The sequence below is a fragment of the Variovorax sp. GW821-FHT10C12 genome, assembly GCF_059415405.1.
The window spans coordinates 2,217,502-2,273,073 of the sequence record NZ_JBWKNE010000001.1; the positions used below are offsets into that span (position 1 = coordinate 2,217,502).

51 protein-coding genes and 1 riboswitch (2 of these 52 cut by a window edge) are annotated in these 55,572 nt (G+C 69.6%); of the genes, 19 read left to right on the plus strand and 32 right to left on the minus strand.

Features of this window, described 5'->3' with window-relative positions:
* The 3 genes from AC07OH_RS10605 to AC07OH_RS10615 form a co-directional block, all read right to left on the minus strand.
* Positions 1-92, minus strand: the 5' end (the start) of a protein-coding gene (locus tag AC07OH_RS10605) for an SMR family transporter (RefSeq protein WP_095947131.1). Its footprint begins 244 nt before the window's first position; the window shows 92 of its 336 coding nt (coding positions 1-92); its start codon is at positions 90-92; its stop codon lies beyond the left edge, outside the window.
* 114 nt (positions 93-206) lie between these two features.
* On the minus strand, positions 207-740 hold the full coding sequence (locus AC07OH_RS10610) for a cupin domain-containing protein (protein ID WP_495300577.1): 534 nt from the start codon (positions 738-740) through the stop codon (positions 207-209).
* Positions 737-1,480 carry an NAD-dependent epimerase/dehydratase family protein gene (locus AC07OH_RS10615; protein WP_495300578.1) on the minus strand — a complete coding sequence of 248 codons (744 nt, stop codon included), beginning with the start codon at positions 1,478-1,480 and terminating at the stop codon, positions 737-739. The genes AC07OH_RS10610 and AC07OH_RS10615 overlap by 4 nt, the downstream gene beginning before the upstream one ends.
* Before the next feature lie 96 nt (positions 1,481-1,576).
* Between AC07OH_RS10615 and pdxR the strand changes: the two genes are divergently transcribed.
* On the plus strand, positions 1,577-2,998 hold the full coding sequence (gene pdxR, locus AC07OH_RS10620; protein ID WP_495300579.1) for a MocR-like pyridoxine biosynthesis transcription factor PdxR: 1,422 nt from the start codon (positions 1,577-1,579) through the stop codon (positions 2,996-2,998).
* Positions 2,999-3,001: 3 nt separating this feature from the next.
* Here the strand turns inward: pdxR and AC07OH_RS10625 are convergent, their stop codons facing one another.
* The gene (locus tag AC07OH_RS10625; RefSeq protein ID WP_495300580.1) at positions 3,002-3,814 is read right to left on the minus strand and encodes an ankyrin repeat domain-containing protein; all 813 of its coding nucleotides are present in this window, start codon (positions 3,812-3,814) and stop codon (positions 3,002-3,004) included.
* Positions 3,815-4,156: 342 nt separating this feature from the next.
* Between AC07OH_RS10625 and AC07OH_RS10630 the strand changes: the two genes are divergently transcribed.
* Genes AC07OH_RS10630 through AC07OH_RS10650 form a run of 5 tightly spaced genes read left to right on the plus strand, consistent with a single transcriptional unit; the run spans position 4,157 to position 8,481 of the window.
* Positions 4,157-5,257: a GNAT family N-acetyltransferase gene (locus AC07OH_RS10630; RefSeq protein WP_495300581.1), complete on the plus strand. Its 1,101-nt coding sequence runs from the start codon at positions 4,157-4,159 to the stop codon at positions 5,255-5,257.
* Positions 5,254-6,105, plus strand: a complete 852-nt coding sequence (locus AC07OH_RS10635; protein WP_495300582.1) for a PA4780 family RIO1-like protein kinase — start codon at positions 5,254-5,256, stop codon at positions 6,103-6,105. Before AC07OH_RS10630 ends, AC07OH_RS10635 begins: the two co-directional genes overlap by 4 nt.
* Before the next feature lie 22 nt (positions 6,106-6,127).
* Positions 6,128-7,057 carry an ABC transporter substrate-binding protein gene (locus tag AC07OH_RS10640; RefSeq protein WP_495259906.1) on the plus strand — a complete coding sequence of 310 codons (930 nt, stop codon included), beginning with the start codon at positions 6,128-6,130 and terminating at the stop codon, positions 7,055-7,057.
* A gap of 12 nt (positions 7,058-7,069) precedes the next feature.
* Positions 7,070-7,930: a GNAT family N-acetyltransferase gene (locus AC07OH_RS10645; RefSeq protein WP_495300583.1), complete on the plus strand. Its 861-nt coding sequence runs from the start codon at positions 7,070-7,072 to the stop codon at positions 7,928-7,930.
* Complete coding sequence (locus AC07OH_RS10650) at positions 7,927-8,481, plus strand: SET domain-containing protein (protein ID WP_495300584.1); 555 nt, start codon at positions 7,927-7,929, stop codon at positions 8,479-8,481. The genes AC07OH_RS10645 and AC07OH_RS10650 overlap by 4 nt, the downstream gene beginning before the upstream one ends.
* A gap of 6 nt (positions 8,482-8,487) precedes the next feature.
* Here AC07OH_RS10650 and AC07OH_RS10655 read toward each other — a convergent pair whose 3' ends face one another.
* The 10 genes from AC07OH_RS10655 to AC07OH_RS10700 all read right to left on the minus strand — a co-directional run bounded on the left by AC07OH_RS10655 (position 8,488) and on the right by AC07OH_RS10700 (position 21,299).
* Entirely contained in the window at positions 8,488-8,784 is a 297-nt protein-coding gene (locus AC07OH_RS10655) for a DUF1090 family protein (RefSeq protein ID WP_495300585.1), read from the minus strand.
* Positions 8,785-8,874: 90 nt separating this feature from the next.
* Positions 8,875-9,282, minus strand: a complete 408-nt coding sequence (locus tag AC07OH_RS10660) for a RidA family protein (protein ID WP_495300586.1) — start codon at positions 9,280-9,282, stop codon at positions 8,875-8,877.
* Between the two features lie 128 nt (positions 9,283-9,410).
* Positions 9,411-9,857, minus strand: coding sequence for a vWA domain-containing protein (locus tag AC07OH_RS10665; RefSeq protein WP_495300587.1), 447 nt, complete (start codon positions 9,855-9,857; stop codon positions 9,411-9,413).
* A 191-nt stretch (positions 9,858-10,048) separates the two neighbouring features.
* Positions 10,049-11,107 carry a magnesium chelatase ATPase subunit I gene (locus AC07OH_RS10670; protein WP_495300588.1) on the minus strand — a complete coding sequence of 353 codons (1,059 nt, stop codon included), beginning with the start codon at positions 11,105-11,107 and terminating at the stop codon, positions 10,049-10,051.
* Positions 11,104-14,916, minus strand: coding sequence for a cobaltochelatase subunit CobN (gene cobN / locus AC07OH_RS10675; protein ID WP_495300589.1), 3,813 nt, complete (start codon positions 14,914-14,916; stop codon positions 11,104-11,106). Before cobN ends, AC07OH_RS10670 begins: the two co-directional genes overlap by 4 nt.
* Positions 14,917-14,920: 4 nt before the next feature.
* The gene (cobW, locus tag AC07OH_RS10680; RefSeq protein ID WP_495300590.1) at positions 14,921-15,985 is read right to left on the minus strand and encodes a cobalamin biosynthesis protein CobW; all 1,065 of its coding nucleotides are present in this window, start codon (positions 15,983-15,985) and stop codon (positions 14,921-14,923) included.
* Between the two features lie 113 nt (positions 15,986-16,098).
* The gene (locus AC07OH_RS10685) at positions 16,099-16,776 is read right to left on the minus strand and encodes an energy-coupling factor ABC transporter permease (RefSeq protein WP_495300591.1); all 678 of its coding nucleotides are present in this window, start codon (positions 16,774-16,776) and stop codon (positions 16,099-16,101) included.
* Positions 16,777-16,849: 73 nt separating this feature from the next.
* Entirely contained in the window at positions 16,850-18,388 is a 1,539-nt protein-coding gene (locus tag AC07OH_RS10690; protein WP_495300592.1) for a PepSY domain-containing protein, read from the minus strand.
* Between the two features lie 10 nt (positions 18,389-18,398).
* Positions 18,399-20,423, minus strand: coding sequence for a TonB-dependent receptor (locus tag AC07OH_RS10695; protein ID WP_495300593.1), 2,025 nt, complete (start codon positions 20,421-20,423; stop codon positions 18,399-18,401).
* Between the two features lie 290 nt (positions 20,424-20,713).
* Positions 20,714-20,996, minus strand: a riboswitch (cobalamin riboswitch).
* An 81-nt stretch (positions 20,997-21,077) separates the two neighbouring features.
* A complete protein-coding gene (locus tag AC07OH_RS10700; RefSeq protein WP_489058505.1) occupies positions 21,078-21,299 on the minus strand; it encodes a hypothetical protein in 222 nt (73 codons plus the stop codon).
* 149 nt (positions 21,300-21,448) lie between these two features.
* On the opposite strand from AC07OH_RS10700, the gene AC07OH_RS10705 reads away from it, so the two are divergent.
* Positions 21,449-21,856, plus strand: a complete 408-nt coding sequence (locus AC07OH_RS10705) for a hypothetical protein (RefSeq protein WP_489058506.1) — start codon at positions 21,449-21,451, stop codon at positions 21,854-21,856.
* Here AC07OH_RS10705 and AC07OH_RS10710 read toward each other — a convergent pair.
* Positions 21,826-22,695, minus strand: coding sequence for an EI24 domain-containing protein (locus AC07OH_RS10710; protein ID WP_495300594.1), 870 nt, complete (start codon positions 22,693-22,695; stop codon positions 21,826-21,828). The two genes, AC07OH_RS10705 and AC07OH_RS10710, sit on opposite strands and share 31 nt — an antisense overlap.
* Positions 22,696-22,798: 103 nt before the next feature.
* The gene (locus AC07OH_RS10715; protein WP_495300595.1) at positions 22,799-24,502 is read right to left on the minus strand and encodes a cation:proton antiporter domain-containing protein; all 1,704 of its coding nucleotides are present in this window, start codon (positions 24,500-24,502) and stop codon (positions 22,799-22,801) included.
* Positions 24,503-24,684: 182 nt separating this feature from the next.
* Between AC07OH_RS10715 and katG the strand changes: the two genes are divergently transcribed.
* Both katG and AC07OH_RS10725 read left to right on the plus strand, forming a co-directional pair.
* Positions 24,685-26,943, plus strand: coding sequence for a catalase/peroxidase HPI (gene katG, locus AC07OH_RS10720; RefSeq protein ID WP_495300596.1), 2,259 nt, complete (start codon positions 24,685-24,687; stop codon positions 26,941-26,943).
* A gap of 127 nt (positions 26,944-27,070) precedes the next feature.
* Positions 27,071-27,670 carry a tetratricopeptide repeat protein gene (locus tag AC07OH_RS10725; RefSeq protein ID WP_495300597.1) on the plus strand — a complete coding sequence of 200 codons (600 nt, stop codon included), beginning with the start codon at positions 27,071-27,073 and terminating at the stop codon, positions 27,668-27,670.
* Between the two features lie 67 nt (positions 27,671-27,737).
* Here AC07OH_RS10725 and AC07OH_RS10730 read toward each other — a convergent pair whose 3' ends face one another.
* Together AC07OH_RS10730 and phbB are read right to left on the minus strand one after the other, a co-directional pair.
* The gene (locus AC07OH_RS10730; RefSeq protein WP_492740856.1) at positions 27,738-29,081 is read right to left on the minus strand and encodes a dicarboxylate/amino acid:cation symporter; all 1,344 of its coding nucleotides are present in this window, start codon (positions 29,079-29,081) and stop codon (positions 27,738-27,740) included.
* 157 nt (positions 29,082-29,238) lie between these two features.
* Positions 29,239-29,976, minus strand: a complete 738-nt coding sequence (gene phbB / locus AC07OH_RS10735; protein WP_489058512.1) for an acetoacetyl-CoA reductase — start codon at positions 29,974-29,976, stop codon at positions 29,239-29,241.
* Positions 29,977-30,192: 216 nt separating this feature from the next.
* Between phbB and AC07OH_RS10740 the strand changes: the two genes are divergently transcribed.
* The 3 genes from AC07OH_RS10740 (at position 30,193) to AC07OH_RS10750 (ending at position 31,852) form a co-directional block, all read left to right on the plus strand.
* Positions 30,193-30,840, plus strand: a complete 648-nt coding sequence (locus AC07OH_RS10740; RefSeq protein WP_492676582.1) for a DJ-1/PfpI family protein — start codon at positions 30,193-30,195, stop codon at positions 30,838-30,840.
* A 68-nt stretch (positions 30,841-30,908) separates the two neighbouring features.
* A complete protein-coding gene (locus AC07OH_RS10745) occupies positions 30,909-31,433 on the plus strand; it encodes a CinA family protein (protein WP_495300598.1) in 525 nt (174 codons plus the stop codon).
* The gene (locus tag AC07OH_RS10750; RefSeq protein WP_495300599.1) at positions 31,430-31,852 is read left to right on the plus strand and encodes a GNAT family N-acetyltransferase; all 423 of its coding nucleotides are present in this window, start codon (positions 31,430-31,432) and stop codon (positions 31,850-31,852) included. The genes AC07OH_RS10745 and AC07OH_RS10750 overlap by 4 nt, the downstream gene beginning before the upstream one ends.
* 48 nt (positions 31,853-31,900) lie before the next feature.
* Here AC07OH_RS10750 and AC07OH_RS10755 read toward each other — a convergent pair whose 3' ends face one another.
* The 5 genes from AC07OH_RS10755 to AC07OH_RS10775 are packed head-to-tail and all read right to left on the minus strand — an operon-like array spanning position 31,901 to position 36,938.
* Positions 31,901-32,905 (minus strand): tripartite tricarboxylate transporter substrate binding protein BugD, encoded by a 1,005-nt coding sequence (locus AC07OH_RS10755; protein WP_495300600.1) that lies wholly within the window; start codon positions 32,903-32,905, stop codon positions 31,901-31,903.
* A gap of 30 nt (positions 32,906-32,935) precedes the next feature.
* Positions 32,936-33,826, minus strand: coding sequence for an HpcH/HpaI aldolase/citrate lyase family protein (locus tag AC07OH_RS10760; RefSeq protein WP_495300601.1), 891 nt, complete (start codon positions 33,824-33,826; stop codon positions 32,936-32,938).
* Complete coding sequence (locus AC07OH_RS10765; protein ID WP_495300602.1) at positions 33,823-35,004, minus strand: CaiB/BaiF CoA transferase family protein; 1,182 nt, start codon at positions 35,002-35,004, stop codon at positions 33,823-33,825. The genes AC07OH_RS10760 and AC07OH_RS10765 overlap by 4 nt, the downstream gene beginning before the upstream one ends.
* Positions 35,005-35,028: 24 nt before the next feature.
* Positions 35,029-35,919: an HTD2 family dehydratase gene (locus AC07OH_RS10770; protein WP_495300603.1), complete on the minus strand. Its 891-nt coding sequence runs from the start codon at positions 35,917-35,919 to the stop codon at positions 35,029-35,031.
* 35 nt (positions 35,920-35,954) lie between these two features.
* Positions 35,955-36,938 carry a Bug family tripartite tricarboxylate transporter substrate binding protein gene (locus AC07OH_RS10775; RefSeq protein ID WP_495300604.1) on the minus strand — a complete coding sequence of 328 codons (984 nt, stop codon included), beginning with the start codon at positions 36,936-36,938 and terminating at the stop codon, positions 35,955-35,957.
* Between the two features lie 149 nt (positions 36,939-37,087).
* Here AC07OH_RS10775 and AC07OH_RS10780 point away from each other — a divergent pair, with 149 nt between their 5' ends.
* On the plus strand, positions 37,088-37,999 hold the full coding sequence (locus AC07OH_RS10780) for a LysR family transcriptional regulator (protein WP_489058520.1): 912 nt from the start codon (positions 37,088-37,090) through the stop codon (positions 37,997-37,999).
* Between the two features lie 493 nt (positions 38,000-38,492).
* Complete coding sequence (locus AC07OH_RS10785; RefSeq protein ID WP_495300605.1) at positions 38,493-38,717, plus strand: hypothetical protein; 225 nt, start codon at positions 38,493-38,495, stop codon at positions 38,715-38,717.
* Between the two features lie 108 nt (positions 38,718-38,825).
* Here AC07OH_RS10785 and AC07OH_RS10790 read toward each other — a convergent pair whose 3' ends face one another.
* Together AC07OH_RS10790 and phaC are read right to left on the minus strand one after the other, a co-directional pair.
* Positions 38,826-40,004: an acetyl-CoA C-acetyltransferase gene (locus tag AC07OH_RS10790; RefSeq protein WP_062480264.1), complete on the minus strand. Its 1,179-nt coding sequence runs from the start codon at positions 40,002-40,004 to the stop codon at positions 38,826-38,828.
* 61 nt (positions 40,005-40,065) lie between these two features.
* Positions 40,066-41,838, minus strand: a complete 1,773-nt coding sequence (gene phaC, locus AC07OH_RS10795) for a class I poly(R)-hydroxyalkanoic acid synthase (RefSeq protein ID WP_495300606.1) — start codon at positions 41,836-41,838, stop codon at positions 40,066-40,068.
* 126 nt (positions 41,839-41,964) lie between these two features.
* Between phaC and AC07OH_RS10800 the strand changes: the two genes are divergently transcribed.
* Entirely contained in the window at positions 41,965-42,273 is a 309-nt protein-coding gene (locus AC07OH_RS10800) for a hypothetical protein (RefSeq protein ID WP_492696806.1), read from the plus strand.
* On the opposite strand, the gene pgeF is transcribed toward AC07OH_RS10800, so the two are convergent.
* From pgeF to AC07OH_RS10815, 3 genes are read right to left on the minus strand one after another with little or no spacing between them, the layout of a single operon-like run.
* The gene (pgeF, locus tag AC07OH_RS10805; protein ID WP_495300607.1) at positions 42,205-42,960 is read right to left on the minus strand and encodes a peptidoglycan editing factor PgeF; all 756 of its coding nucleotides are present in this window, start codon (positions 42,958-42,960) and stop codon (positions 42,205-42,207) included. The two genes, AC07OH_RS10800 and pgeF, sit on opposite strands and share 69 nt — an antisense overlap.
* A gap of 14 nt (positions 42,961-42,974) precedes the next feature.
* On the minus strand, positions 42,975-43,613 hold the full coding sequence (maiA, locus tag AC07OH_RS10810) for a maleylacetoacetate isomerase (RefSeq protein WP_095745808.1): 639 nt from the start codon (positions 43,611-43,613) through the stop codon (positions 42,975-42,977).
* A 34-nt stretch (positions 43,614-43,647) separates the two neighbouring features.
* Complete coding sequence (locus AC07OH_RS10815) at positions 43,648-44,562, minus strand: tetratricopeptide repeat protein (protein WP_495300608.1); 915 nt, start codon at positions 44,560-44,562, stop codon at positions 43,648-43,650.
* 164 nt (positions 44,563-44,726) lie between these two features.
* On the opposite strand from AC07OH_RS10815, the gene AC07OH_RS10820 reads away from it, so the two are divergent.
* The 4 genes from AC07OH_RS10820 (at position 44,727) to AC07OH_RS10835 (ending at position 47,119) form a co-directional block, all read left to right on the plus strand.
* Complete coding sequence (locus tag AC07OH_RS10820) at positions 44,727-45,428, plus strand: fumarylacetoacetate hydrolase family protein (protein WP_099790369.1); 702 nt, start codon at positions 44,727-44,729, stop codon at positions 45,426-45,428.
* A 19-nt stretch (positions 45,429-45,447) separates the two neighbouring features.
* On the plus strand, positions 45,448-45,999 hold the full coding sequence (locus AC07OH_RS10825; RefSeq protein ID WP_489058528.1) for an NUDIX hydrolase: 552 nt from the start codon (positions 45,448-45,450) through the stop codon (positions 45,997-45,999).
* A gap of 11 nt (positions 46,000-46,010) precedes the next feature.
* The gene (locus AC07OH_RS10830; RefSeq protein WP_492676564.1) at positions 46,011-46,499 is read left to right on the plus strand and encodes a CreA family protein; all 489 of its coding nucleotides are present in this window, start codon (positions 46,011-46,013) and stop codon (positions 46,497-46,499) included.
* A 113-nt stretch (positions 46,500-46,612) separates the two neighbouring features.
* Positions 46,613-47,119 (plus strand): murein hydrolase activator EnvC family protein, encoded by a 507-nt coding sequence (locus AC07OH_RS10835; RefSeq protein ID WP_492676563.1) that lies wholly within the window; start codon positions 46,613-46,615, stop codon positions 47,117-47,119.
* Positions 47,120-47,131: 12 nt separating this feature from the next.
* On the opposite strand, the gene AC07OH_RS10840 is transcribed toward AC07OH_RS10835, so the two are convergent.
* The 4 genes from AC07OH_RS10840 to AC07OH_RS10855 form a co-directional block, all read right to left on the minus strand.
* Positions 47,132-48,757 (minus strand): phospholipase D family protein, encoded by a 1,626-nt coding sequence (locus AC07OH_RS10840; protein WP_495300609.1) that lies wholly within the window; start codon positions 48,755-48,757, stop codon positions 47,132-47,134.
* A 146-nt stretch (positions 48,758-48,903) separates the two neighbouring features.
* A complete protein-coding gene (locus tag AC07OH_RS10845; protein ID WP_139703102.1) occupies positions 48,904-49,134 on the minus strand; it encodes a hypothetical protein in 231 nt (76 codons plus the stop codon).
* 60 nt (positions 49,135-49,194) lie between these two features.
* Positions 49,195-49,752 carry an RNA polymerase sigma factor gene (locus AC07OH_RS10850; RefSeq protein WP_495300610.1) on the minus strand — a complete coding sequence of 186 codons (558 nt, stop codon included), beginning with the start codon at positions 49,750-49,752 and terminating at the stop codon, positions 49,195-49,197.
* Between the two features lie 13 nt (positions 49,753-49,765).
* Positions 49,766-55,572, minus strand: partial view of a filamentous hemagglutinin family protein gene (locus AC07OH_RS10855; RefSeq protein ID WP_495300611.1) — the 3' portion only. 6,805 nt of this gene lie beyond the right edge of the window; the window shows 5,807 of its 12,612 coding nt (coding positions 6,806-12,612); its start codon lies beyond the right edge, outside the window — the gene reads right to left on this strand; the stop codon is at positions 49,766-49,768.

Consider the following 55,572-nt stretch of genomic DNA (forward strand, 5'->3'; position numbering starts at 1 on the left):
AGCCTGGTGAAGCTGTCCGAGGCCTTGAGGAAGCTGGTCGCGAGCACTTCGACGACGATCGCGACAGCGAGGTATGCATAGGTCAGGGTCATCGCCGGACTCTAATCGCGCGCAGTCCGTGCGGCCTCGGTGGCCTTGCGCGATCCGGGGCCGAAGGCGCGTGCGTTTGACGCTCTCTCGAAGCTGTGCGCACAGCACCGGAAGCTTCAGGGCGGCAACAACAACGGTCCGCAGTGGGTATCAGTGACGAACACCGCCATGAGCTTCGCGGGCTTCACCGGGTCAGGGTTCTCCGCGAACATGTGCAGCGTGTTCGGCGGCTCGAAGAAAGTCTCGCCGCTCTTGAAGGTGCCCACCGGGCCGCCGCCCAGCTGCGAACGGATGGTGCCCTCGACAATGATCGCGGTCACCGAGCCCGGGTGACGGTGCGCGGGCGAATAGGCCAGCGGCGGAAAGTCGACCAGCACCGTCGTCACCGACTTGCCGGGCACGTGCGGCAGCGCCTCACACGACAGCACCTTGACCTGCGTCGCCGGCCGCGCCGTCGCCTCCGAACCGGCCGGCACCGGTGCAGACGCGAACATCGGCCGCGCCACCGAGCTGCATACGTCGGCAAACCACTGCACGGCCTCCTGCTGGCCGGTGCGCGGCATCAGCGCCCAGCCGGCGGCGAGCACCAGCGACAGCCCTGCAAGACCCGCGCCGATCGACGGCGTGCCATGCCAGCGTGCGGCCTTCATGACGCGACCTCCTGCGACGACCGCAGTGCCGCATGCCACGCCAGTTCGCGCTTTGCCTTCTCGCTGCTGACCTCGGCGCTGTCCTCCGCGATGTTGAAGATGCCGCCGCGCGCATGCCGCATCGCGAGCAGTGCCGCCCAGGCCGCGGCCTCGACATGCACCGGGCTCGCGCCCTTCGGTGCCGCGTTCGCGGTGCCCGGCCCATGCAGCTGCCCGTAGCGCAGCACCGTGCCCGTGAGACCGACGGCACCCAGCACGCTGCGCTCCAGCGCCGCCACGCCGTCGATGCTGATGCGGCGACCGCCTTCGGCCCCGGGGTCGAGCGGGTCGCCCTCGGTGTGCGGCGTCGGCCCGGGCGCGTAGGCCCAGGCGATGCTCTGCGCAATCAGCTGCGTCGCACCGGCCGCCAGCGCCGCCGCCACGAGGTGCCGCGTGCCCTCGATGCGCACGCGCGCATTGCGGACCACCGCCTCGGCCATCAGCGCCGGGTCCAGGTCCCGGGGCAGATCGGTGAGCTGGTGGATGACGACCGTGGGCGCGATGCGCACCAGCGCGTCGCGCAAGGCCTGCGCGTCGAACACGTCGACGACGACCGGCGTGGCGCCGCGTGCCTCCAGCGCCGCCGCACGCTCGGCCCGACGGGTGCCGCCATGCACCGTGTGGCCGGTCTCGACCAGCAGCGGGATCAGCGCCGAGCCCACGGCCCCGGTCGCGCCCGCCACGAATACCTTCTCGCCCATTGCGTGTCCTTCTTTCCTGCTGGCTGTTCGAAGGCTCGAGCTTAGGATCGCGATGCACCAGACGAAAGAACCAAGAATCGTCAAAATTACTGGGCCATGATCGAACCACCAGACAACGCCCTCCCCGGCATCGACCGCTCGACCGCGACCCCGCTGCATCGCCAGGTCTACGAGCGCTTTCGCACCGCGATCGAGCACGGCGTGCTTCGCCCCGGCGACCGCGTGGCCTCGGCGCGCAGCCTGGCCAGCGAGCTGGGCGTGGCGCGCGGCACGGTGGAAGCGGCCTACAGCCAGCTCGCGGGCGAGGGTTATTTCTGCGCGCAAGGACAGGCGGGCACGGTGGTGTCGCCGTCGCTGCCGGTGCAGCGGCCGGTGCGCACCGGTTCGCGCCCCGTCGCGGATGCGCCTGCACTGACCGGCCCCACCGCCCCGCCGCCGCTGCAACTGGGCATCCCCGCGCTCGACGCCTTTCCGCGCAAGCTCTGGGCGCGGCTGATGGCCCGCCGTGCGCGCGCCATGGGCGCGGCCGACCTGTTCTACGGTGACCCGGCAGGCCATGCGCCGCTGCGCGAGGCCATCGCGGCCTACCTGCGGGTGTCGCGCGGCGTGGGCTGCCAGCCAGCGCAGGTGTTCGTCACCGGCGGCTACCGCGCGTCGCTGGCGCTGGTGGCGCGCACGCTGCTCACCCGGGACGACCGCGTGTGGATCGAAGACCCCGGGTACGCGCCCACGCGCGACGTGCTGCACAGCGCCGGCCACCGCGTGGTGCCCGTGCCGGTGGACGACGAAGGCCTGGTGGTCGCGCGGGGCGTGCGCCGCTCGCCGAAGGCGCGCATGGCGGTCGTCACGCCCTCGCACCAGGCGCCGCTGGGCGTGTCGATGTCGCTGGCACGCCGGCTGCAGCTGCTCGACTGGGCCTCGCGTGCCAAGGCCTGGATCGTCGAGGACGACTACGACGGCGAGTACCGCTACGCCGGCGCGCCGCTGCCCGCGCTCAAGAGCCTCGACGGGCACGACCGCGTGCTGTACGCAGGCAGCTTCTCGAAGGTGCTCTACCCGGGCCTCGCGCTGGGTTACCTGGTGGTGCCCGAATCGCTGCGCGAACGCTTCGAGGAAGCGGTACGCATCGCGTCCAACGGCTGCCCGCAGATCACGCAGGCCACGGTGGCCGACTTCATGCGCGACGGCCATTTCTCGCGGCATCTGAAGAAGATGCGCCTGCTCTACGCGCGCCGCCGCGCCCTGCTGGTCGAGGCCTTGCACAAGGCCTTCGGCGGCGGCGTGCACATCGACCTGCAGGCCGGCGGCATGCACTTGATCGCGCGCTTCGAAGGGCACCGCGACAGCGACGTGGTGCTGGCGCGCCGCGCGCAAGCGGCCGGCCTGAACTGCCAGCCGCTGTCGGCCCGGGGCACCACGGCCGTTGAAAGCCAAGGGCTGCTGATGGGCTTCACCAACGTCGCCTCGCCCACCCAGGCACGCCAGCTCGCGACCCGGCTGCGCGCGGCGTTGGGCTGAGGCTTACGCGCGAAGATCGACTTCGGGCCGCATCGACGATGCGCCGTTCCAGCGCACCTCGAAGCCTGCGCCGCGGAACTGGCCGACCACCAGTTCGCCGACGCGCTGCATGTCCGCATCGCCGCCTTCGGGCGCGCCCCAGAACGCGAGCGACAGCTGGCTGGTGCGCTTGGCGCGGTTCTGGTCCTGCCGCGTGTAGAAGCAGAAGCCGTGCACGCCGGCCTTTTTGCCGCCGCGTTCGCGGAACGCTTCGGAGCAATCGGAGAAGCCGTCGGACTGCGTGTCGCCCGCGTCCTGCAGCGCGACCAGGCCCGCCTGCGTCAGTGCGGCGAACACCTCGGCAATGCGTGCCTCGGCGGCGCGCCACTGCGCGGCGCTCATCTTCACCGGGTCGGGCTCGGGCGGCGGTGGCTCGGGCAGCGCGTGGCCGGTGATGCGCGACAGCAGCTGCGCCACCTCTTCCTCCATCGCGTTCTCCGTGATGTGGTTGCCGTGGCTGTCGCGCACGTCGGGGTTGGCGCCCGCGTCGATGAGCAGTTGCACCGGCTCCGTGGTCGGCGAGAACTCGGCCGCGAGGTACAGCGCGGTGCGGCCGCCGGTACCGGTGTATTCGAGCGGGCTGCCGGCGTCGAGCAGCAGTTGCAGCACGGCGAGGATCGGTTCGAGCTCGGCTTCGTTCGTACCCGCCGCGGCACATTGCAACGCGGTGAAGCCCTGCTTGTTCACGGCGGCCAGGTCGGCCCCGGCCGCAATGCAGGCGCGCACCGTGTCGACATCGGCTTCGCCCGCCGCGTCGAAGATCTTCTTCGGATTCATGGCATCTCCCTGTTGGTTTTTGGATTCTGCCCCAGGCGCCTTGCACTTCACAGACCGCGCGAACCTCGCTACATTCGACGCCTCGATCAACAAACCGGACTGGAGGTGCGCGATGGAAGACACTGCTATTCACTCTCCCTCCCACGTACGGTTTGTCGGGTCGCATCCGAACTGCTGCTGAAGCGCTTTCCACGCTCCAGGTGCCGCTGAAGGCGCCACCAGCCAGCCCGTTCGACCCTCGCGGTGTCCTGCCGCGACACGCCGTCCGATTCAGACAGACAACGCCACGCGGGCACACCTGTGCCGCGTGCGGTTCGTTCCCTTTTCGAATCAAGGCTCACCATGCTTGAAACCCGTGCCGCCGATGCGCGGCAGTTCGCGACTTCTCTTTTCGATCCGCAGCGGGCGTCCGCTGAAGAATGGGCGCAGGCGCTGGCCTACTGGCGCCAGCGCCACGACGAAGACTTTCCGGGCGACCCGCAGCCCGAGGACGCCCACACCCAACAGAACGTGCAACAGCACACACCGCTGCATGTGGTGCACCGCGCCTTCGCGCGGGACGCGCAGGGCCGCATCGTCGGCAGCCTCAACATGGGCGTGCGCCGCGAAGGCTCGCCCGACTACGCGACCTTCGCGCCTTTCATCGACGTGTGGGGCGGCGTGCTGCGATCGCACCAACGCCAGGGCGTGGCCAGCACCTTGCTGCACCGGCTTCTGCCGCTGATGGAGGCGCGTGGCCCTTCCACTGCGACCTTCAAGACCCACTTGCCGGAAGGCCGGGCGTTTCTCGCGACCATCGGCGCGACCGAGAAGCACCGCAGCATCGAGAACCACATGGCCTTCGCCGGCCTGGACGAGGCTGCGCTCGCCCGCTGGCGTGCCGACGCGCTCGCGCCGCAGCACGGGCTGCGCCTGGAAATCCACGCAGGCCGCGTGCCCTTCGATCGGCTGGCCACGCTGATGGCGCCGCTGTCCGCGCTGCTCGAAGACGCGCCCACCAGCGCGCTGGAACGCGCGCCCCTGCGCTTCGAGCTGGAAGGCTTCCACGCCTGGTACGCCGAAATCGACCGGCGCGGCGGCGAGCACTTTCTCGTGCTGCTGCGCGATGCCAACGACGACGTGGCCGCCGTGTGCGACGCCAGCTGGAACCAGCTGTACCCCGACCGCATGTTCCAGCGCCTCACCGGGGTTGCCCGCCATTGGCGCGGCAAGGGACTGGCCAAGGGCGTGAAGGCGATCATGTTGCAGCTCGTGCGCGAACGGCATCCCGAGGTGGTGATCGCCGTCACGCAGAACGCGGAGGCCAATGCGCCCATGCTCGCCATCAACCGCCAGCTGGGCTTTGCCCCGCACAGGCATGATGGCGCCTACCAGATCGGCACGGAAAGCCTGAGGGCCTTCCTCTCGACCCGCCCCCTGGCTGTGCCGGAGGCGCGCGCATGAAGACACCCCCCAGACTGCAATCCCTCGTCGACGAAGGGCTGATCGACAGCGTCGTGCGCCAGCTCATGAGCGGCAAGGAAGCCATGGTCTACGTCGTGCGCTGCGGCGAGGACACGCGCTGCGCCAAGATCTACAAGGAAGCCGACAAGCGCAGCTTCCGCCAGGCCGTCGACTACACCGAGAACCGCCGCGTGAAAAACACCCGCGAGGCGCGCGCCATGGCCAAGGGCACGCGCTTCGGCCGCAAGGTGACCGAGGCCATCTGGCAGAGCGCCGAGGTCGATGCGCTCTACCGCCTGGCCGCGGCCGGCGTGCGCGTGCCCACGCCGCACAACTTCCTCGAAGGCGTGCTGCTGATGGACCTGGTGACCGACGCGAACGGCGACGCCGCCCCGCGCCTGAACGACGTGGCCTTCTCGCCCGACGATGCGCTGCGCCACCACGCGAGCCTGCTCAAGGAAGTGATGCGCATGCTCTGCGCGGGCATCGTCCACGGCGACCTGTCGGAGTTCAACGTGCTGCTGGCCGAAGACGGCCCGGTGATCATCGACCTGCCGCAGGCGGTGGACGCGGCGGGCAACAACCACGCCAAGCGCATGCTGCTGCGCGACGTGGAGAACCTGCGCAACTTCTTCGGGCAGTACGCGCCCGCGCTGCTGCAGACGCACTACGGCGACGAGATCTGGCAGCTCTACGAGCGCGGCCTGCTGCGGCCCGAGACCGAGCTCACGGGCACCTTCGTGCGCGAGACCGGCCCGGTCGACCTCAGCAACGTGCTGCGCGAAGTGGACGACGCACGGGCGGAAGAAGCGGCGCGCCAGCTGCGGATGCAAGCGCCGCGACAATAGCGGGCTGACTCCGCCCGCCCCGATGACTTCCAACGCCCTGCCCCAGCGCCCACCCTTTGCTTCCACCGCCGTGCGCCACATCGCCCGGGCTGCGGCCTTCGTGGCGCTGGGCCTCGGCCCGGCCGCCCACGCCGGCGCCATCCGGCTGGAAGACGACCGCGGCCGGGTGCTCGAACTGCAGGCGCCGGCCAGACGCATCGTGTCGCTGATGCCCTCGCTCACCGAGACGGTCTGCGCGCTCGACGCCTGCGACCGGCTCGTGGGCATCGACCGCCACGCCAACTGGCCGGCGGCGGTGAAGGGCCTGCCGCAGGTCGGCGGCATGGACGACGCGAACATCGAGCGCATCGTCGCGCTCAAGCCCGACCTCGTGCTGCTGCGCCCGCGCAGCCGCGCCGCCGAGGCGCTGGAGCGCCTGGGCATCAAGGTGCTGGCGCTCGACGCCAAGACCCATGCCGACATGCGCCGCGTGATGGAAACCGTGGCCCGCGCCACCGGCAAGCCGGGCGCGGGCGAGGCCTTCTGGCGCAGCCTCGATGCCCGGCTGAACGCGGCGCGCGCCCGCGTGCCGCTGAACTGGCAGGGGCGGCGCGTGTACTTCGAGGTGCACGGCGGCGTGGCGGCGGCAAGCGAAAGCTCCTTCATCGGCGAGACCCTGGCGCGCCTGGGCCTGGCCAACGCGGTGCCGGGCTCGCTCGGCCCCTTCCCCAGGATGAACCCCGAGTTCGTGGTGCGCGCCAACCCCGACGTGCTGATGGTCTCGGCCCTCGGCGAAATCTCGGCCATGGCGGGGCGGCCCGGCTGGTCGGCCATGTCGGCCATCCAGCGCGGGCGCGTCTGCAGCTTTGCCTCGGCGCGCTTCGACCTGATGATGCGGCCCGGTCCGCGGCTCGACGAGGCGGCCGACGCCATCGTGAATTGCCTTGCGTCGCTGGATGCGCCGCGCAACTGACTCGCGTACCCCATGAACTTCGACATCGTTCCCGCCGCGAACTTCGGCACCGACGAACTCACCGCGCTCTGGAACCGTTCCTACGAGGACTACTTTGTGCCGATCGCGTTCGACCGCGCGATGTTCGAGCGGCATGTGCGGCGCGCCCAGGCAGACCTGGGCCTCTCGCGCGTGATCGTCGCCGACGGCGAGGCCTGCGGCCTCTCGCTCGTCGGCCGGCGTGGGCCGCGCGCCTACCTCGCGGGCTTCGGCATCGCGAGCGCGCAGCGCCGCCGCGGGCTGGCGAAGCAGCTCATCGACGCGCAGCTGCGCGACCTGTCGGCGGCCGGCATCGCGCAGGTGCAGCTCGAAGTCATCGAACAGAACCCGGCGCGGCAGCTCTACCGGCAGGCGGGCTTCGTCGAAACCCGCACGCTCGAGGTGCTCGAAGGCAGCCTCGAGCCTCGCGCCGAGGCAGCTTCGACAGCGCCCGATACCGACGCGCTCGCCGCCCTGCATGCAGCCTGCTCCGCTGTCTCGCGCCCCACCTGGCGCCGCGAGTGGCCGACCGTGCAAGGCGCACTCGCCCACGACGGCGCCGTGGCCCTCGGCGCGGCAACGGGCGGCTACGCCATCCTGCTGCCGCCGGCCTTGCCGCTGCACATGCTGCTGGACGCCGCCGCGCCCGACGAAGCCTCGGCCCATGCCTTGCTCGACGCGCTCGCGCAGGCACGCCCCGGCGCGCGCTGGCGGCTGGTCGACGAGCCCGAGGGCAGCCCGCTGCACCGCGCCCTGGCCGCACGCGGCGCCACCGTTGTCATACGCCAGATCGAGATGACCGCGACACTCCATCCCACCCCTTCTTCCGATTCCTCGCGCCCCGTCCGTTCATGAAGTCCCCCAAGCGAACCTCGTCCACCCCGTTCATCCGCGTGGGCCCCAGCGGCGTGCATGGCCTGGGCGCCTTCGCCACGCGCGACCTGCCGGCCGAAGCCTTCCTGGGCCTGTACGAAGGCCGCCGCTACACCAAGCAGGAAGTCGCCTCCAAGCTCTGGGACGACCAGCTCACCTACCTGTTCACGCTGACGACCGGCGAGACCATCGACGGCGCCAAGGGCGGCAACGCCACGCGCCACCTGAACCATTCGTGCGAGCCGAACTGCGAGGCGGTCGAGGAGTACGACGAGGCGGGCGAGATGGTGCTGCGCTTCCAGACGATGGAGGCGGTGGAGGCCGGCGACGAGCTCTTCATCGATTACTCGCTGACGGCCGACGACGGCTCGCCGCCGTCGAAGTACCCCTGCCATTGCGGCTCGCCAAACTGCCGCGGGACGATGCTGGCGCCGGTGGAAGCCGTGGCTGAGAAAGACGGGCCGGCCACGGCGGCCGATGTGGCCCCAGCGGTTTCAGACCCGCGCAGGCCGGTCAGCGAGCTGCCCTGGTGACGTAGCTCAGGGCGACTCGCTCTTCACGCTGCGCAGCTGCGCCTCCGCGCGTTCGAGCTCGGTGCGCAGCGTGCGAATCTCGTGCTCCAGCTTTTCGATGCGCGCTTCGCGGCTCATCGGCGCGAGCGCCTGGCAGCGCAGCTGCAGCGCGCTCAGGGTGTCGGCCAGCTCACGCCGGCGCAGCATCTGGCCACGGGAACGGGCCAGGGCCATGTCGCGCTCCAGCGCTGCTTCCTGCGCCTTGCACTCTTCGGCACTCAAGGGCTGCGCGGACGCCTCGGTTTGGGCAAAGGCGGCAGGCATGGCCAGGGTCAACACAAGGGCCAGGAGACGGGGTTTCGGACGCATGCCGTACGGTACCCGAACTCCCTGGCGGAAACGGCCTTCAGCCCTTCAGGCTGCAGTCGTTCTGGCGATGCACTTGATCTCGATCAGCCAGTCCGGACTGCCGAGCCGCGCCACCTGCACCAGCGTCTGCGAGATCTGCGGCTCGCCGCCGAACATCTCGGCGCGCAGGGCGAACAGTGCCTCGGCCTGGCCGAGAAAGCCGTCGATGTCGGTGACGAACAGGGTTTCGTCCACCACGTCGGCCATCGAAGCGCCGAAGGATGCGAGCACGCTGCGCACGTTGGCGTAGGCCTGCCGCACCTGCGCCGCGATGTCGCCGGCGCCGAGGGTGCGGCCCTCGCCGTCCACGCTCACCTGGCCCGAGAGATAGATGGTGTCGCCGACCTGCACGCCGTCGGCAATGATGTGCTTGAACGCGCCTTCGCGCACCACGCGGCGGGGAGTGACGGACATGGGCTTCCTTTCGTTGAGAGCGCGGCAGTATCGAAGGCGCCGCGTGCACTGGCATGCCGTGCCGCGGATGCCCCTTCTCGCCCCAAGTCGATCCACGAGCGCCGAGGCGCGCCCCGCGATCCTGTGATTCAGGCGCTGAGGTAGCGGGCGTCCCACTGCACCGCGAGCTGCCGCGCCCGGTGCAGCGGCGTGCGAGCGCGCTCGAAGTCCATCACGCAGGCGACGTCCGCGGCGGCGGGGCGCGCGGGGCTTTCGTTGCTGCGGCCGTCCGTCAGCAGCCACAGCCAACGCTGACGGCTCTCGTGCTTTGCCAGCAGCTGCTGCACGCGCAGCACGCCCATCGCCAACGGTGTGCCCCCACCGGCCGCGATGGGCGCAACCCAGTCGTCGTTCCAGGCGCTGGCGCGGCGCGGCGGCAGGCGCAGCTCGACCACGTCGCCGGCAAAGCACAGCAGCGCCACATGGTCGCGCCGCTGGTAGGCCTCCTGCATCAGCGCGAGCAGCTGGCCCTTGGCGCGCGCAAGCTGGCCGTCGTGGCGCATCGAAGCCGAGCAGTCGAGCAGGAAGCAATGCAACGCGCCGCTGCGCGCCTCCTGCGGGCGATGGCGCAGGTGCGCGGCCTGCAGGCGGTCCGCGCCGCGGGCGACGAGCGTGCGCGGCCAGTCGAAGGCCGTGCCGGGCGCGGCAGCGCCGTGCCAGGCGTCCCGTTGCGTGCCCTGCCTCCGGTCACCCTGGCGTGCGCCAGCGGGTGCGGCGTCCCGGAGGCTCAGGCTTTTTTTGGGGCGGCCTGCTGGTTGGAGATCAGCGGGCGCAGCGGCTTCACGCGCTCGATGCCGACGGGCTCGGGCGGCATCGCGCCCCAGTCGCCGTCGCCGGCATCGCGTGCAGGTGCATCGCCCGGATTGCGGCGAGGTGCGGGTGACGCCATGGGCGGCGCCACGGCCGCTTCGGCCGCCGGATGGCGCCGATGCAGCAGCACCGCCTCGGCCACGCGCTGCACATGGTCGTCGGTGATCGATGCCGCGCCTTCCCACGCCGCAAGCGCACGCGCCGAGCGCAGCATCACGAGGTCGGCGCGCAGGCCGTCCACGCCGGCCGCGATGCACAGCGCGCCGACGGCTTCGTGCACCGCATCGCCATACGGCAAGGCCGCCGCGTCCGCCACGCGCGCGCGCGCACGCACCAGCGCCGTCGCGAGTTCGGCCTCTTCCTTCGCATGCGCCGCGCGAAAGCCTTGCGGATCGGCATCGAAGGCCAGCCGCGCACGCACGATGGCCTGGCGCTCGGCCGCGTCCTGCAGGTTGCGCAGCCGCACGCACAGGCCGAAGCGGTCGAGCAACTGCGGGCGCAGCGTGCCCTCTTCCGGGTTCATGGTGCCCACGAGCACGAAGCGCGCGGCATGCCGGTGCGAGATGCCGTCGCGCTCCACCACGTTGACGCCGCTGGCCGCTGCGTCGAGCAGCGAGTCGATCAGCGCGTCGGGCAGCAGGTTGATCTCGTCGACGTACAGCACGCCACCGTGCGCGCGCGCCAGCAGGCCCGGCGCAAACTTCAATTCGTGGCCGGCCAGCGCCTGCCCGAGGTCGAGCGTGCCCACGAGGCTCTCGAGGCTCGCGCCCAGCGGCAGGGTGACGAAGGGCGCACCGGGCAGCAGCTCGGCGAGCGCGCGCGCAGCCGTGGTCTTGGCGGTGCCGCGCGGGCCTTCGATCAGCACGCCGCCCAGCGCGGGATCGACGGCGGCCAGCAAGAGCGCCTGGCGCAGCTGCGGCTGGCCGGCGATCGCGGCAAAGGGGAACAGCACCGGCATCGGGGCGGCTGTGGTCATCGGAGGCTTCCTTCCATCTGCTGCTCGTGGTCGAGCAGCAGGTTTTCCAATTGGTCCTTGTAGTCGCCGGGCGACTGCCAGAGGCCGCGCTGCATGGCTTCCAGCAGGCGGTTGAGCATGTCCTGCAGCGCGCGCGGATTGTGCGCGTTCACGAAGTCGCGGGTGGCCTCGTCGAGCACGTAGGCGTCGGCCACCATCGCGTACTGGTGGTCGCCCACCACGCGCGCGGTGGCGTCGAAGCCGAACAGGTAGTCAACCGTGGCGGCCATCTCGAAGGCGCCCTTGTAGCCGTGGCGCTTCACGCCGTCGATCCACTTGGGGTTGACCACGCGCGAACGGATCACGCGGCTGATTTCTTCCTTCAGCGTGCGCACGCGCGGCGCCTGCGGGTTGCCGTGGTCGCCGTGGTACATCGCGGGCTGCTGCCCGCTCAGGTGGCGCACGGCGGCGGCCATGCCGCCCTGAAACTGGTAGTAGTCGTTGGAATCGAGCAGGTCGTGCTCGCGGCTGTCCTGGTTCTGCAGCACGACGTTCATGGCGCGCAGCCGGCGCACCAGCGCATCGCCCGCCGGCACGCCGTCTCTGCCCTGGCCGTAGGCGTGCGCGCTGCCGCCGACGTAGGCCTTCGACAGGTCGTCGTCGCTCTGCCAGTCGCCATGGTCGAACAGCGGCTGCAGGCCCGAGCCGTAGCTGCCGGGCGCGGAACCGAACACGCGCCAGCCGGCCTGCGTGCGCGCCTCGCCGGGCGCCACGCCCTGCGCTTCGAGCGCCGCCGCCTCGCGCAGGATGCGTGCGCGGATCGGGTTGCGCTCGGCGTCTTCGTCGTCCTGCGCGGCCACGGCCTGCACGGCGGCGTCGAACATCTGCACGGCATTGGGAAAGGCGTCGCGGAAGAAGCCCGAGATGCGCAGCGTGACATCGATGCGCGGACGCCCGAGGCCCACGGTGGGCAGCACCTCGAAATCGACCACGCGCTGGCTGCCCGGCGCCCACTTGGGCCGCACGCCGATGAGCGCGAAGGCCTGCGCCAGGTCGTCGCCGCCGGTGCGCATGGTGGCCGTGCCCCAGACCGACAGGCCGAGCGCGACCGGGTAGTCGCCATGCTCCTGCAGATGGCGTTCGACCAGCTGCGCGGCGGACTTGAGCCCGAGCATCCAGGCCGTGGGCGTGGGGATGGCGCGCGTGTCGACCGCGTAGAAGTTGCGCCCGGTCGGCAGCACGTCGGGCCGGCCGCGCGAGGGCGAGCCGCTCGGGCCCGGCGGCACGAAGCGGCCCTGCAGTGCACGCGACAACTGACGCAGTTCTTCCCCGCCACACGCATCGAGCGCGGGCGCGAGACGGTGCGCGATGCGGCCCATCACGGCAGCGGTGCGCGGCAGTCCGGCCGGGCAGGCGTCCGCTTCGAGCAGTTGCTGCGCCAGCAGCTCCAGCCGCTCGCGCGTGTCGCCCTGGTGGCGCCAGGCCTCGTCGCTCACGGCCGCCAGCAGCGCGGGCCGCGCGCCCTGCCAGGGCTTCGCCGCGTCGATGTCGAGCGGGTCGAAGGCGTCGCCGGGCAGCAGGTCGGCCGCGAGCGCGCCGAGCAACCCGGCGTTCTCGCCCGCGCCGTCGCCGGCCGGAAAGCGCGCGAGCGCGAGCAGCGTGTCGCGTCGCAACCGCGCGCGCGGCGAATCGCCGAACACATGCAGGCCGTCGCGGATCTGGGTTTCTTTCAGCTCGCACAGGTACGCATCGACGCGCGCCAGCACGGCATCGTCTTCCGCGCCCGGCATTCCCAGTTCTTCGACCAGGTGCTGCGCGCGCACGGTCGCGAGGATCTGGGCACGCAGCACCTTGGCGCGGCGCGCATCGACCAGCAGCGCGTCGTAGTACTCGTCGACCTGCCGCTCCAGGTCCTGCAGCGGGCCGTGGTTCTCGGCGCGCGTGAGCGGCGGCATCAGGTGATCGACGATCACGGCCTGCGTGCGGCGCTTGGCCTGCGCGCCCTCGCCGGGATCGTTGACGATGAAGGGGTACACGTTGGGCAGCGGCCCGAGGATGGCGTCGGGCCAGCAGGTGGCCGACAGCGCGAGGCTCTTGCCCGGCAGCCATTCGAGGTTGCCGTGCTTGCCGACGTGGACGACCGCGTCGATGGCGAACACATCGCGCAGCCAGAAATAGAACGCGAGATAACTGTGCGGCGGCACCAGCTCGGCGTCGTGGTAACTCGCGTAGTCGGCCAGACCCAGCGGTCCCAGCGCGCGCGCCGGCTGGATGCCGACGAACACGCGGCCCAGCCGCAGCCCGGCGATCATGAAACGGCCCTGGCGCAGCATCGGGTCGTGCTCGGGCGGGCCCCATTGCGCATCGATGGCGGCGGCCATGCCCTCGGGCAGCGCCGCCAGGCGGGCGCGGTAGTCGGCGAGCGCGTAGCTCTGCCACGCGGGCCGCGCGGGCCATTGGGCGGGGTCGTTGGCGATGCCCTCCTGCAGCGTGCGCATCAGCGCGTCGCCATCGGCGGGCAGCGCGTCGAGCGTGTAGCCCTCGGCCTGCATCGTGCGCAGGATGGCCATCACCGAGGCCGGCGTATCCAGCCCCACGCCGCTGCCGATGCGGCCTTCGCTGCCGGGGTAGTTCGCCAGGATGAGCGCGACGCGCTTCTCGTCGGCGCGCAGGCGGCGCAGACTGCACCAGCGGCGCGCGAGTTCGGCCACGAAGGCGATGCGGTCGGGCTCGGGGCGGTAGCCGACCACCTCGGTCTGCGTGAGTTCGCAGCGGTGCGACAGGCCCTTGAAGCTCACGGCGCGCGTGACGATGCGCCCGTCCATCTCGGGCAGCGCGATCTGCATCGCGATGTCGCGTGGGCGCAGGCCCTGGCTGTCGGCCAGCCAGTCCTCGCGGTTGCCGCCGCTCACGATCACCTGCAGCACGGGGGCATCGCCCGCGAGTGCCAGAGGCTCACCGCTTTCGTCCGAAGCGCCCTGCCCCAAGGCAGCGAAGGCGGTGGTGTTGAGCACCAGCTGCACGTCGTGTTCGCTGCACAGCGCACGCAGTGCGGACAGGCACAGCGGGTCCTTGAGCGAATCGAGCGCCACGGGCAGCGGGTTCAGTCCTTGCGCATGCAGCGCGGCGGCCAGCGCATCGAAGGCCTCGGTGTTGCCCGACAGCAGGTGCGAGCGATAGAACACCAGCGCGACGACGGGCGCGTTCGCATGCCAGCCGGCGCGCAGGTCGTCGATGCCCGCGACCGTGTGCGTCGCGTCCATGCCGCCCGGCACATGCAGCGCGACCTGCGGCAGGCTGCGCGGCGGCAACGGCGCCTCGCCGTGGCCCAGGCCATGGAAGGCCACCGCACGCAGGAACTGCGCCGCGTTGCCCGCGCCGCCCGAGCGCAGGTACTGCCACAGCTGCCGGCTCACGCCGCGCGCCGCGGTGCCGCGCGCGAGCAGGTCTTCGTCTTCCTGCAGGTCGCCCGAGAACATCGCGAGCTGCTGGCCCTGGCGCTTCGCAAGCTTTTCGAGCTGCTGCAGCCCGTAGGCCCAGGCCGACTCGGCCCCCAGGTGGTCGACCACCACCACGCGCGCATGCCGCAGCACCTCGTCGACGTACAGGTCGAGCGACGCGGGCTGGCGCAGGTGCATGAGGTTGGCCAGCCGCAGCGACGGGTAGCCGGGGTCGGTGGCCGCCAGCGCCGTGCGCGCGGCAGCGAGCAGCGCGAGCGTGGTGTCGGCCGAACTGAGCACCACGATGTCGCCCGGCGTCTGGTCGAGCCGGGTGACGACGCTCGGGTCGTCTTCGACGAAGCGGCCGGGCTGGGTGCTCAGCAGGTGCATGCGGTCAGGCGGGAACGGCCGCCACGCCTTCCAGTGCCTTGCGCAGCGCGCCTTCATCGAGGTCTTCGCCGATGAACACGAGCCGCGTGCGCTGCGCCTCGCCGTCGCGCCAGCGGCGGTCGAAGTGGTGGTCGAAGCGGCGGCCCACGCCCTGCACCAGCAGGCGCATCGGCTTGTTCGGCACGGCGACGAAGCCCTTCACGCGGTAGATGGTGTGCTGTTCGACCAGTGCGGTCAGCACGGCGATGAGACCGTCGCGGTCCACGGGCGGCAGCTCGATCACGAGCGAGTCGAACTCGTCGTGGTCGTGATCTTCCTCGTGGTCGTGGTGGCTCTCGCGCAGGTGGATGGTGCTTTCGGCGGCGCGGCCCTGGCCCAGCAGCAGCGCCAGCGGCAACTTGCCTTCGGTGGCGCCGACGATCTTCACCTCGGGCGGCAGCTCTTCGCGCACCAGCGCCTCGACCTGCGCGCGCGCGGCGGCGTCCATGAGGTCGGTCTTGTTGAGCACCACGAGGTCTGCGGCCGAGAGCTGGTCTTCGAACAGCTCGTGCAGCGGCGATTCGTGGTCCAGGTTGGGGTCGGCGCGGCGCTGCACGTCGACCTGCGCGGGGTTCGCCGCGAACTGGCCCAAGGCAGCAGCCGGGCCATCGACCACGGTGACCACCGAATCGACGGTGAAGATGTTCGCGATGTCGGGCCACTGGAAGGCCTGCACCAGCGGCTTGGGCAGCGCCAGGCCCGAGGTCTCGATGAGCACGGCGTCGATCTGGTCGCGGCGCTCGGCCAGCTGCAGCATCACGGGCAGGAACTCTTCCTGCACGGTGCAGCAGACGCAGCCGTTGGCGAGTTCGTACAGCGCGCCTTCGCGCTCGTTGCCTTCATCGTCGCAGCCGATGCCGCAACCGCGCAGGATGTCGCCGTCGATGCCGAGTTCGCCGAACTCGTTGACCACCACCGCGATGCGGCGGCCCTCGGCATTGCCGAGGATGTGGCGCAGCAGCGTGGTCTTGCCGCTGCCGAGGAAGCCCGTGACGATGGTGACGGGGATCTTGGCGTTGCTTTGTGTCATGGAATGGATGCTTTCAGGCGCGCAAAGCGCGCGGGGAATCGGGCGCGCGGCGCGTGCGTGGCGCACGCACCGGCGAACGGCACGCCCTCTTCAGGAGGGGCTGCCGGCGCGAATCAGACGGCGCTGTACAGGCGGCGCTCGACCAGGGCCGTACCCTGCAGGCGACGCCAGGCCTTGGCCGCGGCCAGCACGCCCAGGTCGACCAGCGGCTCGACCAGCACGACGGTCATGTAAGCCGCGCCGAAGCTGGCGATCTGGCCGAGGTTCTCCAGGCCCGTGCCGCGGCCGTAGAGCGCCCAGAAGCCGACCCACACCACGATGCCGCCCTGGTAGGCCACCGACAGCTTGAAGGCCTGCTGGTAGCTGATGTCCACGTAGGCCATGTTCGCGGGAATGATGCGGCGGGCCAGCGCGGCGGTCGCGAAGAGCGGCACGAGCAAGGTCGTGACGTTCATGCCGTACTGCGGCAGGTCGGGTGGTGCGAAGAACAGGCTCTGGATGAGCAAGCCGCCGGCCAGGCCGATGGCCGCGGGCGCGAGCCCGAAGAGGAGCATCAGCGTGGTGCCCAGGATCAGGTGCACCTCGGACACGCCCACGGGATGGTGCGGGAACACCTCGAAGAAGCAGAACACCAGCATCACGGTGAAGACCGAGCGCAGCAGCAGGCCCACGGGGCCGTCCTTGCGCAAGGTGTCGAAAGCGACCTTGCCTGTGTAAGCCAGTGCAGCCGCCCCCGTGGCATAGCTGAGGAAGATCTTGGATCCGTCGACGAGTCCGGGTTCGATGTGCATCGCGCACCTCCTGAAATGCACCGAAGTGCGAAAGTTGATTGTTGGGGGATGGACCGGCTTGCGCAAGTCCCCGTCATGAAACCCGGGAGCCTTGCAGCCCCCGCTGAACAGGCGAAGGCTGTGGCTTGCGCCGCAGCCGCCGCCAGCCGATCACCACGCCGCTCGCCGAAGCGACGACGCCGATGACCGACAGAAACCACACCACCAGGTCCCAGGCGGGCCGGTACTGGATGAGCCAGGGAAAGTCGAGGCTGTGCGCGGCGTTGAAGAGCCAGCGGCGCAGCCGCGCGTTGCGGTCGTTGCTGCCGGCCACCTGGCCGCTCGTCGGGTCGATGTAGAGCCAGCTGCGCGCGGCGTCGTCGAACTCGAGCCGCCACACGGGCAGCACGCGCGTGCGGTGGTGGCCGTACCAGTGGAAGTCTTCGTGCGTCTGCAAGGTGGCCTGCGTGATGGTGGCGCCGGGGCGCAGCCGGGCGGCGGCGCGCACGATGTCGTCGCGCGTGATGACGGCCGGTGCGCCCGTGGCGGCATCGACAACCTGCACCCGGGCCTGCGCGTCGCGCAGTTGCAGCAGCGGCTTGCCGTCGAACCCCATCAGCAAGACCTCGCGCGCTGCACCGGCGCCCTCGCCTGCCGGCACCACGGCCGGCGGCCAGGGGAACGGCGAGGTGCCGGCGCCCGTGTAGCGCGCCATCGCGGCCGCGTCGGCCGGCCCGCGCTCGAACCACTTGTTCGGGTTCATCGACAGCCAGCCGCTCACGATCCAGGTCAGCACGAAGAAGCCGCCGATGAGCCCGGCGATGTGGTGCCAGGCCATCCAGCCGGTGTACGGCGTGACCGCGCCGCTGCGAAAGCGTCGACGCAGCCGGATGCGCAGGATGCCGATGACGATGCCCGTCACGGCCGAGACGATGCAGGCGGCCGACAGCCACACGACCACGTCGTGCCACAGCGGCGGGTCGGCGCGCAGCGGCGTGAAGTAGATCCAGTGCGGCACGGCGCCCAGCCAGTTCCAGAAACGCTCGGCGCGCGTGGTGTCGCGCACCACCTCGCCGGTGCGCGAGGACACGTACAGCTCGGTGCCCGCCGCGTCGCCGACTTCGATGCGGTGCAACGGGCGCAGCGGGTTCAAGCCCTGCGGCACGGTCCACTGGTCGCGCTCCAGCGTCTCGGCCCAGCGTGCGCCGGGCTGTGCGGAGAAGTCGCGAGCGATGGCCTCGGCCTGCGCCGTATCGACCGGCCCGAGCACGCGGGCGTCGCGCGCGGACACGGCATGCCGCCCGCCGCGCGCATCGACGATGCGCCACACGGGCTGCGCGTCGGTGCCGGCCTGCATCTCCAGCGCCATGCGCCGGGGCGGCTGCGTGCGCACCGCGGGCGGCAGCGCGTCGAGCGCGGCAGCCGGCGCGACCACCGCCTGTTCGAAGCGCACCGGGGTGAGCCCCGCGAGCCGCTCTTCGTCCGTGAGGTTCGGGTACCCCACGTACATCATGACCACGCCCGAGACGAACCACATGACGAACAGCAGGCAGCCGCCGATGCCCAGCCACCGGTGCGTCCAGTACAGCGCCCGCCGCAGCGGGGGCCATGTGCGTTGCCATGCGGTGCTCATGCGGCCATGCTCAGAAGGTCACGAACGCCGACAGCTCGAACGAACGCGGGCGCCCCAGCAGCCACTGGTTGCCGCCGTTCGAGAACGAGACCGGGTACCTGCGGTCGGCCAGGTTGAAGGCGCGCAGCGCGAGCTTGAGCGACGGGTTCGCCTGCCAGCTCACGCCCGCGTCGGCCACGGTGTAGGAGCCGATGCGGCGCGTGTTGGCCGCATCGACCTGCCGCGCGCCGACGTGGCGCACGCCGAGCTCGGCCTCCCACTGCGGCAGGAAGCGCCAGTGCAGCCACAGGTTGGCCGCCACCTGGGGCACGCCGGCGGGCGTGTTGCCCGCGCGCGAGACCAGCGACTTGCCGACCGCTTCGTTGAAGTCGTCGTAGCGCGCACGCAGCCGCGCGGCGTTGGCTTCGAGACGCAGCGTGGAGGTCAGCGCCAGGTCGAGCGTGGCTTCGATGCCTTCGGACGACTGCTTGCCGATCTGCTGCACGACGGTCGGGTCGTTCGCGTCGCGCGACAGCAGCTTGGTCTTCTCGATGCGGTAGGCGGCCACGCTCCAGGCGCCGCGGCCCTCGGCCAGCTGGCGCTTGTAGCCCACCTCGACCTGCTTGCCGACGCTGAGCTCGAACGGCACCTGCGTGGCCGAGGTGCTGATGAGCCCGGTGAGCGGATCGGCTGCGCGCGCCACCTGCGCATAGAACGACTGCGCGGCGTCGGGCGCGTAGACCACGCCCAGGCGGCCGGTGGCGTACTCGAAGGTCTTGTCCAGGCGCGGGGCGCGGTTCTGCGGGTCGGTGCGCACGATCTTCGCGTGGTCCCAGCGCAGGCTGCCGACCACCGACCAGTGTTCGTTGAAGGCCAGCTTGTCTTCGGCAAAGAAGGCGTAGGTGCTGGTCTTGGTCTTGTAGCGCGGCAGGTAGGGCGTGGGCGAGACGTAGGTGCCGGGGTTGAAGACGAAGGCATCGACCACCGAGCGCCCGCCGTAGGGCGTGTCGCTCGAATTCAGGAAGTCGATGCGATTCACATCGAAGCCCACCAGCACCTGGTTCTTCAGGCCGAACAGCGCGTGCTTGAAGGTGGCGTCGGTGCGGTTGCCGATCTGCTCCTGGTCATGGCCGATCTCCAGGTAGTCGCCACGCGTCACGCGGTTCGTGGTGGCGCTGTAGGTGTAGGTTTCGCTGTCGCGCCAGTGGCGCTTGCTGTCCAGGCGATAGAGCTGGTTGCGCACGGTGACGGCGTCGTTGGGCGTCCATTGCGCATCGAGGCGGGTCCAGCGGTCGCGGTACTTGACCTCGGCGTCGTCGAGGTTGTAGTTCTGTTCGCGGTTCAGGCTGCTCACGCGGCCATTGATGAGCGGCACGCCGAAGTAGCGCTGCGGCGTCTGGCGGCCCTCGTCGTGCGAGAGCGTGAACTGCAGCCGCGGCGACACGTCCAGCCGCACCGCGCCGCCCACCGCCAGGCTCTCGGCCTCGCCGCGCACCATGAAGCCGTCGGTCCTGCGGTGGCTGATGTCGAAGCGGTACGACAGCATGTCGTTGATCGCCCCGCCGCTGCCGAAGGCGACCTGGCGCGTGGCGTCGGAGCCCACGCTCACGAGCGCTTCGTTCTGCACCGGGCCGCGCGTGGGCTTCTTGGGCACCACGTTGATCGCGCCGCCGATGGCGCCCTCGCCGAACATCACCGAGGCGGCGCCGCGCAGCACCTCGATGCGGTCGGTCGACCAGGTGTCGAACGGGAAGGTGACGGTGCCCGCGCCCACGTACAGGCGCGTGCCGTCGTACAGCTGCATCACCGAGCCGTGGCCGTTGAAGCCGCGCGCCGACAGCGCCGAGCCGCCATTGCCCGGCGCGGGCGAACCCGTGATGCCGGTGGCGCGGCTCGCGGCCTCGACCACCGACACGTCGCCGCGCGCGCGGATGGTGTCGCCGGTGAGCACCTCGATGCTGGCCGGCGTTTCGAGTGGCGTGAGGCCCAGGCGGCTGCCGGTCTGCGTGGGCTCGTCCAGGGCCAGCGGCGTGTGGCGGCTGGCTTCGACCTGCACGGGCGTGAGGCTGGGGCGGCCGGTTGTGTCGCCCGACTGGGCTAAGGCGGGTCCGCAAGCGAGGCCGAGCCCCAGCGAAAGACCTGAAAGACCCGAAAGGCGCGCCCGTTGCAGGGGCAGGCCCGGGCGATCGCGCAAGGGCAGCGATGCCTGATTCATCCGATTTCTCCTCCGGCCCGCGTCCCCGCAGGCTCCTGACCGATCGAGGACGCCGAGGGAGAAGAGACTGGGGGCGGTGCCGTTTCGCGCGAGGGAAAAGCGGCAGGCCCGGACACGCACTCCCGCAGCATCCGAAGGCGGTTGCGAAGGCCGGTATCCGGGCTCGCGGAGTGCGTCGGGATGCAATGCATGCACCTCGACGCCGAAGCCCTCGCCTTCCCACGCCGAAGCGCAGTGGCTGCCCCAACGAAAGATCGCCGGGGCTTGAGGGTGTCGATGTCCGCTGACCGTTGCGGGGGCAGCGCAGGAATGGAAGGGTCGTTCGAAAAAACGACGCCTCGCACCTGCTTCCCGTTTAACCCCGCCGCCAATCCTGTGACTGGTCGTGCAGGGCACCTTCGAACCGTGGGGTGTTGGACGACACCGGTGTGAACCAATGTTTCCAACCGCCGGGATTATAGGGAGCGCCCTGCGGCAGCGCCCTCGTGGGCCCCGTCAGGCGGGCTTGCCGTCGGGCCCGAAGAGCCGCCGCAGCACCGCCACGCCGGCCACCAGCGCATTCGAATAGGTGGCGTAGGGCGTGTGGGCGGCTTCGAGCGGCGCGTACTCATGGGTGATGTCGCCGGGCGAGCCGTCCACGGCTTCCATCAGCACCCAGTAGAACTCCCCTTCTTCCAGTTCGTGGACGGTGAGTGCGATGTCTCTCGGCGAAGGCATGACGGTCAGAAATGAAACAGGGGATGAACCCGCCTTTGAACGGGCTGGGGGCTGGCGCGGTTGTCAGTACTAGGGCTTCTCCTACAGTGCATGGACGCCGCGCAGCCTAATGTTAGGGGTGGGGAGCTGTATCAGAACAAGGAGTCAGCATGAAACATTTCACGCTTGAACCCAACATGCGCGCCAGTTTCGGCGGCGCGTTCTACCCGACCGGCTTCTCCCTGGTGATGTTCCCGAGCATCGAAGACGCCAGCCGCATCGGCCACGGGCTGATCGAAAAAGGCATCGTGAGCGGCGACGAGGTCTATCTGATACCGGCCGAAACCGTCCTGGCGGAAATCGCGCCGACCGTGCATGCCTCGCACAGCCCCCTGCCCTCCGCCGGCACCGACGGCGCCACGGTGCGCGCCTTCATCGAGCTGGCCCAGGAAGGCCACACGGGCCTCTTGATCCGCACCAAGGACGGCGCCATCACGGAGCGCGTGATGGAACTGGTGCGTACCGTGCCCTACTCGATCGCCGAGCGCTACCGCACGCTGGTGATCGAGGACCTTTGAACGCCGGCTGAAGCGCCGGTGTCAGCCCGGCGCTCTGCCTCCATCCCTCGGTAGCCGAGGTGGCAGGCGCCTGCGCCCAGCAACGCGGGCAGCAGCAGATTCACCACCGGCACCAGCGCCAGCAGCAGGATCAATACGCCGAACACCACCATCGCACCGCGCTGGCGGCGCACGACCCGCATGCGCTCCTCGCCGTTCGCGATGCCGGCCAGCGCGGGCCCCAGCAGAAAGCGCACGTTGAGGTAGGCGAGCAGCAGGAACAGCAACACGCCGTTGACCACCGGCACCAGCAGGCACAACAGCATCCCCAGGCTCGCGCCCAGCCACGGCCCCAGCCACCCGCGCACGCCGGCCAGCCAGCCCGAGGGCCCGGGCCGCGGCTGCGCCAGCAGCGCCGGGTAACGCGCCTGCACGCGCGCGCGCACCGGGCCCAGCAGCACCCAGCGCAACGCCAGCCGGATGGTGGCGACGATGACACCGACGTACATCACCACCAGCACCGCGGCCGTGAGCACCGCCGCATAGACCAGCAGCATCGCCAGCGCAGGCGCGATGCCCGCCATGCCCGCGACGCTCCCTCCGGTGCCTCCCGTGCCGGGCAGCAGGCCGAGCACCGCCCCGCCCATCACGACGAAGACCGACACCACGCCGGCCGCCATTCCGATCGGCTGGAAGTGACGGTAGAACACCCAGCTCCACACGGCGAAGACCAACATGCACAGGCCCGCGGAACGCAGCACGATGCCCGGACGCAGGCTGGAGCGAAAGGCCAGCGCAAGGCAGACCAGGGACTCGCGCACCGCGCCGAGCAACGAATGCCATCCGGCTTTCAGTGACATGGGATGAGAAAAAAGGAGATCAGTGAAAAGCGCGGATGCATGCCGTGGCCGGGGAGATGACCTCCGACCGGCGCGACCCGCGACGAGCGCAGGCAGCCGGCTTTCAGGCCGGCACCGCCATCGCGGCGGCGCGCTGCACCACATCGCGGGCCATGGCCTGGGCGAGTTCCTGTTCGCCCAGGAACACCTTCGCGTCGGTTTCGGCGGCCAGCAGGCGTGCTTCCTGCTCGTTGTGGCTGCGCACCACGGTCTGGATGGTGGGATTCAGCGTGCGCGCGGTTTCGATCATCTGGCGCACGTTCATGGCGTCGGGCGTGGCCACCACGAGCACGCGGGCGCGCGCCACGTGCGCCTGGATCAGCACCGCCGGGTCGGCCGCATCGCCCCACACGGCCGGAATGCCGGCCTCGCGCAGCTTCTCGACCAGCTCGCGGTTCTGCTCGGCCACCACGTAGGGGATGTCGTTCGTCTCGAGCTCGGCGGCGATGCGCCGGCCCACCCGGCCGTAGCCGACCAGCACCACCTGCCGCGACAGGTACTTGGCCTCGGTGGTCATCGGCAGTTCGGCCAGCGGGTCGCTGCGCGCGTCGAGTTCGCGTGCGAACTTCGAATGCGCGTGCAGCCATTTCTGCAGCGGCGCGATCAGGCTGAACCACAGCGGGTTGGTGGCGATGGAGATCAGCGCGCCCGCCAGCACCAGGCTCTGCCCTTCCACCGGCAGCAGGCCGAGCGACACGCCCAGCCCGGCCAGGATGAACGAGAACTCGCCGATCTGCGCCAGGCTCGCGCTCACCGTGAGCGCCGTGGCCAGCGGGTAGCGGAACACCAGCACCAGCGCACAGGCCGCGAGCGACTTGCCCAGCACGATCACCAGCACCACGGCCAGCACCTGCAGCGGGCGCTCCAGCAGCACCGAGGGGTCGAACAGCATGCCGACCGACACGAAGAACAGCACGGCAAAGGCATCGCGCAGCGGCAGCGATTCCTGCGCCGCGCGGTGGCTGAACTGCGACTCGCGCATCACCATGCCGGCGAAGAAGGCGCCCAGCGCGAACGACACGCCGAACAGCGCCGCCGAGGCAAAGGCGATGCTCACGGCCGCCGCCACCACGCACAGCGTGAACAGCTCGCGCGAGCCGGTGCGCGTGACCTGCCAGAGAATCCACGGGAACACGCGCCGCCCCACCACCAGCATCAGCAGCACGAAGCCGCCAACCTGCAGCAGCGTGAGGCCCAGCGTCTGCCAGACCGGCGCGCCGTTGGTGTCGGCGTTGGTGCCGCCCAGCGCGCCCGCCAGCGGCGGCAACAGCACGAGCACCAGCACCATCGCGAGGTCTTCGACCACCAGCCAGCCGATGGCGATGCGGCCGGTGAAGGAATCGAGGATGCCCAGGCTCTCGAGCGCTCGCAGCAGCACCACCGTGCTCGCCACCGACAGCGCCAGCCCGAACACCAGCGCCGCGCCCCAGCTCCAGCCCCACCACACGGCCAGGCCGCCGCCAAGCAGCGTGGCGACCACGATCTGCGCGATGGCGCCGGGCAGCGCGATCTTGCGCACCGCGAGCAGGTCGGCCAGTGAAAAATGCAGGCCCACGCCGAACATCAGCAGCATCACGCCGATCTCGGCCAGTTGCGCGGCAATGCCCGCGTCGGCCACGAAGCCGGGCGTGAACGGGCCGATGATCACGCCTGCCAGGAGGTACCCCACCAGCGCCGGCAGCCGCAGCCTCGCCGCAAGAAAGCCGAACACCAGCGCCAACCCCAGGCCGGCGGCAATCGTATTGATGAGGGAGACGCTGTGGGGCATCGGTCCATTTTGCAGGAACGGCCCCCAACCTTTGAAGCCCGCAGGCTTCTACGGGCCTGCGTCTACACCCCTACGGAAGCGACGCGAACTATCGTAGGCATAAAGCACTTCTATTCGCATCGACACCTTTCTCATCCAGAATTTGAGCGGTCCCCCCGTCCCCCAACAACAGGAGCCTCCCCATGAGCAACGAGAAAATCGAAGCGAAGTGCCCGTTCAGCCAGGCCACCGGCGCCGGCACCACGAACCGCGACTGGTGGCCCGAGCAGCTGCGCCTGGACCTGCTGCACCAGCACTCCTCCAAATCCGATCCCCTGGGCGCCGGTTTCGACTACGCCAAGGCTTTCAAGAGCCTGGACCTCGCCGCGGTGAAGAAAGACCTCGCCGCGCTGATGACCGACTCGCAGGACTGGTGGCCGGCCGACTTCGGCCACTACGGCCCGCTCTTCATCCGCATGGCCTGGCACAGCGCCGGCACCTACCGCATCGGCGATGGCCGCGGCGGCGCCGGCCGCGGGCAGCAGCGCTTTGCGCCGCTCAACAGCTGGCCCGACAACGTGAGCTTGGACAAGGCCCGCCGCCTGCTCTGGCCGATCAAGCAGAAGTACGGCCAGAAGATTTCCTGGGCCGACCTGTTGATCCTCACCGGCAACGTCGCGCTCGAAACCATGGGCTTCAAGACCTTCGGCTTCGCCGGTGGCCGCCCCGACGTGTGGGAACCCGACCAGGACGTGTACTGGGGCCGCGAGAAGACCTGGCTGGGCGGCGACGTGCGCTACGCACAGGGCTCGCCCGGCGTCGACAAGGACCGCGGCGTGCTCGTGAAGGACGACGACAGCAAGGTGCCGCACACCCGCAACCTCGAGAACCCGCTGGGCGCCGTGCAGATGGGCCTGATCTACGTGAACCCCGAGGGCCCGGACGGCAACCCCGACCCGATCGCCGCGGCCCACGACATCCGCGACACCTTCGCCCGCATGGCCATGGACGACGAAGAAACCGTGGCGCTCATCGCCGGCGGCCACACCTTCGGCAAGACGCACGGCGCAGGGCCGGCCTCGAACGTCGGCAAGGAACCCGAAGCCGCCGGCCTCGAGGAACAGGGCTTCGGCTGGAAGAACAGCTTCGGCACCGGCAAGGGCGGCGACACCATCACCAGCGGCCTCGAAGTGACTTGGACCACCACGCCCACGAAGTGGAGCAACAACTTCTTCGAGAACCTGTTCGGCTACGAATGGGAGCTGACCAAGAGCCCCGCCGGCGCGCACCAGTGGGTGGCCAAGGGCGGCGCCGGTGCCGGCACCATCCCCGACGCGCACGACGCTTCCAAGCGCCACGCGCCGACCATGCTCACGACCGACCTGTCGCTGCGCCTGGACCCGGCCTACGAAAAAATTTCGCGCCGCTTCCTGGCCCACCCCGACCAACTCGCCGACGCCTTCGCGCGCGCCTGGTTCAAGCTCACGCACCGCGACATGGGCCCGCGCGCCCGCTACCTCGGGCCCGAGGTGCCGGCCGAAGAGCTGATCTGGCAAGACCCGATCCCGGCCGTCGACCATCCGCTGGTCGACGCCAGTGACGTCGCAGCGCTGACGAAGAAGGTGCTGGCCTCGGGCCTCACGCCTGCGCAGCTGGTGTCGACGGCGTGGGCCTCGGCCTCCACCTTCCGCGGCTCCGACATGCGCGGCGGTGCCAACGGCGCCCGCGTGCGGCTGGCACCGCAGAAGGACTGGGCCGTCAACCAGCCCGCGCAGCTGGCCCAGGTGCTGAAGGTGCTCGAAGGCATCCAGAGCGAGTTCAACGCGGCGCAGACCGGCGGCAAGAAGATCTCGCTGGCCGACCTGATCGTGCTGGCCGGCGGTGCGGGCGTGGAACAGGCCGCGCGCAATGGCGGGCGTGAAGTGAAGGTGCCCTTCTCGCCGGGCCGCGCCGACGCCTCGCAGGAACAGACCGACGTGCCCTCGTTCGAGCCGCTGGAGCCCGCGGCCGACGGCTTCCGCAACTACCTGAAGGGCCGCTACAGCGTGCCCGGCGAAGCGCTGCTGATCGACAAGGCGCAGCTGCTCACGCTCACGGCGCCCGAGATGACGGTGCTGGTCGGCGGCCTGCGCGTGCTCGACACCAACGTCGGCCAGACGCGCCACGGCGTCTTCACGAAGACGCCCGGCACGCTGAGCAACGACTACTTCGTCAACCTGCTCGACATGGGCACGGAGTGGAAGGCGGTGTCGGACGCCAAGGAAGAGTACGAAGGCCGCGACCGCAAGACCGGCGCCCTCAAGTGGACCGGCACGCGCGTCGACCTGGTGTTCGGCTCCAACGCGCAGCTGCGCGCCATCGCCGAGGTCTACGGCGCGTCCGACAGCCAGCAGAAGTTCGTCGACGACTTCGTGGCCGCCTGGACCAAGGTGATGAACCTGGACCGCTTCGATCTCGCCTGAGGCGGGGCGCCTTCGGGCGCTTGCACCGTCCGCGCGCCGTCCGCGCCCCGGGGTTCCGTCCCCCGCGGGCGCGGACTCCCATGAACGAGGTATTCGGTTTCCGGGCCGGGGCACTAGATTCGGCCCCATGAAATTCGCGAATGCATGGCTTGCCGCTGGCGTCGTCCTGGCGGCCTCGCAGTTCGGTGCGCTGTACGCGCAGGACGGCAACCCCGAATGGCGCGCGCTGCGCCAGGAACTCGTGCAACGCATCAACGCCAACTGCTACGACGTCGCCACGCTCGAGCTGGCGCAGCAGGTGCTGCAGACGGCGCAACGCACGGGCGGGCCCGAGTCCGCCGACACGGCCCTCAGCCTCGTGCTGCTGGCCCATGTCCACCAGCGGCAGGGGCAGCTGACCCGGGCCGCGCAGTCGTACACGGCCGCGCTCGCCATCCAGGAAAAGACCGCCGGGCCGGACAGCCCGCGGGTGGCGTTCACGCTGAGCGCGCTGGCCGGCCTGCACTACCGCCGCGAGGCCTTCGACCAGGCCATTGCGCTGTACGAACGTGCCCTGGCGATCCACGAGAAGCAGCAGCGCCCCGACGCACCCGCCGTGCTGCACAGCCGGCAGAATCTGGCCGCAGCCCATCGCGCCCAGGGCGCCTACGCCAAGGCCGCCCCGCTGTACGAACGCGAGCTCGACGCCAGGGCGCAGCCGCTGCTCGCGGTGGCCCTGGTGCATTGACGCGCACTGAAGCGCACCGAAACGCGCCTCACCGCACCCAAACGCGCGGGCCGGCGCCCTGCTCCGGCTACGGCGCCATCTTCGATTCGCGCGCGTTCACCAGTTCCTCGGGCTCCTGCGACTCGACCCAGCTCTCGTTGTTGAGCCCGGCCTGCAGCCGCTCCTCGTCGAGTTCATTCGTCCACTTGGCGACCACGATGGTGGCCACGCCGTTGCCGATCAGGTTGGTGAGCGCGCGGGCTTCCGACATGAAGCGGTCGATGCCCAGGATGAGCGCCAGCCCCGCCACCGGCACATGCCCCACCGCCGACAGCGTGGCCGCCAGCACGATGAAGCCGCTGCCCGTGACGCCCGCCGCGCCCTTCGACGTGAGCAGCAGCACGGCCAGCAACGTGATCTCCTGCGTGAGCGTCATCGGCGTGTTGGTGGCCTGCGCAATGAACACCGCCGCCATCGTCAGGTAGATCGAGGTGCCGTCGAGGTTGAACGAGTAGCCCGTGGGAATCACCAGCCCCACGCAGGTCTTGTGGGCGCCCAGGTTCTCCATCTTCTCCATCATGCGCGGCAGCACCGATTCGCTGGATGACGTGCCCAGCACGATCAGCAGCTCTTCCTTGATGTACTTGATGAACTTCCAGATGCTGAAGCCGTGAAAGCGCGCGATAAGCCCCAGCACCACGAAGATGAACAGCAGGCAGGTCAGGTAGAAGGTGCCCATGAGCTTGCCCAGCGACAGCAGGCTGCCCAGCCCGTACTTGCCGATGGTGAAGGCCATCGCACCGAAGGCGCCGATGGGCGCGAGCTTCATGATGTAGTTGACGATCACGAACAGCACGTGCGAGCCCTTCTCGATCACGTCGAACACCAGCGTGCCTCGCCCGCCGAAGCGGTGCAGCGCAAAGCCGAACAGCACCGCAATCAAGAGCACCTGCAGGATCTCGCCCTTGGCGAAGGCATCGACGATCGTGCTGGGAATCACGTTGAGCAGGAAGTCGACCGTGCCGGTCATCTTGCCGGGGCCCGTGTAGGCCGCGATGGCCTTGGTGTCGAGCGTGGACGCGTCGATGTTCATGCCCGCGCCGGGCTTGAGCACGTTCACCAGCACCAGCCCGACCACCAGCGCGATGCTGCTCACGATCTCGAAGTACAAGAGCGCCAGCCCGCCGGTCTTGCCGACCTTCTTCATGTCTTCCATGCCGGCGATGCCGACGACCACCGTGCAGAAGATGATCGGCGCGATGATCATCTTGATGAGCTTGATGAAACCGTCGCCCAAGGGCTTCATCGACTCCCCGAGCGAGGGGTAGAAGTAACCGAGGAGCACGCCGATGATCACCGCAGTGATCACCTGCACGTAGAGGGAACGGTAGAGGGGGAGCTTCCTGGGTACTGTGCTTGTTGTATGTGCCATGACTGCCTCCTGAAAGGATGAAGGGAAACGAAAAGAAAAGGGTTCGTGTCGCGGTTGCTTTCGATGGGTGATGTCGTGCGTTCTGTGTCCGTGGCGCCGGCCCAAATGAAAAAACCCGCCGAAGCGGGTTTTTGTTTTCAGGGTGTGGCGCGCATGCTCAGTGCATGTGGAGGCCGCCGTTGACCGAGAAGTCGGCCCCGGTGCTGTAGCCGCCTTCATCGGTGGCGAGCCACGAGATGATGGAAGCAATTTCACTCGGCTCGCCCAGGCGCTTGACCGGAATGGTCGCCACGATCTTGTCGAGCACTTCCTGGCGGATGGCCTTGACCATGTCGGTGCCGATGTAGCCCGGGCTCACGGTGTTCACGGTGACGCCCTTGTTGGCCAGCTCCTGCGCCAGCGCCATCGTGAAGCCGTGCATGCCGGCCTTGGCTGCCGAGTAGTTGGTCTGGCCGGCCTGGCCCTTGGCGCCGTTGACCGAGCTGATGTTGATGATGCGGCCCCAGCCCTTTTCCACCATGTCGCCCACCACCTGCTTGGTGACGTTGAACATGCTGTTGAGGTTGGTTTCGATCACCGCGCTCCAGTCTTCCGGCGTCATCTTGAGGAACATGCGGTCCCGCGTGATGCCTGCGTTGTTGACGAGCACGTCAATCGCGCCGTGGGCCGCCTTGGCGGCGGAAAAAGCCTCGACGGTGGATTGCCAGTCGCCGACATTGCCCACCGACGCATGGAACTCGAAGCCTTCGGCTTTCTGTTCGGCCAGCCATTTGGCATGGTCGCGTGTCGGGCCGCAACCTGCGACCACGGTGAACCCGTCCTTGTGCAGACGCTGGCAGATGGCTGTTCCGATGCCACCCATGCCCCCGGTGACATATGCAACTTTCTTGCTCATGAGATTTCCTTGATTTGAAGCTAGCAAAAAGCCTGAACGGCCGCCTTCACTCTAGCCATTTTCAGGCCACACAACCCTGAGGGAGAACACTGAGCCAAGCTTGCAACCAGCTGTCACGGACATCACCTCGGCGGCACTCTATATGCTTGCGGCTGCGCGACCGTGACAGGGTCCCTGCCGGCCCCCTCCCATCCAGCCACCCAGGAGTTCGCACGCATGAATTTCGGAATCATCGTCTTCCCCGAGGTCGAGGAGCTCGATTTCATCGGTCCCTGGGAAATGCTCACCATGTGGAGCAAGCTGGCCGGCGGCCCCGCCAACTGCCTGGTCGTGGCGCAAACGCATGGCCCGGTCGTCTGCGCCAAGGGGCTGTCGATCAACCCGCACGTGTCGTTTGCCGACTGCCCGCCGCTCGACTTTCTGCTCGTGCCCGGCGGCATGGGCACGCGGCGCGAGGTCGACAACCCCGCCATGGTGCAGTTTCTGGCCGCCCAGGCGCCGGGCTGCAAGGCGCTGCTGTCGGTGTGCACCGGCGCCTTCGTGCTGCATGCGGCCGGCCTGCTCTCGGGCCGCACCGCCACCACGCACTGGGGATCGCTCGACCGCCTGCGCGCGCTCGGCGATGTGAAGGTGGTCGAGCAGCGCTTCGTGCAGGACGGCCATGTCTGGACCTCGGCCGGCGTGTCGGCCGGCACCGACCTGATGCTGGCCTTCATCGCGCATGCCGCGGGCGAGGAAGCCGCGGCCAAAGTGCAGCTGCAGGCCGAGTACTACCCGGCCGACACGGTGTACGGCCACACCTCGAGCCATGAGCGCGCGCCGTCGTATGTGCGGCGGCCGGGCTCGCGCGCGGGCACGGCCTGATCGCTTTTTCGTTTGTTTGATCGATCGAACGGTCGGTCATTTCTTCTTTCTTACTTCTTTAGACCTCCATGTCCACGCCCGACCTCACCGACCTCGAACCGCTTGCCGTGCTCGCCGCCCGCGTGGGGGCGACGCTGCGCGAGCGGCGCCAGACGGTGGCGGTGGCCGAATCGTCGGCCGGCGGCCTGGTCTCGGCGGCCCTGCTCGCCCTGCCGGGCGCCTCGGCCTACTTCCTGGGCGGCGCGGTCATCTACTCGCGGCGTGCCGGCAAGGCCCTGCTCGGCCTCACGCCCGAGGACATGGGCGACATGCGCGGCGAGACCGAGCCCTATGCACGCTTCATGTCGGGCCGCATCCGCGATGCCCACCGCTCGAAGTGGGGCATCTGCGAGAGCGGTGCGGCGGGGCCGTCGGGCAGCCCGTACGGCGATGCGCCCGGGCATGTCTGCATCGCCGTGACCGGCGCGGACGGCCTCGTGGTCAGCCGCACGATCGAAACCGGTGCGACCGACCGGCCGTGGAACATGGATGTGTTCGCGCGGCTGTTGCTGAAGTTGTTCGAGGAGACATTGCTGGCGAACGGCGACGCATGACCGAGGCCGTGATTTCGACCGCCTCCGAAGAGGAGGTCCGCTCCGGCGTCCTGGGCCGCCGGTTGCGCGAGTTCAACTACGGCTTCGTCGGCGAGTGCCCCGATACGCAACCCGTCTGGCTGAACGCGAAGGATGCGCAGGGCCGACTGATGGGTGGCTTGCGCGGCTTCGTGTTCCTCGAATGGCTGCGCATCGACGTGCTGTTCGTCGAGGAGGAAGCCCGGCGCACCGGCCTGGGCCGTCGCCTGCTCGCGGAGGCGGAAGCGCGCGGCAAGGCGCTGGGTGCCGGGAATGCCGCGCTCGAAACCTTCGAGTGGCAGGCGCGAGGCTTCTACCTGAAGCAAGGCTACGAAGAGTTCGCCCGCATCGACAACTACGCGCGCGGCAACTACCTCGCCTACATGAAGAAGAAGCTCTGAGCCCGGGGCATTGCGGCCCCCGACCCCGAACCTCTCAAGCTGTCGCTCTCAATCCGCCTGCACCCCCGCAGCCCGGATCACCTTCCCCCACTTCTCGATCTCCGCCGCCAGGTGGCTGCGCAGCGCCTCGGGCGTGACCTTGTCCATCGGCACGGCCTCGGTGCTCAGTTCGGCGAAGCGCTTCTTCACGTTGTCGTCCTGCAGCGCGGCGCGCAGGGCCACGTTGAGCTTCTCGATCACGGCCGGCGGCGTGCCCTTGGGCGCGTACACGCCGTGCCACACCTTCACGTCGAAGCCCTTGAGGCCCTGCTCGTCGAGCGTGGGGATGTCGGGCATGCTCGACAGGCGCTTGGGCGTGGTCACGCCGAACACCTTCACGCGCTGGCCGTCCTTGATGACGGGCGCGGTCTGCGTGGTCTGGTCGCACAGCAGGTCGACCTGCCCGCCCATGAGGTCGTTGAGCGCCGGGCCTGCGCCCTTGTAGGGCACGGTCGTCAGCTGCACGCCGATCTGGTGCGCGAAGAGCATGCCGCACAGCTGCGAGACGGCGCCGATGCCGGCGTTGGCGAGCGAGACTTTCTCCTTGTTGGCCTTCACGTAGGCCAGCAGCTCCTTGAAGTTGTTGGCCGGAAAGTCCTTGCGCGACAACAGGGTCATCGGCACGTCCATGACCTGGCCGACGTACTCGAAGTCTTTCAGCGGGTCGTAGTTGAGCTTCTTGTACAGCGCCGGCGCGGTGGCCATGCCCATGTGGTGGATGAGGATGGTGTAGCCGTTGGGCGCCGCCTTGGCCACGCGGGTCGGCGCGATGGTGCCGCCCGCGCCCACGGTGTTCTCGACCACCACGGTCTGCCCGAGCGACTTGCCCATGGGCACGGCGAGCATGCGCGCCACCACGTCGGTGGGGCCGCCGGCCGAGTACGGCACGACCATCACGATGGGCTTGTCGGGCCACGCGGCCTGCGCGGCGGCGGGCAATGCGGCGGCGAACAGGCAGGCGCCCACCGATGCGGCGATGAGGGCTTTCAGTTTCCAGGTCTTCGTTGCGTTCACTTCTTTGTCTCCTTTGGGTTTGTCTGTGGATCAGTGCGTCACGGATGAATCGCCCGGGCCGTGGGGCGGGGCCAGCGCCAGCCAGCGCTCGGCCAGCCGCACCACGGGCCCGTCGACCATGCGGCCGTCGAGGCTCACGACGCCGCCGCCGGCCGCACGCACGGCTTCGGTGACGCGGTGCGCCCAGGTCACCTCGTCGGCCGTGGGCCCGAGCGCGGCCTGCACGGGCGCGACCTGCTCGGGATGGATGCACAGCTTGGCGCCGAAGCCGCCGCGGCGGGCGCGCGCGGTGTCGGCGGCGAGCCGCTGCGCGTCGCGCCAGTCGGGCGACACGCCGTCGATGGGCGTGGCCAGCCCGGCGCGGCGCGAGGCCAGCACGAGCGCGAGGCGCACGGGCACCAGCTCGGCCTCGTCGGCATCGCAGGCCATGCCGAGGTCGGCCTGGAAATCGAGGTGACCGAAGGCCAGCCGCAGCACCTGCGACGCACCCGCGATGGCATCGACCGCCGCGAGCCCCGCGGCCGATTCGATGAGTGGCACCAGCACGGCCTTCGGTCCGGCCGTGGCGGCCAGCCGATGCAGTTCGTCGGCGTGCTCGGCCTTGGGCAGCACGATGCCGGCGATCAGGCCCTCGGCGATCCAACCGGCCGCGCGCGCGCAGTCGTCGCCATGCCACGGCGTGCCGCTGGCGTTCACGCGCACCAGAAGTCGCCCTCGCCCTTCGGCGGGCAACGCCGCCAGCGAGGCGCCGAGCGCATCGCGCGACTCGGCCTTGCGCGCAGGCGCCACGGCATCTTCGAGGTCGATGATCACGCCGCCCGCGCCCGTGGCCAGTGCGCGCGCATGGCGCTCGGGCCGGTCGGCGGGCACAAAGAGAAAGGCGCGCGCCAGGGCGAGCGCGGCGTTCGCGGATCCGCTCATACCGCGCCGGCCGCGCGCAGCGTCGCAATCGCGTCGTCGCCGCGGCCCAGGCTGCGCAGGATGGCGTCGGTGTGCTGGCCGACCGCGGGCACCGGGTCCATGCGGTAATCGAACGCGCTCTGACGACCTGCTGGCAGCAGCGCCGGAATATCGCCAGCCGGCGAGCCCACCTGGCGCCAGCGCTCGCGCGCCTGCAGTTGCGGATGCGCCCACAGCCCGGCCATGTCGTTCATGCGTGCATTGGCGATCTGCGCCGTGTCGAGCCGTTCGAGCACCTGCGCCGCACTCAGCGCGCCGAAGGTATCGACGATGAGCGTGCGCAGCGCTTCGCGGTGTTCGTTGCGCCGCGCGTTGCTGTCGAAGCGCGGGTCGCTCGCGAGTTCGGGGCGCAGCAGCACCTTGTCGCAGAAGGCACGCCACTCGCGCTCGTTCTGCAGGCCCAGCATCACGGTGCCGCCGTCGCCCGCGGGGAACGGGCCGTAGGGGTAGATGGTGGCGTGCGAGGCGGCGCTGCGCGGTGGCGGCGGCGCGCCGTCGTAGGCGTAGTACATCGGGTAGCTCATCCACTCGGCGAGCGATTCGAGCATCGACACGTCGATGTGCGAGCCCTTGCCCGTCTTGCCGCGCTGGAGCAGCGCCGCCAGGATGCCGGTGTAGGCGTACATGCCCGCCGCGATGTCGGCGATGGAGTTGCCCGACTTGCACGGATCGTCGGGCGTGCCCGTCACCGAGAGAAAACCGGCCTCGCTCTGGATCAGCAGGTCGTAGGCCTTCTTGTCGCGGTACGGGCCGTCTTCGCCATAGCCCGAGATGTCGCAGACGATGAGCGCGGGGTGCTTCTCCTGCAGCACCTGCGCGCCCAGGCCCATGCGCGCGGCAGCGCCGGGGGCGAGGTTCTGCACCAGCACGTCGGCGCCGGCCACCAGCTCCTGCAGCACGGCGAGCGCGGGAGGCTGCTTCAGGTCGAGCGTGAGGCTTTCCTTCGAGCGGTTGACCCACACGAAGTGCGAGGCCTCGCCGTTCACGCGCTCGTCGTAGGCGCGCGCAAAGTCGCCGCCGCCGGGGCGCTCGACCTTGATGACGCGCGCGCCGAGGTCGGCGAGCTGGCGGGTGCAGAACGGCGCCGCGATGGCGTGCTCGAGCGAGATGACGGTGATGCCGTCCAGGGGTCTGGTCATGGGCTTCTTCTTTCTTTCCTTGCGTCAGGCGAGCACGGCCGTGGCCTGCATCGTGAGCCAGCCGTCGGCGTCTTCGCCCCACAGGCTGAAGGTCTTGCCGTCGGTGCTGCCTTCGGCGGGCTTGCCGTGCACGCGGAACGGCGCGATGTCGAAGGTCGGGCGCACGGCGCGGAACTCGAAGCGCGCGAGCTGCGCATCGGCCGGCGCGTTGCGGCGCAGCAGGTCGACCAGCAGCGTCGCGATCAGCGGCCCGTGCACGATGAGGCCCGGGTAGCCCTCGACCTGCGTGACGTAGCGACGGTCGTAGTGGATGCGGTGGCCGTTGAAGGTCAGCGCCGAATAGCGGAACAGCAGCACGTCGTCGGGCACGAGGTCGCGGCTGAAGGCGGCGTCTTTCGGTGCGGGCGTGGACGATGGTGCGGCCTCGCCGGGTGCGGCGGCGGCGCGGTAGACGATGTCGTGTTCTTCGGTGAGTGCGAGCCCGCGCGCGTTGCGCACCTCATGGCGCACCAGCACGAACACCAGCTCGCCCGTGCGGCCGGCCTTGTGCGTGACCGAGGCGATGGTCGATGTGCGCTCGACCGCATCGCCCACCTGCAACGGATTGCCCGGCTCCCACGTCAGCCGGCCACCGGCCCACATGCGGCGCGGCAGCGGCACGGGCGGCAGGAAGCCACCGCGTTTCGCGTGGCCGTCTTCGCCGATCTCCGACTGGCGGTGGTGCGGCAGGAAGTAGAGCCAGTGCCACAGCGCGGGCAGGCGCGTGCCCGCCTCGGGCAGCGGGTCGTCGCGGTCGAGCGTGGCGGACAGCCCGCGCACGGGCGCGGCGGTGAGGTCGTCGCGCAGCGTTTCGGTGCGGCCCTGCCAGGCCTGCAGGTGCGCGAGGGCTTCGGCGTCGATCAGGGGAGAAGTCATGTCGTGTGTGTCGGGAAGAAGGATGAGTGGCGGGGTCAGTCGACCGCGGCGCCCGAGGCCTTGACGATGCGCGCCCACTTGGCGAGGTCGGCATGCAGCAGCGCCGAGAACTGCTCGGGCGAGGTGGGCGCGGCGATCTCGACGCCCTGCTGGTCGAGCTTGTCGCGCAGGTCCTTGGCCGCGAGCGCCTTGCGCGTGGCGTCCTGCAGGGTGGCGAGCACGTCGGCGGGCACGCCCGCGGGCGCGAACAGGCCGATCCACAGCGTGCCGTTGTAGCCCGGCACCTGCTCGGCGATGGCGGGCACGTCGGGCAGCACGGGCGAGCGCTTCTCACCGCTCACGGCCAGCGCGCGCAGCTTGCCGGCCTTGATGTGGGCCAGCGCCGAAGGCAGGCTCGCGAACACGATCGGCAGCTGCCCGCCCAGCACGTCGTTGAGCGCGGGCGCCACGCCCTTGTACGGCACGTGCTGCATCGAGATGCCGCCCATGCTGTTGAGCATTTCGCCCAGCAGGTGGTTGAGCGTGCCGTTGCCGGCCGAGGCGTACTGGTAGTTGGCGCCCTTCTCGCGCGCCAGCTTCAGGAATTCGGCGAAGTTCTTCGCGGGGAACGACGGGTTCACCAGCAGCACGTTGGGCACGGCGCCGATCAGGCCGACGGGCTTGAAGTCTTTCTCGGGGTCGAAGCCCGGGTTCTTGTAGAGCGCGGGGTTGATGGTCTGGCTGCTGCTGATCGTCATGAGCAGCGTGTAGCCGTCCTTCGGGCCCTTGGCGACCAGCTGCGTGCCGATGTTGCCGCCCGCGCCGGGGCGGTTGTCGACCACCACGCTGGCGTTGTTCAACACCTCGCCGAGCTTCTGGCCGACGAGGCGGCCGACGATGTCGTTGGTGCCGCCCGCGGCCTGGGGCACGACGAGCGTGATGGGGCGCGAGGGATAGGTCTGGGCGGTGGCCGGGTTGGTGGCCACCAAGGCGGTGGCGGTGAGTCCGAAGGCGAGCAGCGCGCGGGCGCGGAATCTCATCGGGGCAGAGCAGCGGACTTTTAATCCGCTGGCGGTTGGCTTGTGTTGTGTCTCCATCGCCGCATGGTCTTCTGCCCGCCCCGCCTGCGCAATCTGCGATTTCGGAACCCAGGCTTCTGAAATTCCGAAGGCTTGACTACCATCGCCCCATGCTCTTCGACCTCACCGACCTGCGCCTGTTCGTGGCCACGGCCGAACTCGGCAACCTCACGCGGGCGGCCGAGCGCCAGCACCTGTCGCTGGCCGCGGCCAGCGCGCGCATCAAGGCGCTCGAGACCCAGGCCGGCCTGCAGCTGCTGCAGCGCGAGGCCCGCGGCGTGCGCCTACTGCCGCCGGGCGAGGCCTTCCTGCACCACGCCCGGCTGGTGCTGCACCAGGCCGACCAGCTGCGCGCCGACCTGCTCGAGTACGGCGGCGGCCTGCGCGGCCACCTGCGCGTGTTCGCCAACACCACGGCGGTGACCGACTTCCTGCCCGAGATCCTGCCCGGCTTCCTGGCCGCCAACCCGCGCATCAACGTCGACCTTCAGGAAAAACCGAATGCTCAGATCCCCCGTGGCGTGCGCGACGGGCGCGCCGACATCGGCATCGTCGCGGGCCAGATGGACACGCTGGGCCTGGACACCATCCACTTCAGCACCGACCGGCTGGTGCTCGTCACCTCGCGCCAGCACCGCTTTGCGCGGCGCCGCCGCATCTCGTTCGCCGAGACGCTCGACGAAGACGCCATCGGCATGCAGCAGGGCAGCACGCTGCAGGCCTTCCTGGGGCAGATCACCGACCACCTGGGCAAGCGCCAGAAGCTGCGCATCCAGCTCGGCAGCTTCGACGCCATGTGCCGGATGATCGGCAGCGGCGTGGGCATCGGCGTGGTGCCCGAGTCGGCCGCGCGGCGCAACCAGGAGAGCATGCGGCTCGCGCTGGTCGAGCTCAGCGACCCGTGGTGCGTGCGCGAGCGCTACCTGCTCGTGCGCGACCGCGCCGCCCTGCCCGTGTACGCCCAGGCGCTGGTCGAGACCTTGTGCAAGCACTACGCCGAGGCGCAGGCTGAAACCGGCTGACCGCCCGATTTCCGGCCAAAAACAGGCACTTGCAGGCGGCTTGTGAGAAACCCGATGTCTTCCCCATTTTCTGTGCACAACTTTGGGGGTAAGTCAGGGGCAGCGTTGTAAAGCGATTGCAAGTCGTTGTTTTATAAGGGGAATAGTTAGTCTGCTTAAAATTTTTGCAGTGCACAAGTCTGGCGACCGATGGGTCCAAAAATGGCTCTAAAACAGGAAAGTCAAGCGAAAAAACAGGGGGTGGCCTGTGCTAGGCCGCCCTTTGAAACCAACGACTTGCGGCCGGTTGTGAAGAAGTCCGCTTCAATCCCCACTTTCTGTGGGCAACTTTGGGGGTAACTGGGGTGGAGCTTTGTAAAACGAATGTAAGTTGTTGTTTTACAAAGGGATTCCACACATTGCTCAATTTTTAAGCGGTGAACAAGAGCGTCAGCCAGTCGGGTGACCGTCGCCCAAATGAATCCAAAGGTTCTCAGCACGCCGAACCGGGTCGATGCGAGGCGCGAAAGAAGGCCGCTACAGTCGCCCTGACATGCTCGAAGCCCTCAGTTCCCCCTGGTCCTGCCTCGGCGCCGTTGCCGGGCTGCTGATCGCCCTAGGGGTTCACTGGCTGGCACCCGCCGACATCGACACGGTGCACGCCGGCGCGTGGCTGGTGGGCATCGGCTGGCTCGCGGGCCTGGCCTGGGACCTCGTGGCTTCGGACCGGTCGAAGTAATCCGCAGGCGAAACCCGCAAACAGCGCGCACAAAAAAGGGAGGGGAGGCAGCGGCCCTTGCAGAGCCCCTGCCTCCCCTCCCCGTACCGGTTCACCCGGTGATCAGGCTCAGCGCTCGATCGTCAGCGCCACGCCCATGCCGCCGCCGATGCACAGCGAAGCGATGCCCTTCTTGGCGTTCTGGCGCTGCATTTCGTGCAGCAGCGTCACCAGGATGCGGCAGCCCGACGCGCCGATGGGGTGGCCGATGGCGATGGCGCCGCCGTTCACGTTCACCTTGTTCACGTCCCAGCCCATTTCGCGGTTCACGGCGCAAGCTTGCGCAGCGAAGGCTTCGTTGATCTCGAGCAGGTCGAGGTCGGCGGCCTTCCAGCCGGCGCGCTGCAGCGCCTTCTGCGACGCCGGCACGGGGCCCATGCCCATGATGGTCGGGTCGAGGCCGGCGGTGGCGTAGCTGGCAATGCGGCCCAGCGGCTTCAGGCCCAGGGCGGCGGCCTTCTTGGCCGTCATGACCATCACGGCGGCGGCGCCGTCGTTCAGGCCCGAGGCATTGCCCGCGGTCACGCCGCCGGCCTTGTCGAAGGCGGGGCGCAGGCCGGCCAGCACTTCGGCGTTGGTCTTGCGGTTGATGAACTCGTCCTGGTTGAAGACGATGGGGTCGCCCTTCTTCTGCGGAATGCTCACGCCGACGATTTCGTCCTTGAACTTGCCGGCGTCCTGTGCGGCGGCGGCCTTGGTCTGGCTGGCCAGGGCCAGTTCGTCCTGCGAGGCGCGGTCGATGTTGTACTTCTTGGCCACGTTCTCGGCCGTGATGCCCATGTGGTACTGGTTGTACACGTCCCACAGGCCGTCGACGATCATGGTGTCGACCAGCTTCCAGTCACCCATGCGCTGGCCGTTGCGCGAGTTGGGCAGCACGTGCGGCGCCATGCTCATGTTTTCCTGGCCGCCGGCAATCACGATTTCGCTGTCGCCCGTGGCCACGGCCTGCGCCGCCAGCATCACGGCCTTCAGGCCCGAGCCGCACACGGCGTTGATGGTGAGCGCCGGCGTTTCCTTGGTGCCGCCGCCCTTGAGCCAAGCCTGGCGCGCGGGGTTCTGGCCGGCGCCGGCCGCGAGCACCTGGCCCATGATGGCCTCGCCCACCTGGTCGGCCGTGAGGTTGGCGCGCGCGATCACTTCCTTGATCACGAGGGCGCCCAGCTCGGTGGCGGGAATGCCGGCGAGCGAGCCGCCGAATTTGCCGACCGCCGTACGCGCAGCCGAAACGATGACGATGTCTTCCATGAGGTTCTCTCCGTTGAGGTGATTTGAAATCGGTTGCGATCTTGCGGGAGCTGGCGCCCGTTCAGGCCTTGGCCTTCACGTAGCGTCCCGGCGCCGGTTCGATGGCCTTGTAGGCCTTGCCGTTGCCGTAGCCCTTGGGCGCGGGGATCTGCTTGCCCGCGTGGCCCTTGAGCCATTGTGCCCAGTCGGTCCACCAACTGCCCGGCTGCTCCTGCGCACCGGCCAGCCATTCGGGCTGGGTCTTGGGAAACTTGCCGTCCTCGCGCAGCCAGTGGCTGCGCTTGTTCTTGGCCGGCGGGTTGATCACGCCGGCGATGTGGCCCGAGGCCCCCATCACGAAACGCTTCTTGCCCGTGAGCAGTTGCGTGGAGGTGTAGGCGCCGCCGATGGGCACGATGTGGTCTTCACGCGAGCCGTAGATGTAGGCCGGGATGTCGATCTTGCCCAGGTCGACCTTCTCGCCGCAGACGGTGAGCGCATTCGGCTTGGCCAGCTTGTTCTCGTGGTACGTGTTGCGCAGGTACCAGGCGTAGAACGGGCCCGGCAGGTTGGTGGCGTCGCTGTTCCAGTACAGCAGGTCGAAGGCCGGCGGCGTCTCGCCCTTGAGGTAGTTGCCGACCACGTAGTTCCACACCAGGTCGTTCGGGCGCAGGAAGCTGAAGGTCGAGGCCAGGTCGCCGCCGGGCAGCAGGCCGCCCTTGCCCAGCTGCATCTCGCGGTACGCCACCATGGGCTCGTCCACGAAGATGTCGAGGATGCCGGTGTCGCTGAAATCGAGGAAGGTGGTCAGCAGCGTGACCGACGCGGCCGGCTTTTCGCCGCGCGCCGCGAGCACGGCCAGCGCGGTGCTCAGGATGGTGCCGCCCACGCAGAAGCCCAGCGTGTTGATCTGCTTGCTGCCGCTGATCTCCTGCACCGTGTGAATCGCCTTGATGGCGGCGTTCTCGATGTAGTCGTCCCAGGTGGCCTGGGCCAGCGACTCGTCGGGGTTGCGCCAGCTCACCACGAACACGCGGTGGCCCTGCTCGTTCGCATAGCGGATGAGCGAGTTGTCGGGCTGCAGGTCGAGGATGTAGAACTTGTTGATGCACGGCGGCACCAGCAGGAACGGCCGCTCGTACACCTTGGCGGTGAGCGGCTTGTATTCGAGCAGCTGGAAATACGCGTTCTCGAACACCACGGCACCTTCGGTGGTGGCCACGTTGCGCCCCACTTCGAAGGCGCTCTCGTCGGTCATGCTGACGTGGCCCTGCTTCATGTCGTGCAGCAGGTTCTGGATGCCCTTGGCGATGCTCTCGCCCTGGGTGTCGATGGCTTTCTTCTGCGCCTCGGCGTTGAAGGCGAGCGAGTTGCTGGGCGAGGCCGCGGCCATCCACTGCTCGACCGCGAAGCGCAGGCGCGCCTTGGTCTTGTCGTCGGCGTCGATGGCCTCGGCCATGCGCATCATGGTGCGGCCGTTGAGCAGGTACACGGCGGCCGAGAAGGCCGCCATCGGGTTGCTGCCCCAGGCCTCGGCGGCAAAGCGCTTGTCGCCCTCGGGCCGGGCACCGAAGCCGCGGCGCCAGAGGTCGGTGGCGTCGCTCAGGTACTGCTGCTGGATGGACTGCAGCTGCTCGGGATCGATGGAGAACTTCGGCAGCTCGGGCATGGCGGCTGCGCCCGGGAATTGCGCCATTTGTGGCAATTGCCATAGCGGCGTGCCGCCGACGTCGAAAGCGGCGGAACCACCTGGGCCCCCAGCTTTCTGGAAAGCCTCCATGGCCTGGGTCCAGCCCTGCGTGAGGGCTTTTTGAAAGGGCGCGAACGCATCGGCCCCCGTGTCTTGTTGCTTCATCATGTCTCCTGGCCGTGGCCTGGGTCGATACGAACGGATGGCTTGCGTGTTTTGAGTATGCTGCATTCGCAAGGCACTCACAACGCCGCGCTTTCACTAATCCCTTGAAACAAAACGTCTGCGCCTGTGTTCATCCATTTGATCGTGATCGGCTGGCTCTATGTGGCCGTGATGATGGCGGTGGCCGAGGCCACCAACACCACGGGCACGGTGCTGGGCGCCATCTTCACATTTCTTCTTTACGGCCTCGCGCCGGTGGCGCTGGTGATCTACCTGATGGCCACGCCGGCGCGCCGGCGGGCGATCAAGGAACGCGAGGCGCAGGCCCAGGAAGCCGCCCGTCGCGCGGCCGCGGAGGCTGCGGCTTCAGACCTTCCAGACCAGCGCGGCGAAACGCCCGCTGACGCCGTCGCGCCGGTGCGAAAAGAACCGTGACGGCTGCGTGACGGTGCACCACGCATCGCCGCTGTCGTTGCCGTGAAGCGACGCGACACCCACTGCGCGCAGCCGCTGACGCGCGAGCGCGGGCAGGTCGGCCAGCCACTTGCCTTCGGCCGCCGCGGGCGTGAAGCACGACGCCGCCTCGGGCGACTGCGCCTCGAAGGCGGCCTTGACCTCGGCCCCCACCTCGAAGGCCTTCGGGCCAATGCAGGGGCCGAGCCAGGCCATGAGGCGCGGCGCGCCACCGTCGTGTTGCGCGAAGGCGCGCACGGTCTGCTCGAGCACGCCGCCGGCCAGCCCGCGCCAGCCCGCATGCGCGGCGGCCACGCGGTGGCCGCGTTCGTCGCTGAAGAGCACGGGCAGGCAGTCGGCCACCATGACCGTGCAGGCGCGCGCGGAGGTCGCGGCCGTGCAGGCATCGGCGACGGTGCCGTCGGGCACGGCCTCGTCGAGCGACACGAGCCCCGTGCCATGCACCTGCTGCAGGAACACCGGCCGCGTGCCGATCGCCTGTTGCAGCCGCCGGCGGTTCTCGGCGACGAGCGCGGCGTCGTCGGCCACGTGGTCGCCGAGGTTCAGGCTCTCATAGCGCCCGGTCGACACGCCGCCGTCGCGCGTGGTGCACAGCGCGCGCACGTTCGGCGGCGCGGGCCACTCGGGCACCAGCCATTGCGGATTCATCGCGACGTGCCGGCTCAGGGTTCCGCGTCGGGCGACTGCGAGGGCTGTGCGCGCTGGAAGGCGTCGAGCTTCATGCAGGCGTCGAAGGCGGCCATGGTGCGCGGCAGGCCGCTGAAGTCGCAGTCGAAGCGGCGGCCGTTGAAGATCTGCGGCACGAGGCAGCAGTCGGCGATCGTGGGCGTGTCGCCCCAGCAGTAGGTGCCGCCCGGGTGCTGAGCGAGCTGGCGCTCGAACGACAACAGGCCGTCGCGCACCCAGTGGCGGTACCAGGTGTTCTTGGCTTCGTCGTCGACCTTCAGTTCCTTCACGAGGTACTTGAGCACGCGCAGGTTGTTCAGCGGATGGATCTCGCAGGCGATCGACTGCGCCAGCGCACGCACGTGGGCGCGGCCCACGGGATCGGTCGGCAGCAGCGCCGGCTCGGGGTGCGTTTCGTCCAGGTATTCGATGATGGCCATCGACTGCGAGAAGCGCTCGCCTTCGTCTTCGAGCAGCGGCACGAGCATGTCGGCCGAGATCGCCGAGTACGGGCCGGTGCGGTGTTCGCCGCGTGCGATGTGCACGGGCACGTAGTCGTAGTCCAGGCCCTTGAGGTTCAGGGCGATGCGGACACGGAACGAGGCGGAGGAGCGGAAATAGTTATGCAGCTTCATGATTTCTCGAGGATAGCGCCCTTGGATTTCACCTTCAGGAGCGGGGTGTGGCCGGGAGCACGCAGCGGAAGTCGTGCAGCCGGGCTTCGGGGTGTTCTTGCTGCCACGCATCGAGCAGCTCACGCGCGGCGGCCTCCTCGCGCGAGGCAATGCCCAGGCGCCACGGCCCGAGCGTGCCGGGCGCCTCGTCGGCGCCGTGGTTGTGCCGGCCCTCGCCGAAAGGGCGGCCTTCGGAGCAGGCGCGGCAGAGCATCTCCATGCTGTCGGTCCAGTTCTCGGCGAAGCCATCCGCGGCCTTGAAGCGCTCCACCAGCGCCTCGATGTCCTCCGAGCTCACGCCTTCCACCGAGACCTCGTAGGTCGCGTGCGCCGACGGCGCAATCAGTTCCAGCGCATCGAACACCGGCACCTCGCGCTCGCCGCGCAGCCGGTAGCCGTTGGGCGCGCCGTCGTGCAGCACCAGGTCGCCGTAGCGGTGGCCGCAGGCGGGCGTGGGCACGTTGCGCAGGATGGCGCGCGCCGGGTCGATGCGGTCGGCCCACACCACCTCGGTGCCTTCGTCGCCGTGCACGCGGATCGGCGTGAGGCCGACGAAATAGTCGACCGGCCCTTCACCCTCGGGGATGCCGATGCCGTACTGCCGCCACGCACGCCGCGCCGTGGGCCAGTCGCCCAGCGCGGTGGCCGCGATGCCCAGGTTCCACAGCGCGCCTTCGTTGCCCGGCTCGCACTGCACGGCGCGGGCGTTGGCCTGCAACGACGCGGCCCAGTCGCCGCGGTACTTGTGGATGAGCCCGGCGTTGTACCAGGGCGCCGCCCAGCAGGGATGGATGGCGCTGGCCTGCGCGTAGGCGGCCAGCGCGCCTTCCTGGTCGCCGGCATCGTCGCGTTCGCGACCGAGTTCGTTGAAGGCGGTGGCCTTGCCGGCTTTGCCGAGTCGGATGGGCATGGTGAAGCGAGGGAGAACGAGGAGGAAAAGGGGTCGGGGAAACGCGCAGAAGCGCCTATTGTGGGCCGCCGCAAAATCCCGAGTCCGGCGTGCCGGCAAGCCCGTGCGGCCTCTGGCACACTGCCGGTCTCCCCTCCCGTTTCGCTGAAAAAGGACACCTTCCCATGGCTTCCGAGTTTGTTTTTGCCCCGCCGGCCACCGTTTCCGTGCCGGTCGTCGGTCAGCCCGCCCGCTTTCCGGTGCATCGCATCTACTGCGTGGGCCGCAACTACGAAGATCACGCCAAGGAAATGGGGTTCACCGGCCGCGAGCCGCCCTTCTTCTTCATGAAGCCGGCCGACGCGCTGGTGACGGTCGATGCGGGCCAGACCGGCAGCATGGCCTACCCCACGCTCACGAAGAACCTGCACCACGAGATCGAGCTCGTGGTGGCCATCGGCACCGGCGGCAAGAACATCAAGGCGGCCGACGCCCACAAGCACATCTACGGCTACGCCGTGGGCCTGGACATGACGCGCCGCGACCTGCAGAACGACATGAAGAAGCAGGGCCGCCCCTGGGACATCGGCAAGAGCTTCGAGCAGAGCGCGCCCATCGGCCCGATCGTGCCCGTGGCACAGGCCGGCAACGCCGAGCAGGCTGAAATCTCGCTGCAGGTGAACGGCGAAGACCGCCAGCGCAGCACCGTGAGCAAGCTGATCTGGAACGTGGCCGAGACCATCGAGCACCTGTCGGCGGCCTGGGAGCTGCAGCCCGGCGACCTGATCTTCACGGGCACGCCCGAGGGCGTCGCGGCCGTGGTGGCCGGCGACACGCTGGTGGGCCAGGTGGCCGGCCTGCCCGCGCTGACCGTGAAGATCGTCTGACGCCAGGCGGTCCCGCTTCATGTTTCTTCGCGTACCCATCAAGCATTGCAAGAACTGCGGCACGACGGTGGTCTACCGCGTGCCGGACGACGGCGACACCAAAGAGCGCGCCGTCTGTCCGGCCTGCCACACGATCCACTACGAGAACCCGCTGAACGTGGTGGGCACCATCCCCGTGCTGGGCGACAAGGTGCTGCTGTGCAAGCGCAACATCGAGCCGCGCTGGGGCAAGTGGACGCTGCCCGCGGGCTTCATGGAGCTCGAGGAAACCACCGCCGAGGGCGCGGCCCGCGAGACCAATGAAGAGGCCGGCGCGAACTTCGAGATCGAGGGCCTGTTCGCCGTGATCAGCGTGGTGCGCGTGGGCCAGGTCCACATGTTCTATCGCGCGCGCCTGCTCGACGACCGCTTCGACCCGGGCCACGAAACCATCGAGGCGCGCCTGTTCACCGAGGAAGAAATTCCCTGGGACGAGATCGCCTTTCGCACCGTGCGCCAGGCGCTCGAACACTTCTTCGAAGACCGCAAGCGCGGCAGCTTCGACCGCGTCCACGAACTCAGCATCGTTTGAAAAATTTCCCCATGCTCAAGACCCTGCGCGCCACCCTCCTCTGTGGCGCCAGCCTCGGCTTCGCACTCGCGGCTTCGGCGGCCAAGGCGGACACGGTCGGCGAGGTCGACACGGCCTTCAAGCTCATCGGCCCCGACCACAAGATCGTGGTCGAGGCCTACGACGACCCCAAGGTCAATGGCGTCACCTGCTATGTCTCGCGCGCCAAGACCGGCGGCATCGCCGGTGCGTTCGGCGTGGCCGAGGACAAGGCCGAAGCCTCCATCGCCTGCCGCCAGGTCGGCCCGGTGAGCATCACGCAGCCGCTGCCCAAGCGCGAAGAGGTCTACACCGAACGCCTGTCGGTGCTCTTCAAGCGCCTGCGCGTGGTGCGCATGGTCGACCCCAAGCGCAACACGCTGGTCTACCTGACCTACTCCGACCTGCTGATCGACGGGTCGCCCAAGAACAGCATCACGGCCGTGCCGGTCGATCGCGGCACGCCGATCCCGCTGAAGTGAAGGGGCTGCTGAAGGGCTCGGCGATGCGAGTTTGCTAGCATCGTCCGAGCGGCCGACACCGAGGTGTCGGCCTTCGACGGAACCCTCCGCAACGAATCCGTTCCAACAGCGTCATGCACCTTCAGACTTTTGTTTTACGTACCGCCGCCACGCTGCTCGTGGCCGGGGGCATTGCCGCCTGTACCACGCCCGGCCCCACGCAGCCGCAGCAGCCCGTGCCGGGCGCCACGCCGCAGCCGCCGCGCCAGGCGCTCTTCATCCGCCCCGCCGCCGGCACCACCGTGGGCCGCTTCGACGGCGTGCGCAACAAAGGCCTGGACATCGCGGGCAACCTGGGCGACCCCATCGTGGCCTCGGCCGACGGCCGCGTGGTGTACGTGGGGGGCGAGCTGCGCTCCTACGGCAACATGGTCATCGTGAAGCACAACGAGACCTTTCTTACTGCTTACGCGCACGCCAAGACCATCCTCGTGAAGGAAGGCGCCGTGGTGCGCCAGGGCCAGAAGATCGCCGAGATGGGCAACAGCGACGCCGACCGCGTGAAGCTGCATTTCGAGATCCGCAAGAACGGCACCGCCGTCGATCCCGAGCCGTACCTCAACGGCCGTTTGCAGCAGTAAACGTAAAAGCCGTTACAGCAGGCTTTCGGGCACCAGCGGCGCCAGCAGCTCCAGCCGCCAGCGGGCCCAGAAATGGGTTTCGGGCTCGGTGTGCAGGATGGTGTCCGCCCCGTCGCCTGACGCCGGGCTCACCCACTCGATGCCGCCGCGCGGCCCCAGCTGCAGCTGGTAGGCGCCGTCCAGCCGCATGAAACCGATCAGGCTGGTCAGCTGCTGCGCGATCTGCGGGCTGAAGATGAAGATGCCGATCTCGGTGTTGTGCAACGCCGAGCGCGGATCGAAGTTCATCGAGCCGACGAACACCACCTGCTGGTCGATCACAGCCGACTTGCCGTGCAGCCGCCCGCTGGCCGAACCGTAGATGCCGAAGCGCTTCGTCTGCTCCACGCGCTTGGGGCTCAGCTCGTACAACTCCACGCCCAGGCGCAGCATCTGCGCGCGGTAGCGCCGGTAGCCGATGTGCACCAGCGACTCGTCGGTGGCCGCCAGCGAGTTGGTGACGATGGTGTAGCCCACGCCGTTGCCGCGCACGATCTGCATCGTCTCCATGCCGCCCCGCCCTGGGATCAGGTACGGCGTGGTCAGCAGCACCCCGTGCTGCGCGCCGCGCAGGTAGCGCTGCACGTTGTAGAGCACGCTGTCGGTCGCCTGGTCGGCCGGCAGCCCGCGCCCTTCGTCGGTGGGCGCCAGCGCCTTGGCGGGCGCGTCGGCATACGCCTCGGCGCGCGCCCAGCTCAACGCGAGCTTGCCGGCGTTCAGGTCTTTCGCCAGCGGGTTGTGGCCCAGCAGGTCGGTCGATTCGGGCTCTTCGGGGTGCAGCGTCTCAGGCCCCGTGGTGAGCCGGTCGAAGCGCTCGCGCAGCGCCTGCGCCGACTCGCCGCCGCGCGGCACCAGCGACTCGATGGGGTACACGTAGGGGCTGTTCCAGTACATGTCGAACAGCGACGACAACCGCGGCACCACGGCGCCGGCCACCAGCGTGTCGATGTCGATGAAGTTGGAGCCGCCGTCGCGCAGGAAGTATTCGTTGGCGATGTTGCGCCCGCCCATGACCGCCATCGTGTTGTCGACCACGAACAGCTTGTTGTGCATGCGGCGGTGCACGCGGTCGAAGTCCAGGATCGACCACGCCCAGCGCGTGCCGAAGCGCGAGCGCCCGGCCGGGAACGGGTTGAACAGGCGCACCTCGACGTTCGGGTGCGAGGCAAAGCTGGTGAACAGCGGGTCGGCACCGGCGGTGTACAGGTCGTCCACCAGGAGGCGCACACGCACGCCGCGGTCGGCCGCGTCGCGCAGCGTGCGCAGCAGGTAGCGGCCGGTTTCGTCGTTCTGCACGAGGTAGTACTGCACGTCGATGGAGCGCTGCGCGCGGCGCGCCAGCTCGATGCGCGCATGCAGCGAGAACTGCGGCATCGGCAGCAGGCGAAAGCCGCTGAGCGGCTCGCCAGGCGGCGCGGCAGCGCGCACAAGCCGGCCCAGCGTGGTGTCCGCACCGTCGGTGATGGCGCTCGAGGGCTTGCGCACCACCTCGGTCGGCAGGCCGGCGCAACCGGCGAGCACGAGCATCGCCAGGCTGCACAGCAGCCAGGCGAACCACCGGGCGCGCGGCACGTCAGCCCGGGCAAACAGGTTCTGCATGAACGACAGGAAATGGGGAGGGCAAGGGCACGGAGCGAAGGGAGAAAGACACCGCTGCCGCGCGGCGCGGTGCACGACCGCGCCCACGGGTGGCGGTTTCTACCATGCGCGGCGCCGGCGCGCTTTCAATGCCCCGCCGGTGCGTGTCAGTGCCCGCGCTCGGGCGACCACTGGCGCACGAAATGCTCCGCGCGCACGTTCGCGCGCGCCACGGCCGAGTCCCACGACAGCTGCTGCGTGATGACCAGGGCGCAGCGCGTGATGCCGTCCAGGCTCAGCGCCGCGATGCCGGCGTAAGTGCCCTTCGGCGTGCGCGTGAGTTCGAACCATCCCGTCCAGCCGTCTGGAACGTGGAGATCGAGTCGGGCCGATTCCATGATGAATTCATCATAGGCCTTTAGTTTTCATTTGCAAACATTGCATACAAAAGAGACCGCCTAGACATGCATGCCTGACCGGCGACCCGACGGCAGGCGTTGCATCGCCTGGCGCAGCGTGGAATCCACCCGCCGGAGCGACAGCCCGTGCCGCACCGCCACCTCGTGCCGCGTCAGCTCGTGCACACGCAAGGCCACAAAGATGTCCTGGTGGCGGTGCGGCAGCCCCTGCATCGCGCGTTCGACCGCCTTCAGGTCGGAGCGCGCCTCGGCGATCAGCTCGGGCCCCGGCGCGTGATCGGCCACCTGCGCGAGCGTGTCCTCCGCCTCGCCGGCGTACTGCCAGGGGCGCTCGGCGCGCAGGCGGTCCATCGCCGCATTGCAGGCCACGCGGAAGATGTAGGCCACGGGGTTCTGCAAGGTGTCCGTGAAGGCGGCCTCGCCCAGGCGCAGCCAGGCATCGTGCAGGCTTTCGGTGGCGGCGTCCGCACACCCCAGGTGCAGCGACAGCCGCCGGTGCAGTTGCGCGTAGTGCGCCACCAGCAGTTGCTGGACATCCGGTGGCGCAGGGGCGGCTCCCGCGGCATCGCCGCGGGGCAACAGGCAGGCGTGCGACATGGTGCGTCGCCGGCTAGCGGCCGCGCGGCAGGCCGCGCCGTTCGGGCTCGTTCAGGCGCGTCAGCTGCGCGTCGGTGAGCGCACCATGCCCGACCATCTGGACGAAGCCCGACGGGTCGTAGCTCGCCTGCTCCGCCGGCCTGCGCCGCATCTCGGGGGCCTCTGGTGCGCCGGACACGGGCTCGTTGCCGAAGCCCAGCACGCGCACCGAGAACACCGACGGCAGGCTCTGGCGCGCCGCCGCGCGTTCGCGCTGCATCACGTCCTGCGCCGCCGCCGTGGCCTGCGACGCCGCGGCGCTGGCGTTGGTCAGGGCGCCGACATTCACCGACGCCACCACCGGCAACCCCGTGCTCTTGCCCTGCACCGCCACGTTGGCGGCATTCACGATCTGCAGCGCCGCCAGGTTCACGTTGCCCGACACGCGGATGCCCGCCTCGCCGGCATCGATGGTGCCCAGCGGCGCGATCAGGTCGATGTCGCCGGCCGGCACCTCGGGAATCGGGTTCAGCGTGGCAATGCCCGCGCCCGTGCTCGGCACGTCCGATGACAGCACCACGTTGCCCCAGCGGTCGTACACGCGCTTGGGCGGCGTGTAGACCACCGTCGTCTTCGAGCCGCGACCGGCGTTGATGTCGCCCTCGGCCGACCAGCCCAGCACGCTGCCGCCGAAGGTGGTCATGATGCGGCTCTGGCCCAGCAGGATGCTGCCCAGCGCATAGAGCGAGATGTCGCCCGCACCCTGCGTGATGACGCCCGGAATCAGCGTGCCCGCGGCCTCGGGCGCCGCGCCCTCGATGCCGAACACCTGGCGCCCGCCCGGCGTGAGCATCGCAATGTCGCCGCCGAACAGCGTGTTGATGCCGGCCGCGCCGAACATCGTGATGTCGCCCCGGTAGCTGGTGCCCGGGAACAGCGACGCGATGGCGTTGCGCCCGCGCAGGTAGCTGCCGTAGCGCACGCCGCGCTCGTCGTTGTATTCGCGCCCGCCCTCTTTCAGCTCCGCGAAGTACACGCCGCGCAGGTAGCTGCGCTGCTGCTCGGGCGGCAGCGCGTTGAAGAAGGCGAGCGCCTCCTGTGCACCGCCCTTGCCGCTGTAGCCCTGCGAGGCTTCGAGCCAGTTCACCAGGTACAGCTGGCTCGCCTGCCGGTAGTCGTTGGCGAGCACGCGGCGCGGCGTGCCGGTGTCCGCGTCGAGACGGGCTTGCCGCTGCGCCATCCAGGCCGCCGCGCCGTTGTCGTCGCCGCTGTAGCCATGCTCGGCGCGCAGCCAGTCGCCCAGCGTGAGCTGGCGGTTGTAGTTCTTCACCACCTTGCCGGCCTGATCGGCCAGCGGCTGCCCGCTTTGCATGAGGTGGGCGGGGTCGAGGTAGCGCTGCGCAAAGCCCGCGTAGTCGGGCCCGTGGGCGCCCACGCCGGCCAACATCGCGATGCCCGCACCGGGCCGGCTGTCGCCCGGCACCACCGCGCCGAGGCTGCTGACCGAGGCCCTGTTCTCCATGCGGATGTCGCGCCCGGCCGTGATCTCCAGCGTGCCGGGGCCGGCCACGTTGAAGGTGCTGAACAGGATGTCGCGGCCTGCCGAGACCACCGAGATGTCGCCCGGCTTCTGGTGCGCGAACAGGTTGCCGCTGCTCTCGAAGTAGGCCTGTGCCAGGCCATTCGAGGGCTCGGTCTGGCCGACGGGCGTGCCGCTCGCGACGATGTCGCGCCCGGCCCGCATCCACACCGGTTGCGCGCCCTCGTACCAGGTCTGGCCGGCGCGCGTCGCGTCGTCCGGCCCGAAGCGCAGGATGCGCCCGCTGCTCACGCCGACCAGGTCGCCATGCACGGCGTAGAAGCGCGCCGGCTGCTCGCCCATCGCTTCGCCCGACACCGTGTTGGGGCCGAAGGCGAACAGCGGACGCACGCCGCCGCCGTCCAGGCGATTGCCGCCCGACAGGTTGCCCAGCACCGTGCCATCGCCGGTCGTGCCCTGGAACGCCGGGCGCAGCGGCGTTGCCAGCGCCGAGGCGGCCGCGCCCGACTGGCTCACGGTGTTGCCTCCCGCATAGATCGAGTCGCTGGCCAGGAACTCCAGCATGCCGTGGGCCGAGGGCGCCAGCACCAGCGGCGTGCCCGTGCCGGTGTTGTCGAAGGTCGCCGCATCGCCATAGAACAGGCTGCCGCTGGCGGCCACCGCACTCAGGATCGAGGGGTACACGAAGGCCGAGTCGGTCACGGGCACGCCCGCGCCACCCGTCACCGGCACCAGGTTGCCGCCTGCGCCAAAGAGGCGGATGGCCGTGTGCGGTGTCCACAGGGTGAACCAGCTCTGGCCCCGTCCTTCCAGGCCGTTGGCGCTGAACGGCGTGGCATTGGGGAGGTCGACGCGCGTCGGATCGATCACCCCCTTGACCACCAGGTCGCCACGCGTGGCGAGCGTGTAGTTCGCATCGCCCGGGGCCAACACGATGCCGCCTTGCGCCATGCCGCGGGTTGCCGTGTAGAGGTCGTAGGCGCGGGTCTCGCGGGGCGACTGCGCCCGCTCGGAGAGCCCATAGACCCGGGGCAGGCTGCCGAGGGTGCCGGCCTGCAGCTGCACGTCGCCCCGAAGGTTGACGATCGCCCCGTTGAGCCCGGCGTCGGAGTCGCCACCGGCACCCTCGACGTAGGGCGTGTGGAGCGGATTGAAGGCGCCTCCCACGCGCACGAGCACGTCGCCACCGCCCGTCAGGCTCAGGCTGCCGTCGGCCAGCACACGGCCGGTGCCGCCCACCGCCAGCACCAGGCCCTGGCTGCGCCGGCTGTCGGTGGACGAATCTGTCTTGGCGCCGCGCCGTCCCTGCAGGCCCGCGTTGCCGCCCACGTCCACGCGCAGGTCGCCGCCGCCCAGCGTGCCGAAGCCGGTGAAGCCGAGCAACTTGTCGGCCGCCCCGGTCGTGCCGACATAGGAGCCGAAGTTGATCCACCACGCCGTGGGCTGGTCCTGCGCGCCACCGAAGCTGTCGCCCGTGCCCTGGCGCCACAGCCAGTTGCCGATGGCGCCGCTGTTGAAGCCCTTGTCGGCCGGATTCGGCCGCCCCAAGCCGCTTCCCCCGGAGATCAGCGTCATGTCGCCGGTCAGGTCGCCGCCGGCCTGGAGCGTCAGGTTGCCGCCGGAGGCGGGGTACCAGGCGCGTGCCAGGTTCTGCGCGCCGCCATCGACGAACTTCTCGTAGCCACCGCTCGCGTCGTTGAGCACCGTGCCCTTGGCGCCCACCGCGCGCGGCAGGTTGTAGGGGTCGCCGGCCCGCGTGGCCTGCGACGAGGCGCCGGCGGTGTACACGCCGAACAGCGAATCCATGCGCAGGTTGCCGGCGGCCAGCAGGTCGAGATCGGCCGCGCCGGTGCGCACCACGCTGAAGCGCGTGCTGCCCGGCAGGTAGCTGTACTCCGGGGCGGCGATGACGCAATAGCTGGGAAGGTCCACGCAAAGCTCCGGGTACTGGATGTCCGCGAAATCGATGGGCTTGCCAGCCATGCTCTCGTCGCCCACGAAGTTGATGGACCCTTCCACGCTCCACAACGCGCCGCCGGGCTTCAGCTTGCCGAACATCCCGTAGTGGCTGTCCGCCAGCCGCAGGTCGCCCCGGCCCGCCGCCGGATGCACCTGCACGATGCGGTTGTCCGCCGCGCCCAGGTCCGCACCCGCGGCCAGCCGCACCGACCACGACTGCGAACCTTCGGGCAGCATCGCCGCCGCGGCCCACAGCCTGCCGGCGCCGTCCGGGCGCAGGTTCACCGAAGTCACCCCGCTGGGCAGCTTGATGTTGGTCGCGGCCGGGAGCAACGCGCCCAGCGGCAGCGTGAGGGCGCCGTTGAGCACGAACTTCTTGCCGTTGCCGGGCAGCGGCACGCCCTTGGGCCACACCACGCCCGACAGCGTGGCTGCCGACGGCAGGCGCATGCCGGCCCCCAGGCGCGTGCCCACCGGCAGCGTCACGTTGGCGCCGCCCACGATGCTGCCCGCCGCGAACAGCAGCGTGCCCGAGGCGTTGCGCACGTCGGCGCTCAGCACCGTGCCCACCTTCAGTTCGAGCGCCTTGGCCAGCACGCTGGCCACGGGCATCACCTGCCCGGCCCCGAAGGCCGTCGACTTGATCGGCAGGTCGTAGTTGAGCGTGCCGGCGCCTCCTTCGAAGGTCGTGCCGTCGGCCAGCACCACGCCGCCGCGCGGCAGCACGGTGTCGCCGCGCAGCAGGTTGACGCCCGGCAGCAGCAGCCAGCCGCCGTCGTCCTGCGTGGCGGGCGGCGGCGCAAAGCCGTCGTTGATGCTGCCGAAGATGTCGAGGTTGCCGCCCGCGCGAAGGGCCAGCGTGCCGACCTCGCCCGAGCCGTACACGCCGGTCTTTGGTGTGTGCGGGTTGGCGCTCGCATAGCGGTAGCCCGACAGGTCGATGTCGCCCTGCACCACCAGGTCGCCGCCGGGGGTCTTGCTCACGATCTCCACGCCGGGGCGCAGATGAAAGGCGTCGGCGTAGCGCGCGTTGTTCAGGCCCGCGAGCTTGCCGTTCATCAGCGCGCCGTTGGCCAGCGCGTTGTCGACGAAGGCCGTGCTCTGCAGGTGCTTGGCGTCGAGGTACGCCTGGTCGATGACCTGGTAAGGCCGGCCGGTGGCCGCCGCGTCGGTGCCGAAGCGGGCATCGTCGTAGCGCCACATGCCGTTCACGGCGATGGAGCGCGCGCCCTCGATGGCGATGTTGCCGCTGGCGTCGATGCGGATGTCGCCGACGGTCTCGCCGGTGCGGCCCGCGTTGAGCTCCAGCGTGCCGCGCGCCCGGCCGTCGTTCTGGCCCGGTTCACCGCCCACCTGGGCGTCGGTGCCGTGGCGCAGGTCGATGCGCGAACCCGAGGCCAGCGTGAGCAGCCCGTCGTTCGACGTGAGTTCGACCATCGCGCGGTTCGGCGAATCGATGATCTGGCCGTGGCTGTCCACGCGCAGCGTGCGACCGTGCGCATCGAGCACCGCGCTGCCGGCCAGCGTGAGGTTGTGCTTCGCGGCCAGGCTGATGCGGCCCACGCGTTCGCCGCTGGCGTCGATGGTGCCGGTGACGGTGAGGCTGCCGTTGTCGAGCGACACGTTCACCTCGCCGGCCTTCAGGCCGTCGCCGATGGCAAGGTCGCCCTGGCGCAGCTGGAAGCTGCGCGCGCCGAACACGCCGCCATCGTTGAGCCGCTGGTTGAGCGCCGCGAATTCGGCATCGCCGAGCTGCCGCGCGCGCACGTCCACACTGCCCGCCGCGAACGGCACCCGCGTGCCGCCCGCGTCGTAGTGGCCGCTGCTCGCGCCGAGGATGCGGCCCTGCAGATCGACCTGGCCGGCCGCATCGTCGAGCGCCATCGCCTTCAGCGTGCCGGCGCGGTTATTCTGCGCCGAGATGTCGATCACCGAACCCGCCGCCTGCCGCAGGTTGCCGTGCAGGCTTTCGAGCACCACGTCGCCGCCGGCGCTGTACCTGCTCACGTCGTTGAACACCACCTCGCGGCCCGACAGGTCGAGCAGCGCGCGGTCGCTCAGCGTGAGGTCGCGTTCGGCGCTCAGCGTGAGCTTGCCGCTGGGCAGCGCCACGGCGGTGTCGAGCGTCACGTCGTGTCCGCGCAGGCTCAGCTCGGCGCCCAGCGCCGCATCGCCGGTGGCCGCCGCCGGCGCACCGGCCGGTGCGGCCACGCGCAGCGTGCCGCCCGCCGTGATGCGGTTCACCGAGCCCGCCTCGCCCGTCAGCAGCGGCGCCACGATGCGCAGGTTGCCGCCGCTGTACGCGTAGCCCTTGCCCGCTTCGTACGCGCCCTGCGACTGGT

Excerpts from the sequence above, each read along its gene's own strand:
- phaC (WP_495300606.1), bottom strand. The coding sequence starts at position 41,838 with ATGAAGCAACAAGACACGGGGGCCGATGCGTTCGCGCCCTTTCAAAAA.
- AC07OH_RS10825 (WP_489058528.1), top strand. The coding sequence starts at position 45,448 with ATGTTTCTTCGCGTACCCATCAAGCATTGCAAGAACTGCGGCACGACG.
- pdxR (WP_495300579.1), top strand. The coding sequence starts at position 1,577 with ATGATCGAACCACCAGACAACGCCCTCCCCGGCATCGACCGCTCGACC.
- AC07OH_RS10765 (WP_495300602.1), bottom strand. The coding sequence starts at position 35,004 with ATGACCAGACCCCTGGACGGCATCACCGTCATCTCGCTCGAGCACGCC.
- AC07OH_RS10820 (WP_099790369.1), top strand. The coding sequence starts at position 44,727 with ATGGCTTCCGAGTTTGTTTTTGCCCCGCCGGCCACCGTTTCCGTGCCG.
- AC07OH_RS10730 (WP_492740856.1), bottom strand. The coding sequence starts at position 29,081 with ATGGCACATACAACAAGCACAGTACCCAGGAAGCTCCCCCTCTACCGT.
- AC07OH_RS10850 (WP_495300610.1), bottom strand. The coding sequence starts at position 49,752 with ATGTCGCACGCCTGCCTGTTGCCCCGCGGCGATGCCGCGGGAGCCGCC.
- AC07OH_RS10745 (WP_495300598.1), top strand. The coding sequence starts at position 30,909 with ATGTCCACGCCCGACCTCACCGACCTCGAACCGCTTGCCGTGCTCGCC.
- AC07OH_RS10780 (WP_489058520.1), top strand. The coding sequence starts at position 37,088 with ATGCTCTTCGACCTCACCGACCTGCGCCTGTTCGTGGCCACGGCCGAA.
- phbB (WP_489058512.1), bottom strand. The coding sequence starts at position 29,976 with ATGAGCAAGAAAGTTGCATATGTCACCGGGGGCATGGGTGGCATCGGA.
- AC07OH_RS10645 (WP_495300583.1), top strand. The coding sequence starts at position 7,070 with ATGAACTTCGACATCGTTCCCGCCGCGAACTTCGGCACCGACGAACTC.
- AC07OH_RS10655 (WP_495300585.1), bottom strand. The coding sequence starts at position 8,784 with ATGCCTGCCGCCTTTGCCCAAACCGAGGCGTCCGCGCAGCCCTTGAGT.
- AC07OH_RS10640 (WP_495259906.1), top strand. The coding sequence starts at position 6,128 with ATGACTTCCAACGCCCTGCCCCAGCGCCCACCCTTTGCTTCCACCGCC.
- AC07OH_RS10625 (WP_495300580.1), bottom strand. The coding sequence starts at position 3,814 with ATGAATCCGAAGAAGATCTTCGACGCGGCGGGCGAAGCCGATGTCGAC.
- AC07OH_RS10650 (WP_495300584.1), top strand. The coding sequence starts at position 7,927 with ATGAAGTCCCCCAAGCGAACCTCGTCCACCCCGTTCATCCGCGTGGGC.
- AC07OH_RS10690 (WP_495300592.1), bottom strand. The coding sequence starts at position 18,388 with ATGAGCACCGCATGGCAACGCACATGGCCCCCGCTGCGGCGGGCGCTG.
- AC07OH_RS10660 (WP_495300586.1), bottom strand. The coding sequence starts at position 9,282 with ATGTCCGTCACTCCCCGCCGCGTGGTGCGCGAAGGCGCGTTCAAGCAC.
- AC07OH_RS10770 (WP_495300603.1), bottom strand. The coding sequence starts at position 35,919 with ATGACTTCTCCCCTGATCGACGCCGAAGCCCTCGCGCACCTGCAGGCC.
- AC07OH_RS10630 (WP_495300581.1), top strand. The coding sequence starts at position 4,157 with ATGCTTGAAACCCGTGCCGCCGATGCGCGGCAGTTCGCGACTTCTCTT.
- AC07OH_RS10740 (WP_492676582.1), top strand. The coding sequence starts at position 30,193 with ATGAATTTCGGAATCATCGTCTTCCCCGAGGTCGAGGAGCTCGATTTC.
- AC07OH_RS10685 (WP_495300591.1), bottom strand. The coding sequence starts at position 16,776 with ATGCACATCGAACCCGGACTCGTCGACGGATCCAAGATCTTCCTCAGC.
- maiA (WP_095745808.1), bottom strand. The coding sequence starts at position 43,613 with ATGAAGCTGCATAACTATTTCCGCTCCTCCGCCTCGTTCCGTGTCCGC.
- AC07OH_RS10705 (WP_489058506.1), top strand. The coding sequence starts at position 21,449 with ATGAAACATTTCACGCTTGAACCCAACATGCGCGCCAGTTTCGGCGGC.
- AC07OH_RS10750 (WP_495300599.1), top strand. The coding sequence starts at position 31,430 with ATGACCGAGGCCGTGATTTCGACCGCCTCCGAAGAGGAGGTCCGCTCC.
- AC07OH_RS10700 (WP_489058505.1), bottom strand. The coding sequence starts at position 21,299 with ATGCCTTCGCCGAGAGACATCGCACTCACCGTCCACGAACTGGAAGAA.
- AC07OH_RS10775 (WP_495300604.1), bottom strand. The coding sequence starts at position 36,938 with ATGAGATTCCGCGCCCGCGCGCTGCTCGCCTTCGGACTCACCGCCACC.
- AC07OH_RS10835 (WP_492676563.1), top strand. The coding sequence starts at position 46,613 with ATGCACCTTCAGACTTTTGTTTTACGTACCGCCGCCACGCTGCTCGTG.
- AC07OH_RS10790 (WP_062480264.1), bottom strand. The coding sequence starts at position 40,004 with ATGGAAGACATCGTCATCGTTTCGGCTGCGCGTACGGCGGTCGGCAAA.
- AC07OH_RS10785 (WP_495300605.1), top strand. The coding sequence starts at position 38,493 with ATGCGAGGCGCGAAAGAAGGCCGCTACAGTCGCCCTGACATGCTCGAA.
- AC07OH_RS10670 (WP_495300588.1), bottom strand. The coding sequence starts at position 11,107 with ATGACCACAGCCGCCCCGATGCCGGTGCTGTTCCCCTTTGCCGCGATC.
- pgeF (WP_495300607.1), bottom strand. The coding sequence starts at position 42,960 with ATGAATCCGCAATGGCTGGTGCCCGAGTGGCCCGCGCCGCCGAACGTG.
- AC07OH_RS10760 (WP_495300601.1), bottom strand. The coding sequence starts at position 33,826 with ATGAGCGGATCCGCGAACGCCGCGCTCGCCCTGGCGCGCGCCTTTCTC.
- AC07OH_RS10845 (WP_139703102.1), bottom strand. The coding sequence starts at position 49,134 with ATGGAATCGGCCCGACTCGATCTCCACGTTCCAGACGGCTGGACGGGA.
- AC07OH_RS10715 (WP_495300595.1), bottom strand. The coding sequence starts at position 24,502 with ATGCCCCACAGCGTCTCCCTCATCAATACGATTGCCGCCGGCCTGGGG.
- AC07OH_RS10615 (WP_495300578.1), bottom strand. The coding sequence starts at position 1,480 with ATGGGCGAGAAGGTATTCGTGGCGGGCGCGACCGGGGCCGTGGGCTCG.
- AC07OH_RS10635 (WP_495300582.1), top strand. The coding sequence starts at position 5,254 with ATGAAGACACCCCCCAGACTGCAATCCCTCGTCGACGAAGGGCTGATC.
- cobW (WP_495300590.1), bottom strand. The coding sequence starts at position 15,985 with ATGACACAAAGCAACGCCAAGATCCCCGTCACCATCGTCACGGGCTTC.
- AC07OH_RS10610 (WP_495300577.1), bottom strand. The coding sequence starts at position 740 with ATGAAGGCCGCACGCTGGCATGGCACGCCGTCGATCGGCGCGGGTCTT.
- AC07OH_RS10725 (WP_495300597.1), top strand. The coding sequence starts at position 27,071 with ATGAAATTCGCGAATGCATGGCTTGCCGCTGGCGTCGTCCTGGCGGCC.
- AC07OH_RS10710 (WP_495300594.1), bottom strand. The coding sequence starts at position 22,695 with ATGTCACTGAAAGCCGGATGGCATTCGTTGCTCGGCGCGGTGCGCGAG.
- cobN (WP_495300589.1), bottom strand. The coding sequence starts at position 14,916 with ATGCACCTGCTGAGCACCCAGCCCGGCCGCTTCGTCGAAGACGACCCG.
- AC07OH_RS10830 (WP_492676564.1), top strand. The coding sequence starts at position 46,011 with ATGCTCAAGACCCTGCGCGCCACCCTCCTCTGTGGCGCCAGCCTCGGC.
- AC07OH_RS10840 (WP_495300609.1), bottom strand. The coding sequence starts at position 48,757 with ATGCAGAACCTGTTTGCCCGGGCTGACGTGCCGCGCGCCCGGTGGTTC.
- AC07OH_RS10815 (WP_495300608.1), bottom strand. The coding sequence starts at position 44,562 with ATGCCCATCCGACTCGGCAAAGCCGGCAAGGCCACCGCCTTCAACGAA.
- katG (WP_495300596.1), top strand. The coding sequence starts at position 24,685 with ATGAGCAACGAGAAAATCGAAGCGAAGTGCCCGTTCAGCCAGGCCACC.